55 protein-coding genes, 1 tRNA gene, 2 rRNA genes and 1 pseudogene (1 of these 59 running past the window's edge) are annotated in these 56,639 nt (G+C 61.5%); 18 read left to right on the forward strand and 41 right to left on the reverse strand.

Features of this window, described 5'->3' with window-relative positions; genetic code table 11:
• The 4 genes from WA070_RS09045 to WA070_RS09060 all read left to right on the forward strand — a co-directional run.
• Positions 1-279 (forward strand): 23S ribosomal RNA (locus WA070_RS09045); the annotation flags it as partial.
• Between the two features lie 112 nt (positions 280-391).
• Positions 392-506 (forward strand): 5S ribosomal RNA (gene rrf / locus WA070_RS09050).
• Between the two features lie 62 nt (positions 507-568).
• Positions 569-645 (forward strand) — tRNA-Met (locus tag WA070_RS09055).
• 46 nt (positions 646-691) lie between these two features.
• On the forward strand, positions 692-862 hold the full coding sequence (locus WA070_RS09060) for a hypothetical protein (RefSeq protein WP_422633758.1): 171 nt from the start codon (positions 692-694) through the stop codon (positions 860-862).
• A gap of 381 nt (positions 863-1,243) precedes the next feature.
• On the opposite strand, the pseudogene WA070_RS09065 reads toward WA070_RS09060, so the two are convergent.
• The 9 genes and pseudogenes from WA070_RS09065 to WA070_RS09105 all read right to left on the reverse strand — a co-directional run.
• A pseudogene (locus tag WA070_RS09065) lies at positions 1,244-2,296 on the reverse strand (recombinase family protein); the annotation flags it as partial.
• Between the two features lie 396 nt (positions 2,297-2,692).
• Positions 2,693-3,289 (reverse strand): DedA family protein, encoded by a 597-nt coding sequence (locus WA070_RS09070; protein WP_043151646.1) that lies wholly within the window; start codon positions 3,287-3,289, stop codon positions 2,693-2,695.
• A gap of 47 nt (positions 3,290-3,336) precedes the next feature.
• Positions 3,337-4,116: a hypothetical protein gene (locus WA070_RS09075; protein WP_235955226.1), complete on the reverse strand. Its 780-nt coding sequence runs from the start codon at positions 4,114-4,116 to the stop codon at positions 3,337-3,339.
• Positions 4,113-5,456 carry a sensor histidine kinase gene (locus WA070_RS09080; protein ID WP_088190102.1) on the reverse strand — a complete coding sequence of 448 codons (1,344 nt, stop codon included), beginning with the start codon at positions 5,454-5,456 and terminating at the stop codon, positions 4,113-4,115. The genes WA070_RS09075 and WA070_RS09080 overlap by 4 nt, the downstream gene beginning before the upstream one ends.
• On the reverse strand, positions 5,456-6,130 hold the full coding sequence (locus WA070_RS09085) for a response regulator transcription factor (RefSeq protein WP_043151647.1): 675 nt from the start codon (positions 6,128-6,130) through the stop codon (positions 5,456-5,458). The genes WA070_RS09080 and WA070_RS09085 overlap by 1 nt, the downstream gene beginning before the upstream one ends.
• A 10-nt stretch (positions 6,131-6,140) precedes the next feature.
• Positions 6,141-7,517, reverse strand: a complete 1,377-nt coding sequence (locus WA070_RS09090) for an efflux transporter outer membrane subunit (RefSeq protein ID WP_088190101.1) — start codon at positions 7,515-7,517, stop codon at positions 6,141-6,143.
• The gene (locus WA070_RS09095) at positions 7,514-10,615 is read right to left on the reverse strand and encodes an efflux RND transporter permease subunit (protein ID WP_169575105.1); all 3,102 of its coding nucleotides are present in this window, start codon (positions 10,613-10,615) and stop codon (positions 7,514-7,516) included. Before WA070_RS09095 ends, WA070_RS09090 begins: the two co-directional genes overlap by 4 nt.
• The gene (locus WA070_RS09100; RefSeq protein ID WP_235955225.1) at positions 10,615-11,349 is read right to left on the reverse strand and encodes an efflux RND transporter periplasmic adaptor subunit; all 735 of its coding nucleotides are present in this window, start codon (positions 11,347-11,349) and stop codon (positions 10,615-10,617) included. Before WA070_RS09100 ends, WA070_RS09095 begins: the two co-directional genes overlap by 1 nt.
• Positions 11,350-11,989: 640 nt before the next feature.
• A complete protein-coding gene (locus tag WA070_RS09105) occupies positions 11,990-12,445 on the reverse strand; it encodes a TfoX/Sxy family protein (protein WP_422633759.1) in 456 nt (151 codons plus the stop codon).
• A 322-nt stretch (positions 12,446-12,767) separates the two neighbouring features.
• Here WA070_RS09105 and WA070_RS09110 point away from each other — a divergent pair, with 322 nt between their 5' ends.
• From WA070_RS09110 to WA070_RS09120, 3 genes are all read left to right on the forward strand, one after another.
• The gene (locus tag WA070_RS09110) at positions 12,768-13,265 is read left to right on the forward strand and encodes a helix-turn-helix domain-containing protein (RefSeq protein ID WP_169575104.1); all 498 of its coding nucleotides are present in this window, start codon (positions 12,768-12,770) and stop codon (positions 13,263-13,265) included.
• Between the two features lie 257 nt (positions 13,266-13,522).
• Positions 13,523-13,810: a hypothetical protein gene (locus tag WA070_RS09115; RefSeq protein ID WP_169575103.1), complete on the forward strand. Its 288-nt coding sequence runs from the start codon at positions 13,523-13,525 to the stop codon at positions 13,808-13,810.
• Positions 13,807-14,709, forward strand: coding sequence for a TIR domain-containing protein (locus WA070_RS09120; RefSeq protein WP_169575102.1), 903 nt, complete (start codon positions 13,807-13,809; stop codon positions 14,707-14,709). Before WA070_RS09115 ends, WA070_RS09120 begins: the two co-directional genes overlap by 4 nt.
• A gap of 114 nt (positions 14,710-14,823) precedes the next feature.
• On the opposite strand, the gene WA070_RS09125 is transcribed toward WA070_RS09120, so the two are convergent.
• Complete coding sequence (locus WA070_RS09125) at positions 14,824-17,802, reverse strand: RelA/SpoT domain-containing protein (RefSeq protein WP_169575101.1); 2,979 nt, start codon at positions 17,800-17,802, stop codon at positions 14,824-14,826.
• 56 nt (positions 17,803-17,858) lie between these two features.
• Here WA070_RS09125 and WA070_RS09130 point away from each other — a divergent pair, with 56 nt between their 5' ends.
• The gene (locus WA070_RS09130; protein WP_169575100.1) at positions 17,859-19,133 is read left to right on the forward strand and encodes a hypothetical protein; all 1,275 of its coding nucleotides are present in this window, start codon (positions 17,859-17,861) and stop codon (positions 19,131-19,133) included.
• Positions 19,134-19,164: 31 nt separating this feature from the next.
• On the opposite strand, the gene WA070_RS09135 is transcribed toward WA070_RS09130, so the two are convergent.
• The 4 genes from WA070_RS09135 to WA070_RS09150 form a co-directional block, all read right to left on the reverse strand.
• Positions 19,165-19,458, reverse strand: coding sequence for a hypothetical protein (locus WA070_RS09135; RefSeq protein WP_169575099.1), 294 nt, complete (start codon positions 19,456-19,458; stop codon positions 19,165-19,167).
• A complete protein-coding gene (locus tag WA070_RS09140) occupies positions 19,458-20,096 on the reverse strand; it encodes a hypothetical protein (protein ID WP_169575098.1) in 639 nt (212 codons plus the stop codon). Before WA070_RS09140 ends, WA070_RS09135 begins: the two co-directional genes overlap by 1 nt.
• On the reverse strand, positions 20,093-20,743 hold the full coding sequence (locus tag WA070_RS09145; RefSeq protein ID WP_422633760.1) for an HNH endonuclease signature motif containing protein: 651 nt from the start codon (positions 20,741-20,743) through the stop codon (positions 20,093-20,095). The genes WA070_RS09140 and WA070_RS09145 overlap by 4 nt, the downstream gene beginning before the upstream one ends.
• A gap of 462 nt (positions 20,744-21,205) precedes the next feature.
• Complete coding sequence (locus tag WA070_RS09150) at positions 21,206-21,733, reverse strand: hypothetical protein (protein WP_169575096.1); 528 nt, start codon at positions 21,731-21,733, stop codon at positions 21,206-21,208.
• Positions 21,734-21,936: 203 nt separating this feature from the next.
• On the opposite strand from WA070_RS09150, the gene WA070_RS09155 reads away from it, so the two are divergent.
• The gene (locus WA070_RS09155) at positions 21,937-22,179 is read left to right on the forward strand and encodes a hypothetical protein (protein ID WP_422633761.1); all 243 of its coding nucleotides are present in this window, start codon (positions 21,937-21,939) and stop codon (positions 22,177-22,179) included.
• A gap of 143 nt (positions 22,180-22,322) precedes the next feature.
• A complete protein-coding gene (locus tag WA070_RS09160; RefSeq protein ID WP_120252699.1) occupies positions 22,323-22,715 on the forward strand; it encodes a hypothetical protein in 393 nt (130 codons plus the stop codon).
• Between the two features lie 2 nt (positions 22,716-22,717).
• Here WA070_RS09160 and WA070_RS09165 read toward each other — a convergent pair whose 3' ends face one another.
• From WA070_RS09165 to WA070_RS09270, 22 genes are all read right to left on the reverse strand, one after another.
• The gene (locus tag WA070_RS09165; protein WP_169575094.1) at positions 22,718-26,461 is read right to left on the reverse strand and encodes a conjugal transfer protein TraG N-terminal domain-containing protein; all 3,744 of its coding nucleotides are present in this window, start codon (positions 26,459-26,461) and stop codon (positions 22,718-22,720) included.
• An 8-nt stretch (positions 26,462-26,469) separates the two neighbouring features.
• Positions 26,470-27,894 (reverse strand): conjugal transfer protein TraH, encoded by a 1,425-nt coding sequence (locus WA070_RS09170; RefSeq protein WP_169575093.1) that lies wholly within the window; start codon positions 27,892-27,894, stop codon positions 26,470-26,472.
• 47 nt (positions 27,895-27,941) lie between these two features.
• Positions 27,942-28,505, reverse strand: coding sequence for a hypothetical protein (locus WA070_RS09175; protein WP_169575092.1), 564 nt, complete (start codon positions 28,503-28,505; stop codon positions 27,942-27,944).
• A gap of 35 nt (positions 28,506-28,540) precedes the next feature.
• The gene (locus tag WA070_RS09180) at positions 28,541-29,428 is read right to left on the reverse strand and encodes a conjugal transfer protein TraF (protein WP_169575091.1); all 888 of its coding nucleotides are present in this window, start codon (positions 29,426-29,428) and stop codon (positions 28,541-28,543) included.
• Positions 29,425-30,021, reverse strand: coding sequence for a S26 family signal peptidase (locus tag WA070_RS09185; protein WP_169575090.1), 597 nt, complete (start codon positions 30,019-30,021; stop codon positions 29,425-29,427). Before WA070_RS09185 ends, WA070_RS09180 begins: the two co-directional genes overlap by 4 nt.
• Positions 29,993-30,589 carry a type-F conjugative transfer system pilin assembly protein TrbC gene (locus tag WA070_RS09190; RefSeq protein WP_328804732.1) on the reverse strand — a complete coding sequence of 199 codons (597 nt, stop codon included), beginning with the start codon at positions 30,587-30,589 and terminating at the stop codon, positions 29,993-29,995. The genes WA070_RS09185 and WA070_RS09190 overlap by 29 nt, the downstream gene beginning before the upstream one ends.
• 265 nt (positions 30,590-30,854) lie before the next feature.
• The gene (gene traN / locus WA070_RS09195) at positions 30,855-31,949 is read right to left on the reverse strand and encodes a conjugal transfer protein TraN (protein ID WP_169575088.1); all 1,095 of its coding nucleotides are present in this window, start codon (positions 31,947-31,949) and stop codon (positions 30,855-30,857) included.
• Positions 31,946-33,877 (reverse strand): hypothetical protein, encoded by a 1,932-nt coding sequence (locus tag WA070_RS09200; RefSeq protein ID WP_169575087.1) that lies wholly within the window; start codon positions 33,875-33,877, stop codon positions 31,946-31,948. The genes traN and WA070_RS09200 overlap by 4 nt, the downstream gene beginning before the upstream one ends.
• Positions 33,874-34,059, reverse strand: coding sequence for a hypothetical protein (locus WA070_RS09205; protein WP_422633762.1), 186 nt, complete (start codon positions 34,057-34,059; stop codon positions 33,874-33,876). The genes WA070_RS09200 and WA070_RS09205 overlap by 4 nt, the downstream gene beginning before the upstream one ends.
• Positions 34,060-34,196: 137 nt before the next feature.
• Positions 34,197-35,210 (reverse strand): TraU family protein, encoded by a 1,014-nt coding sequence (locus WA070_RS09210; RefSeq protein ID WP_169575086.1) that lies wholly within the window; start codon positions 35,208-35,210, stop codon positions 34,197-34,199.
• Positions 35,207-35,809 carry a conjugal transfer protein TraW gene (locus tag WA070_RS09215; RefSeq protein ID WP_169575085.1) on the reverse strand — a complete coding sequence of 201 codons (603 nt, stop codon included), beginning with the start codon at positions 35,807-35,809 and terminating at the stop codon, positions 35,207-35,209. Before WA070_RS09215 ends, WA070_RS09210 begins: the two co-directional genes overlap by 4 nt.
• A 291-nt stretch (positions 35,810-36,100) precedes the next feature.
• Entirely contained in the window at positions 36,101-36,478 is a 378-nt protein-coding gene (locus tag WA070_RS09220) for a hypothetical protein (RefSeq protein WP_422633763.1), read from the reverse strand.
• Positions 36,478-36,804 (reverse strand): hypothetical protein, encoded by a 327-nt coding sequence (locus WA070_RS09225; RefSeq protein ID WP_169575082.1) that lies wholly within the window; start codon positions 36,802-36,804, stop codon positions 36,478-36,480. Before WA070_RS09225 ends, WA070_RS09220 begins: the two co-directional genes overlap by 1 nt.
• Complete coding sequence (locus WA070_RS09230) at positions 36,801-39,323, reverse strand: TraC family protein (RefSeq protein WP_169575081.1); 2,523 nt, start codon at positions 39,321-39,323, stop codon at positions 36,801-36,803. Before WA070_RS09230 ends, WA070_RS09225 begins: the two co-directional genes overlap by 4 nt.
• Positions 39,320-39,925, reverse strand: coding sequence for a TraV family lipoprotein (locus tag WA070_RS09235; RefSeq protein WP_169575080.1), 606 nt, complete (start codon positions 39,923-39,925; stop codon positions 39,320-39,322). Before WA070_RS09235 ends, WA070_RS09230 begins: the two co-directional genes overlap by 4 nt.
• Positions 39,926-39,951: 26 nt before the next feature.
• Complete coding sequence (locus WA070_RS09240) at positions 39,952-41,280, reverse strand: TraB/VirB10 family protein (protein WP_169575079.1); 1,329 nt, start codon at positions 41,278-41,280, stop codon at positions 39,952-39,954.
• A complete protein-coding gene (locus WA070_RS09245; protein WP_422633780.1) occupies positions 41,277-41,996 on the reverse strand; it encodes a type-F conjugative transfer system secretin TraK in 720 nt (239 codons plus the stop codon). The genes WA070_RS09240 and WA070_RS09245 overlap by 4 nt, the downstream gene beginning before the upstream one ends.
• A gap of 37 nt (positions 41,997-42,033) precedes the next feature.
• A complete protein-coding gene (locus tag WA070_RS09250; RefSeq protein WP_408021799.1) occupies positions 42,034-42,663 on the reverse strand; it encodes a TraE/TraK family type IV conjugative transfer system protein in 630 nt (209 codons plus the stop codon).
• An 11-nt stretch (positions 42,664-42,674) separates the two neighbouring features.
• Positions 42,675-42,941 carry a type IV conjugative transfer system protein TraL gene (locus WA070_RS09255; RefSeq protein ID WP_069064025.1) on the reverse strand — a complete coding sequence of 89 codons (267 nt, stop codon included), beginning with the start codon at positions 42,939-42,941 and terminating at the stop codon, positions 42,675-42,677.
• Between the two features lie 129 nt (positions 42,942-43,070).
• The gene (locus WA070_RS09260; RefSeq protein ID WP_026149605.1) at positions 43,071-43,385 is read right to left on the reverse strand and encodes a hypothetical protein; all 315 of its coding nucleotides are present in this window, start codon (positions 43,383-43,385) and stop codon (positions 43,071-43,073) included.
• A 196-nt stretch (positions 43,386-43,581) separates the two neighbouring features.
• Positions 43,582-44,388, reverse strand: coding sequence for a DsbC family protein (locus tag WA070_RS09265; RefSeq protein ID WP_422633764.1), 807 nt, complete (start codon positions 44,386-44,388; stop codon positions 43,582-43,584).
• Positions 44,385-44,666: a hypothetical protein gene (locus tag WA070_RS09270; RefSeq protein WP_169575074.1), complete on the reverse strand. Its 282-nt coding sequence runs from the start codon at positions 44,664-44,666 to the stop codon at positions 44,385-44,387. Before WA070_RS09270 ends, WA070_RS09265 begins: the two co-directional genes overlap by 4 nt.
• A 117-nt stretch (positions 44,667-44,783) precedes the next feature.
• Between WA070_RS09270 and WA070_RS09275 the strand changes: the two genes are divergently transcribed.
• The 7 genes from WA070_RS09275 (at position 44,784) to WA070_RS09305 (ending at position 49,427) form a co-directional block, all read left to right on the forward strand.
• Positions 44,784-44,936, forward strand: coding sequence for a hypothetical protein (locus WA070_RS09275; RefSeq protein ID WP_161774360.1), 153 nt, complete (start codon positions 44,784-44,786; stop codon positions 44,934-44,936).
• Between the two features lie 90 nt (positions 44,937-45,026).
• On the forward strand, positions 45,027-45,440 hold the full coding sequence (locus WA070_RS09280; protein ID WP_169575073.1) for a hypothetical protein: 414 nt from the start codon (positions 45,027-45,029) through the stop codon (positions 45,438-45,440).
• A gap of 159 nt (positions 45,441-45,599) precedes the next feature.
• Complete coding sequence (locus tag WA070_RS09285; protein ID WP_051520135.1) at positions 45,600-46,013, forward strand: helix-turn-helix domain-containing protein; 414 nt, start codon at positions 45,600-45,602, stop codon at positions 46,011-46,013.
• 14 nt (positions 46,014-46,027) lie between these two features.
• Positions 46,028-46,678: a GntR family transcriptional regulator gene (locus tag WA070_RS09290; RefSeq protein WP_169575072.1), complete on the forward strand. Its 651-nt coding sequence runs from the start codon at positions 46,028-46,030 to the stop codon at positions 46,676-46,678.
• A 160-nt stretch (positions 46,679-46,838) separates the two neighbouring features.
• Positions 46,839-46,970, forward strand: coding sequence for a benenodin family lasso peptide (locus WA070_RS09295; RefSeq protein WP_161774400.1), 132 nt, complete (start codon positions 46,839-46,841; stop codon positions 46,968-46,970).
• Positions 46,971-47,037: 67 nt separating this feature from the next.
• Positions 47,038-47,703: a lasso peptide biosynthesis B2 protein gene (locus WA070_RS09300; protein ID WP_169575071.1), complete on the forward strand. Its 666-nt coding sequence runs from the start codon at positions 47,038-47,040 to the stop codon at positions 47,701-47,703.
• Positions 47,700-49,427, forward strand: a complete 1,728-nt coding sequence (locus WA070_RS09305; protein ID WP_169575070.1) for an asparagine synthase-related protein — start codon at positions 47,700-47,702, stop codon at positions 49,425-49,427. Before WA070_RS09300 ends, WA070_RS09305 begins: the two co-directional genes overlap by 4 nt.
• Here WA070_RS09305 and WA070_RS09310 read toward each other — a convergent pair.
• The 4 genes from WA070_RS09310 to WA070_RS09325 all read right to left on the reverse strand — a co-directional run bounded on the left by WA070_RS09310 (position 49,363) and on the right by WA070_RS09325 (position 55,763).
• Complete coding sequence (locus WA070_RS09310; RefSeq protein ID WP_422633765.1) at positions 49,363-51,441, reverse strand: Atxe2 family lasso peptide isopeptidase; 2,079 nt, start codon at positions 51,439-51,441, stop codon at positions 49,363-49,365. The two genes, WA070_RS09305 and WA070_RS09310, sit on opposite strands and share 65 nt — an antisense overlap.
• 77 nt (positions 51,442-51,518) lie before the next feature.
• A complete protein-coding gene (locus WA070_RS09315; protein WP_169575068.1) occupies positions 51,519-54,101 on the reverse strand; it encodes a TonB-dependent receptor in 2,583 nt (860 codons plus the stop codon).
• A gap of 65 nt (positions 54,102-54,166) precedes the next feature.
• Positions 54,167-55,294 (reverse strand): FecR family protein, encoded by a 1,128-nt coding sequence (locus tag WA070_RS09320; protein ID WP_422633766.1) that lies wholly within the window; start codon positions 55,292-55,294, stop codon positions 54,167-54,169.
• Positions 55,218-55,763: an RNA polymerase sigma factor gene (locus tag WA070_RS09325; protein ID WP_169575066.1), complete on the reverse strand. Its 546-nt coding sequence runs from the start codon at positions 55,761-55,763 to the stop codon at positions 55,218-55,220. The genes WA070_RS09320 and WA070_RS09325 overlap by 77 nt, the downstream gene beginning before the upstream one ends.
• A 379-nt stretch (positions 55,764-56,142) precedes the next feature.
• On the opposite strand from WA070_RS09325, the gene WA070_RS09330 reads away from it, so the two are divergent.
• A complete protein-coding gene (locus WA070_RS09330) occupies positions 56,143-56,301 on the forward strand; it encodes a DUF6961 family protein (RefSeq protein ID WP_235955223.1) in 159 nt (52 codons plus the stop codon).
• Between the two features lie 10 nt (positions 56,302-56,311).
• On the opposite strand, the gene WA070_RS09335 is transcribed toward WA070_RS09330, so the two are convergent.
• A protein-coding gene (locus WA070_RS09335; RefSeq protein ID WP_169575065.1) for an alpha-ketoglutarate-dependent dioxygenase AlkB crosses the window boundary here: on the reverse strand, positions 56,312-56,639 show its 3' portion. The gene runs 266 nt beyond the window's last position; 328 of the gene's 594 nt are visible here — the last part of the coding sequence; its start codon lies off the right edge, out of view; the stop codon is at positions 56,312-56,314.

Genomic DNA, 56,639 nt, shown 5'->3' on the forward strand with positions numbered 1-56,639 from the left:
GTCCCTATCTGCCGTGGGTGTACGAGACTTGAGAGGATCTGTCCCTAGTACGAGAGGACCGGGATGGACACACCTCTGGTGGACCTGTCATGGCGCCAGCTGTGCAGCAGGGTAGCTAAGTGTGGAATAGATAACCGCTGAAAGCATCTAAGCGGGAAACTAACCTCAAAACAAGGTCTCGCTGAGAGCCGTGGAAGACCACCACGTTGATAGGCCAGGTGTGGAAGCGCTGTGAGGCGTGTAGCTTACTGGTACTAATAGCTCGATAGGCTTGATCGTTCTTCAGCCAAACCTATGCAAATGCTCTTTGTAGCATCAGACATACGATGTCTTCTTCGACTTGATATAACCAGCACCCCTCAGAAGGTGCTGCACGCATCCTTTTTGCTGACCTGGTGGCTATGCCGGGGGTTCCCCACCCGATCCCATTCCGAACTCGGTCGTTAAGTCCCCCTGGGCCAATGGTACTTCGTCTCAAGGCGCGGGAGAGTAGGTCGCCGCCAGGTCCGCCAAAAGGATATCGAACCCCAAGTCCAAAAACCCTGCATCACAATCCAAAACACCCTGACGCGGGGTGGAGCAGCCCGGTAGCTCGTCAGGCTCATAACCTGAAGGTCGTAGGTTCAAATCCTACTCCCGCAACCACCGAAACCGACATTCCACAAAGCCCCGACGCGAAAGCGCCGGGGCTTTGTGCATTCTCGGCCAATCGACACTGCTCGATCCACTCCAGGATCCTGCCAAACTCGCCGTAGAGCATGGCGTTGACCTCACCGCGCTTCGCGCCGGGCGTAAGCTCGATCCGCTCGATCAGCGCCCGCAACGCATCGGCGGCTTCCTGCCGCTCCTCCGGCTGCGATAGTGCGTGCGTCAATCGCTCGACTTTGCGCCGATAAATCTCGGAGATGTTGGGATGGATGTCAGGCACGTCGGCAGGGGCCGCAGCCAAACGAGCGCGGATCGCATCCTCCTGGGCTTCCAGCTCCAAAAGCTCATCGACAAGCGCGCGTGTGCCCTTGCCTTCCTTCGCGAGTGTCACGAGGCCCTTGATCGCCTTGAGGACTTTCTGCAGGTCGGTTCGATCGGCACTTTCTGACGCGCGGCGCTGGTGGTTGATCCGGTTGCTCTCCTCGACATAGGTCCGAATGGCCTCTGCTACGACCTCCGGGGTCATCATGCGATCGCGCAGACCATCAAGGACGCGCGCTTCCAGCTTTTCGCGCGTGATGCTATGCCCGTTCGCGCAGCTTTTCGTATCACCATGGTTCGAACAGGCAAACCGCCCCCGCCCGCGAAGGGAATAAGAACCTCCGCAGCAGCCGCAGTAGACCAGGCCGGAGAGAAGACTTTTTGGGCGATGCGTTCGATTAAGGGCTGTCTGAGCAGAGCGAGTTGCCGCAATGCCGTCGGCATATTGGATCGCGATATTCTCCTGCCTTGCCTTCACAGCCTGCCAGAGGTCTTCATCCACGATCCGCAGGTCAGGAACCTCGGTCACTATCCATTCGGATTTGGGATTGATGCGGGAAACCCGCTTGCCGGTTTGCGGGTTTTTCAAATAGCGCAGCCGGTTCCAGACAAGTTTGCCGATATACAGCTCATTGTTGAGGAGGCCTGTGCCGCGCTTGGCGTGGCCGCGGATCGTGGTTGATGTCCACAGCTTGCCCGTTGGGGCTGAAATCCCGGAGTCATTCAGACGGCAGGCAATTGCATGGGGGCTGAGCCCGTTGGCGAACTGTCGGAAAACTTGGCGAATGACTTCAGCTTCGGCGGCATTGATGCTGCGTTCACCGTGGACCGGTTCGCCCTCGCTGCTGAAACGCCGCACGACGTCGTAGCCAAAGCAAAGCCCGCCCCCCGATTTGCCCTTCTCGACGCGGCCGCGCAGACCCCGATGGGTCTTCTTCGCAAGATCCTTCAGGAACAGGGCGTTCATCGTGCCCTTGAGGCCGACATGCAATTCGGAAACTTCACCCTCGGCCAGGGTGACTATCTTCACGCCGGCAAACTGGAGATTCTTGTAGAGCGTGGCGACGTCGGCCTGGTCGCGCGACACCCGATCCAACGCCTCGGCCAGCAGAATGTCGAAGCGCCCCATCTGCGCGTCGTGCAAAAGTGACTGGATGCCGGGACGCAGTATGACGCTCGCGCCGGAGATCGCTGCATCCTTATAATTGGCGACAATCCGCCAGCCTTCGCGCGCAGCCTGTTCACGGCATATCAAAAACTGGTCGTCGATGGATGCAGGGCTCTGCTTATCGTCGGAATAGCGGGCATAAAGCGCTACGCGAGGCATTTGGAGTCTCCAGAGATGAGCTTTGGGGTCAGTCTACAGATTTGACCATGCTTGCCAATCTGAAGACGAAATCAAAATTGGACCGCGCTTTTATGCTGTCCCCCGGAATTCCGCCCCCTCACTGCACAGGGGGTCTGCGATGCCGGAATCGATAAGCGGGTGCAGTCTGTCTCCTGCTTATCCGGCGGGAGTCGACCAAGCCAAGTCGTTCACCAAGGTTGTAGCGAGTGTCCGGATCGGACAGGAGCCGTCCTTCGGCTAAGAGCGACAATCGGCGCACGGTCCTTCATGGCCGGTGGAATGGCCGGACCTTGGGACTTTCCTGCCAGACAGCTTCCAAGATCGGAACGGTCGAAAGCCGCCGTTTCTCGGTGTCACAACCGTTCGGTTTTGACTTTAGGTGGCACGCCACGTCGCCACACGATAAAGATATGCGGCGACCACCAGCCCGACGATGATGTTGGTAATCGGATTCAGGTAGGCGGCAACGATCCGGTATTGCCCTTCAAGAAGGTAGCCGGCCACTGCTAACAGTGTCGTCCAGAGCGCGGTCCCAAGCGTCGTGAACAGCAGAAAACGCGGTAGACTCATACCGAACACGCCTGCTGGTACCGAGATCAGCGTTCGCAGCGCCGGGACGAGCCGACCGAGCAACACGGCTTTACCGGAATGTCGATCGAACCAGCGGTCTACGCGGTCGATATCCCGTGGTGCAAGCGTCAGCCAGCGCCCGTGCCGTTCGGCCCAGCGCCGCAGCCGATCGGCATCAATCCACTTTCCAACATAGTACCAGAACAGCGCGCCCGCGACCGAGCCGCCCGCGCCGGCCATGATCACGCCGAACAGATTCAATCGCCCTTGCCCCGCGCCAAAACCGGCAGCGGGCATAATGATTTCGGAGGGGATTGGCGGAAACACATTTTCAAGAAACATCAGCGCGGCAATTCCAAGGTAGCCGGCTTCGTTAAGGAACTCGATTAGGCGATCGAACACAGGCAGTCTTTCAATGGTCGGGTGTCGTGGCGAGAAACCGGTTCAATTTACCCGGACCCGTTCTCACCAGGATGTTGGCCTGCGCGTTGTGGCAGGATCAGGATAAGGGCCAGGATGGCCGCCGCGAGCACTGCCGAAGCAAGCGGACGGCTGAAATCGAGCCCGCCCTTTGCGATCGGCTTGTCGAGGAAATCGCCTACGGCCGCGCCGAGCGGCCGGGTCAGGATGAACGCTGCCCAGAACAGGAATATCCGGCTTGCCTTCGTCCAGAAGTAGAGGCCAGCGAGTATCGCCAGCATCGCGCCGAAGATCGCTGCTGCGCCCAGATAGCCGAGGCCCCCGGTATCCGCTGTCCAGTCGCCGAGCGCCGTGCCGAGCGTCTGCGAAAAGGTGATGGTGAGCCAGTAGAACAGCTCCGCCTTGGGTTCCCGCACGGTATCGACCGAGATCGAGCCCAGGGTGCGATACCAGGCGAACAGGGACGCCAGCACGCATACGAACAGCAGGGTCGAACCTCCGGGATAACCGATGCCCAACGACCGTGTGGCGAAATCCGCCATCGTCGTTCCCGCGGTGGTCGATGCGATGATCGTCCCCCAATAGAGGAACGGGTGGAAGCGCGTCGCCGCTACCTGCCACCAGACCAGCGCAATCAACGCCGTCAGGAAGATCGCGGTGCCGACAAGATAGCCCAGGTTCATCGACATGCTGACGGTATCGCCAGCGGTTTCGCCGAGCGTCGTCGCCAGAATCTTGATGATCCAGAAGCCCAGCGTGATCGCCGGCACCTTGCTCAGGAGTTCGCGCCTGTCGCCGATCGTCATCATTTTTTCCCAACTGGTAGTTCGACGACAACCCCAAATCCGGGCGGCGCGAGCAGCGAAACCGTGCCCCGGTGCGCGGTCGCGACCGCAGCGACTAGTGCCAGCCCCAGGCCATGACCTTCCGACGATCGGCTACGTTCCGCGCGCGCGAACCGCTGGAACAGCCGGGACGCATCTTCGGATGCTACACCGTGTCCATCATCGGCGACCGTTAAGCGAGCAATGGCGTCATCACGCTCCAGCTCGACGCGAACCGTCGTCCCAGGGGGGGTGTGGCGAAGCGCGTTGTCGAGGAGATTGGTGACAAGCTGTTGCAGCAGCCGTCGATCGCCCATCGTCCATATCGCGGGGGCTATCGCTGTGACGAGCAGATGGCCGCTTGCTTCCATATCGGGGCGGTAGGTGTCGACCAGTTCCTCAACCAGTTGATCCAGCGCCACATCCTGAAAATGGGTGCGAGGTGACAATGCTTCCACCTCCGCAATGCGCAGCAATGCTCCGAAAATATCGAGCAGTTCGCGTGATTGTGCGGCAGCGGCCTCGATCGCTTGGCGTTTCTCGTCCACGTCCCGTGCCGATAGCGCTTCATCGAGCCGGTTATGCAGGCGGGTCAGCGGGGTGCGCAGGTCGTGGGCTACGTCGCTCGACACCTGGCGCAGGTTGTCCATCAGTCCGCCGATCCGGTCGAGCATCCGGTTGAGCGTCGCCGACACGCGATCGAATTCGTCACCCGCGCCGGTGAGCGGCATACGTCGCGCCAGATCGCCATCGATGATCGCGAGGGCGGTGCGGTCGATGTGCGCTAGGCGCGCGCGCGTCACCGCACCCACCAGCCAGGCCCCGCCGATACCGAGCAGCAGCATGACGCCGAATGCGCCCGCGAACAGCTTGAGCAGCGTCGCATCCATCTCGTCAATCACTTCGCGATCGGCCGCGACGACCAACCGGCTGTTGTCAGGCAATCGGGTGGTCAGGGCCTGTGCGATCCTGTGTTCGCCGTCCCGCCGGTAATGCAGAAATTCCAGATAACCCGGCAAGGTAGGGGCGGTCGCGTCGAGCGACCCCGCGACACGGCGACCCACTGGGTCGACCAGCAGGTATTCCAGACTGGCGGTGCTTCGCGCCGCCTCGCGCCGACGGATTGCCATCGCAACGCCCGTAGGACCGTCGTCGCCTTCGTCGATCAGCGCGCGGGTTTCGATCGCGACCCGGTGATCGAGCTGGATCTCGAGCGCTTCATGCGTCACCTCATAGGCGACGACCCCGATGATAAGCGTCCCCAGCGCGAAGAGGGACGCGACGAGGGCGACAAGCCCGAAGGTGGATCGCCACGGGCGGGTCATCACGCGCCGCGGATCATGTAGCCAGCACCGCGCACGGTCTCGATCGCATCATCGTCGAACCCGGCGTTGAGCTTGGAGCGCAGGCGGCTTAAGTGCGTCTCGACGATGTTCGTCTTGGGGTCGAAATCGAAATCCCAGACCCGCTCCAGCAGCATCGTTCGCGTCATGACCCGGCGAGGATTGCGCATCAGCTCGGCGAGCAACGCGAACTCGCGCGGTTGCAGCACGATCCTACGGCCGTCGCGGGTAACGAAGCGTCGATGAAGATCCAGTTCGATCCCACCAATTACAAGCACGCTCGCCTCGGTCTGGGCAGCCGGACGCCGCCCGAGCGCATGAACACGCGCGGCAAGCTCGGAAAAGGCGAACGGCTTGACCAGATAATCGTCGGCACCGCCTTCCAGTCCTTCGACGCGATCAGCGATGCCACCCACGGCGGTGAGCATGAGGGCCGGTGTCATGTTGCCCGCCGCACGCAGCGCCTTGATAAGTGACAGTCCATCCAGCCCAGGCAGCATCCGATCGACGATCAGCGCGTCGAATTGGTCCCCAGTCGCCTGAAACAGCCCGTCGCGACCATCGGTGCTGGTGACGACGTGATGTCCCAATTCCGCAAGCCCGCGGGCCACGAAGCGGTTCGTCTCGTTATCATCTTCTACGATCAGGATTCGCATGGCTGCCCTTCTAGCCCGCCGGACCGTTCGTCTGCCATCCCCCACCCAGCGCCCGGAATAGCGCGACCTGGGATTGCGCCACGGTGAGATCGGACTGTGTTTGGGCGAGCGCGGCTTGCGCCCGCGCCCGCTCGGCATCGAACTGGATCAGCGAGGCGGCATCCCCAAGCCGAACACGGGCGGCTGCACGGCGGGCGTAAAGCGTAGATTGGATCCGCGCGGCATCGAGCGCACGATTGCGGCGCACCTCGCCATCATAGACGGCGAGCGCGGTTTCGACTTCGCGCAATGCCCGCAATACCGCCACATCCCAGCCGGCGAGCGCCGCGCGTTCTGTTGCGCGGGCCTGTTCCAGTCGTGCTCGCGCTGGGGCCTGATTGGGGAAGGCCCAGCTTATCAGCGGTGAAGCCGTCGCGACGAAGCCACCCGTCAACAGCCCGACTGCACCACCCAGGTTCACGCGCGGGTAGAGATCGGCATGGGCGACCCCGATCCGCGCCGCGGCAGCGGCGAGGCGGCGTTCGGCTTCGCGAATATCGGGGCGACGCAGCAGTAGCGCCTGTCCTTCGCCCACGGGCACCGCCGCGCGGAGCTTCGGGGGCGCATTGCAGGCGATGTCGAACCCGCGCGCTTCAGCGGGGGGGCGGCCCTGCAAGGTTGCGATCCGGTACAGGGCATTCGCGCGCGCCGCCTCGAACGGGGCCAGCGTGGCGCGGGTGGATTCCAGCAGGCTGGCGGCCTGCGCGACTTCGAGCGGCGATACCTCGCCAGCGGCAAGCTGGTCACGTACCACGCCAACCGAGCGTTCCTGAACCGCGACAATCTCGCGCGAGACATTCGCCGCACGGGTCGCACCGCACAGATCGACATAGGCGAGCACCGTATCCGCCACGACCGCGACGCGCAGGGAGTCCAGCGCCGCAGCCTGAGCGTCAGCATCGGCCCCCGCCGCCAGCGCGGCCGAGCGCAGGCGGCCGAACAGGTCGATGTCCCAACTTGCGGTCAGGGCGAGATCGTAGTCGGTGGTCGGCACGTTCGATGACGCGCTTGGCTGCGTCGCGCTGTTGTCGATCGTGCCCGCGCTTTCGATCGTGGTTTGCGGCAGCCGCGCGGCGCGCGCCTGCCGCAGTGCCGCGCGCGCGCCGTCGAGATTGGCATAGGCGACGCGCAGATCGGCATTGGCGGCGAGGCTTGCCTGGACCAGTCGATCAAGCGCCGGATCGTCGTACAGCCGCCACCAGTCATTCGGGACCGGGCCGATCGCCGCGGTCGGAAGGTTTGCGAAAGCACCTGTGGCGGACGCGGGTGGGATCGTCGGCGGGGGCAGAGGCGCAGACATGCACCCCGCGACCGCGAGCGCGGCGATCGGAGCAAACCGGCGGATCATGCGGGAACTCCGGCAAGTGGGGCATCGGGCGCGGGCTTCTCCCGTCCGAAGCGCGCGTATAGCGCGGGCATCAGGAACAGGTTGAGCACGGTCGAGGAGACAAGTCCGCCCAGGATGACGATCGCCATCGGATGCTCGATTTCATGGCCCGGCGCGTTGCCGGCGACGATCAGCGGCAGCAGCGCCAGACCGGCGCACGCCGCGGTCATCAGGATCGGCACCAGTCGTTCCTCCGCGCCGCGCAGGATCAGACGCGGGCCGAAGTCCTCGCCCTCGAACCGGCGGAGATGATCGTAGTGCGACAGCAGCATGATGCCGTTGCGCGCCGAAATGCCGATGACCGTCACGAACCCGACCAGCGAGCCGAGCGACAGCACGCCGCCCGTCAGCGCCACGCCGACTACCCCGCCGACCAGCGCGAACGGCAGGCTGGTCGCTACCAGCGCGGTGATCCGCGCCGAGCGGAACTCCAGCCAGACCAGCAGCAGGACGCCGAGCAGGCAGAGCAGCCCCGTCGTCCAGAGCCGCTGGCGTGAATCACGCAGCGCCGCGTATTCGCCCAGCACCTGGGGATGGTATCCGGTCGCGAACGGCATCTGACCCACAGCCGTTTCGACAGCGCGCGCGACCGTGCCGAGGTCCGCACCGGCGACATTGAGCGTGACGTCGATCCGGCGCTCACCGTTCTCGCGCTTGATCTCGTTCGGGGCAGGCATGATGCGAATATCGGCCACGTCGCGCAACCGTACCGGCGCGCCCGCGGGCGTCTGGATCATCATGTCGGCAAGCGCATGGACATCGCCGCGCACCTTAGGTTCGCCCCACAGCGCCACGTCGAACGCTTTTTGGTCGCGGTAGATTTCGCCGACCTTCTGCCCGGCGACCAAGGTTTGCGCTTGTCGCCGTACTTCGCCCGCGGTGAGGCCCAGCGTGGCGAGATCGCCAGGCCGGGGACGAACCTGGATTTGCGGCACCAGAACCTGTTGCTCGACTTTGAGATCGGCAACCCCGTCGATCGCCGCCACTTTGGCGCGGATACGTTCGGCCGCGGCACGAAGCTCGATCTGATCGGGACCGAAGATGCGGACGACCACCGTCGCGCCTGCGCCGCTCAGTACTTCCTTGATGCGCTCGCGCAGATAGGTGAGCACGTCGCGGTAGAGGCCGGGATAGCCGTCGATCACTTCCTTGATGCGCGCGACGCTGGCATCATAATCGACATTCTCGTCCAGGCTGATCCACAGCTCGGTGAAGTTCGGGCCGACCACTTCATCTGCGGCCTCCGCACGGCCGATATGTGCGCCGAAGTTGCGCACGCCAGGAATCGCGCGCAGCTCCTTGGAGGCACGGATCGTGATCCGGTCCATCGCCTCGATCGACGTGCCGGGCTTCTCGACGAAGTGCATCAGGAAGTCGGTTTCGCGGAAATCGGGCAGGAATTGGTCCTTGAACCCGGCGTAGCCGACGCCTGCCAGCAGCAGGCCGCCCGCGACGATCCCCATCGCCAGCGCCGGTCGCGCCACCATCCGCGGCAGCACCCCGGCGTAGCGGCGTTTCAGCGCCCCGACGAGCCGCGTGTCACGCTCTGCCTTGAGGGGCGCGTTCGGCAGCAGGAACAGGCACATCGCCGGCGTCACCACCAGCGCGACTAGCAGCGACGCGGCGATCGCCAGCACATAGGCGATGGCGAGCGGTTGGAAGAACGTGCCCGCCACCCCGCCCAGGAAGAAGATCGGCAGGAACACCAGCATCACGATCAGCGACGCGAACACCACCGCCGATCGCACTTCCAGCGAGGCGGACAGCACCACGTCGAAGTTGGAGCGCGGGTTGCCCGCCTCGCGATTGAGCCTCAGTCGGCGCGCGATGTTCTCCACGTCGATGATAGCATCGTCGACCACTTCGCCGAGCGCGATGACCAGCCCCGCGATCACCATCGTGTTGATGGTGGCACCGCTCCATAGCAACACCAGCCCCGCGCCGAGCAGCGACAGCGGGATGGCGACCAGGCTGATAGTCGCCTGCCGCCAATCGCGGGTAAAGATGAACAGCACCACGGCCACGAGCAGGCAGCCGATCGCGAGCGCGCGCGTCAGATTGTCGATCGAGCGTTCGATGAAGGTCGCAGGGCGGAAGATCGTCGTATCGACCTTCACGTCGCGCAGGCCCGGCTTCAGCTCACCGATCGCGGCCTCCACGTCACGGGTAAGCTGGAGGGTGTTGCCGGTCGGTTGCTTCTCGACGATCAGCATCAGGCCGGGCCCGTCGTCGATGATCGCATTGCCGATCGGCGCGGCGAAGCCGTCGACCACGCGGGCGACGTCGCCGATGCGGACCGCCGCTTCGCCGCTCTGCTTGATGACCGCATGTGCAAGATCGGCCGAGGACTGGATCGCGCTCGTCTGCTGCACGGCGAGCCGCTGGGTTGCCGTATCGACAAAGCCGCCCCCACCGACCAGCACCGCATCGCCGGCCGCGGTGCGCAGTTCGGCGAGCGTCACGCCGGCCGCGCGCAGCCGGTCGGGATCGACCAAAACCTGCAATTGGCGGTCGCGCAGACCCCAGATTGCGACGTTTGCGACGCCCGGCACCGCCATCAGGCGCGGCCGGATCGTCCATCGCGCCAGTTCGGAGAGCTGCATCTGATCGAGCTTTGCCGACGATATGCCGATCTTCATCGCCCGACTGGTTGACGACAGTGGCGGCAGCATCACCGGGGGACGCGCCGCGGCGGGCAACCGCGCCTGCACCTGTGTCACCCGCTCCTGGACGAGCTGGCGGGCGCGGATCACATCGGTGCCGCGATCGAACAGGATCGATACCGACGACAGGCCCAGCACGGACTTGGACCGTAGCGTCATCAGATCGGGGACGCCGTTGACCGCCGTTTCGATCGGTACGGTAATCAGGCTTTCCACCTCTTCGGTCGAAAGACCAGGCGCTTCGGTCTGGATCTCGACCATAGGCGGTGCGAACTCGGGAAACACGTCGAGCGGCACATCGCCGGTCGCGCGTAGCCCAAGGACGACCAGCAGCGCAGCGAGCGCGAGGACGAGAACGCGCTGGGTCAGCGCGGCACGGACCAGCCAGGCGAGCATCAGTGCGGCGTCCCGAACTCGGTCCCGAACAGCTCGGCCGCCCCGTCCGTCACGACTTCGGCACCGCGCTCCAGGCCCCGCGACAACAGCGCACGGCCGTCCGCGACGCTCGCGACCTCAATCCGCTGCCGGACATAGGTGTCGGGCGCAGTCTTCCGGTACACCCATTCGCCGCCATAGATGTCGCGGACGATCGCTGCGGTCGGGACCGACAGTCCATCCGCCCTCCCGCCAAGCGGCAACGCCACGGAGACGCGCTGGCCGACGCGGTAGGCACGGTCCCGATTATCGAGCGCGAAGAACAGATCGACGGTGCCCGCGACTGCATTGGCCGAGGGTGGGGCCTGGACCGGGCGCGCAGCGCGCGGAGCGGCGCGATTGTCGCCGAGGGGGCGAACCGTAGCGGTGCGACCGCGTTCGATGGCGCTCACGTCGGTGCCGAACACAGGCACCCGCACCCACAGCGTCGAGAGATTGCCCATAGACGCGATCGAGGGACCGAGCAGCCTGCGTTGCGCGCGGGCCGCATCCAGTGCTGCCCGCGCGGTGGCAAGTGCCGCCGCGGCTTCGTCGCGCCCTCGCACGCTGCCCGCCTCCTCGCGCACCAAGGCGTCGGCGCGGTTATAGGCAATGACGGCGAGCCGCACTTGCGCTTGCGCCCGCGCGACCTCGCCTTCGGCCGCAACCTGACTGACCCCGATTTGAGCGAGGTTGCTCGTAGATCCCGTTGGCACACCGGCCCCGCCGGTTGCCGGCACGACGACCTCCCCGCTCGTCTCGCGGACTTGCGCGGCCGAGCCATCGCCAATTCTTACCGTTCGGATGCCGAGACGCTGTTGCGCTTGCGTTGTGAGGGTGAGCTTCAGCAGATCGCTTTCGTGAGCGACCGCCTCCGCTTTCGCCGGGGGAGCCGGGGGAGCCGGATCACCGCCGCAGCCCGTCAGGACCGCCAGCAGGGGCAATGTGGCGATCGAAAGGTATCGGATAGGCGTCATGCTACGACGGTAGCAGCCTCATGTTGGCGGCAGCTTGGGGCGACTATACAAAATCCCAATGTTCGGCAGGAAGCGATGAGCTGGTGTCACAACCGGTCGGTTGTGACACTGCAGAACCTACCACGGTCGTCCAAGGGTTTGCGTGTGTCAGAACCCCGGTTCAGAATATTCGCTCCCGAGATCGGAAACGTGCCTCGCCTATGACTGCCTTTGGGTCGGAAGCTGCCGAAAGACTGAACCGCCGCGAACGGCCGGTTTGTCCCACAACCCGGCGTTCGCCCCTCCGATATCGACCCTTCCCGGGCATTCAACGATCCCACCTCCAGATTCCAAAGGCGGACATTAGGTTAACGAACACGGGCTTCTGCCAGGCGTTGCATCAACCGGATTTGCGCTTGGTCCTGACCTTGGGAGCAGGCAATTCCTGGGATGTGATACGAACGATCTCGGCAAGCCACTCACGGTCATCCCATTTTTCCGCGTCGATCAGGAGACAGGGCTTTGCACCGGGATATGGAGGGGCTTCTTCCGCACCGGCAGCGAATGCCCGCCCTCCAACTGTGGGCTTTACGAATAGGTGGTCGTCGCAGACCAATGCGACCATTTTCCCATCGCAATAAATGCCAAACTCGCCAAACATTGCCTTGGCTGAAACGGTGCTGCCGCCTGCCATCTGCTCGACAAGGAATTCAACGGTTTTACGATCGGACGCCATAAGGCGATATCGCCGGTCCTGATGAAAAGGTCGAGGGTCAATCGACCCTTCTTTGCCATTCACGGGTAAATTTTCGATACCCAGGTCCGGACGGTCCGCTACTTGAATGGCTACGCCCAAGAAGCGCCGATTGCGGATCGTCAGCTTCTAGCAGCAGAAAGGCGGAACCTGCCGTTCGTGGCGTTCACTCAAATTCTAGACCTACTTGGCGCCGGAATTTTATTGACCGACCAGTCATCCGCGACCGGTCCGCTTAGAGTGCTATGTTCGTATGCCCTTGTGTCGATGTGTAGGTTAACCGGCTGTCCTATTTCATCGGACGTAGGCGACCTGTCAGGACCAGACGCTGATGTCCATGCGCGATCGGACATAGAAGTCCACTCGGCTGCCATTGCAAGTAGACAGAAATCGCCACATATTGCGTTCAACGAGGTAACGCAACATGGTCAAAATCGTCTCATCTATCGAGCCTACCAAAGTCTTGCCGATCAAACCAAAGGCCGACACCCGCAAGGCGTCGGAGAAGAAATACGGCAAGCCGGTCATGGACCTGGGTTTCTGTATCGTACCATCGCTGCTGATGCAGGCGCAGGCACGCCTTGGCATTAACCCGGTGCAGTTCAACATAATTATGCATCTGGCCGACATCTGGTGGGACGTCGCGCAACGGCCTTGGCCGAAAAAGCAGCTGCTGGCTGAGCGCATGGGTATGAGCGAGCGGCAGGTGCAGCGTCAGATAGCCGAGCTGGAAAGTGCCGGCCTTGTTCAGCGTATCGAGCGCACCCGGCCTGGGCGCGGCAAAACCAGCAACGAATACGACCTGTCCGGTCTGGTGAAGCGATTGAAAGAACTGGAGCCAGCGTTCACTGAAATGAAGCAGGAGAACCAGAAGCGCCGCAAGGCGGTTTCCCTGCCCAAGCATCGCCGGGTCTCGGCGTAAGGTTTAAAGGTCGCGGTCCACAGCAGACTTTCAGGACATAGGACATGGCGCTTCGACCAGAAGCATCGGCCCCTTCCATAAGGGCAGGATGACTCCGCCACGTCCTATGTTCAATTATGTAGTGCTGTGCGCGGTATTTGCGAGAGTTTCTTACCGTAGCAGTCCGTCCAAGATTCCGTGTCGCAGGGGCACTCTGACATATTCGTTCGCCCGGCCATAGGCGTAGGATAGGCTAAAGGTTCATCTAAGGGGTACCCATGGTCAAGATTTCCGGTCTCAATAAACTGACCCGCACACTCAACGACGCCCAGAAGGCCATCGCCGCGATCGACGGCGAACTGGGAGCCGTCAATTTCAATCCCAACGATCCGGGTAGCATCGAGGCGGCTATCGCCCAGATGGAAGCAATGATCGACGAGCGCCTCGGAGGCTACGCTTCCAATCCCATTGTCGCGCCGATGATGGAAGGGATGAAGGAGCGCTATCGTGACGCAATTATTGAACGCGCCGCGCAGGCCCGTGTGGAAGGCGATAGCGACCAATGAGCCACAGTCCTGATCTGTTTGAACAAATCAATAATGCGGTGCTCGATCTTCAGAGCGCCCAATATCAGAGTTACGATCGTCCGCTGAAGACGCTGGCGCATTTGCTGAAGAACCCGGATTTGGCGCCCTACAACGTGCAACTGACCGATGGGCTGGACCTCGATGCCTTCTTGGCTGAAAATGATTCGCGTGGTGGCATGGTTGGTGGTGACAAGCTGGCCTGGCCGGTCGAACCAGAGAAAGTGTTAGGTCTAACTCTGCTACTCATTCAGCGATTCGCGGAAAAGCCGCACGACATGGCGAGTTTCGGACACACCTACTATTACACTGGCCGTAAGATCATCGGCGATGTTCGCGCCGTTACATCCCAGGTCATCATCCCCTTCGCACGAGATTATAAAGCCTATGTCATGAGCCACGGCAGCTCTGCCCCAGCACTGGCGCGCCCTTCGTCACACAATACCAAAGTGTTCATCGTCCACGGGCATGACGGCGAGGCGCGCGAGACGGTTGCCCGCTATCTGGAAAAAATCGGGTTTGCCCCGATCATTCTGCATGAGCAGGCCAATCGCGGCCGCACCGTCATCGAAAAGGTGGAGGCCAATAGCGATGTGGGTTTTGCCGTCGTTTTGCTGACCCCGGATGACGAAGGCTGTAAAAAGGGAGATACCCCAGAACCACGTGCCAGACAGAATGTGCTTCTTGAACTGGGCTACTTTATCGGGAAGCTGGGCCGCGACCGCGTGTGCGCTTTCCAACGCGGTACGGTGAATATTCCGAGTGACTTCGCCGGAGTGGTTTGGACCATGATGGATGAGAGCAATGGCTGGAAGCAGGAGCTGGCGCGCGAACTTTCGGCTGCCGGTTACGCGATTGACTGGAATACTGTCATGAAGTGACCAAATGCCCGCACACGTCGAGGCGGGCGTTGAGCCGCGGCGACTATCTCTCGCTGATGCGCAAGGAGGGTTTGCTGATCGAGGTGCTGTGACCGCCGACCGTCTGGTTGGACATCATTCCTCGTTCCAGTGGCGCCGTCGTTGGGCCACGTCGCGCGCCGCCCTTCGCTGTTCCCACGCCATATGCTGGGCAAGCTCGCGCGCCCGGTCCCTCGCATAAGCCCGCACGCGCGGCCTTGCATCGTCGCGATAACGCTCGATCAGCTCCTTGCGCCGGGCATGCGCCTCGACGAAGCCGAACTCACCGGTCACGACACCGGTCGCGCCCAGCATATCCGAGACTCGGTTGAGGAGCTTGTCGCCCGGCTCGAGGCGATCGACCACCTCCATCGCGACGGGATACAGCTGTTCGTCCCCCTCATAGGGTGCGAGGCTCTTGAGGATGAACTTCAGATCTCGCTCATCGCCTCGCCGGGCGAGGTCGGTGAGCTGTTCCGAGACCGCATCGGTCAGCTTGGGAAAAGTGTGCTTGAGAAGCCGGCCGCCGCGATATTCGTGGAAGCTCGGCTCCTCGTCATACCATTGACGCACCGCCGGCAGGAGGAGGTCCGCATGGGGTGACAGCACCTTCGCCAGATCATGCGGTTCGAACGGAACCGGGTCGAAGCGATCGCGGGATTCGCCGCGCTCTCTCCCCAAGCGGGTGCCGAAAAAATCTATGATCAGCTGCGGATGCCGGCTCCCGACATCAACCAGCAGCCGCACAGCCCGATAGTCGAGCATTGGGATGTCGATGAACGAGGTCAGCAGCACATCGGCTTGTTCCGGGGTCAGGTCCCGGAGAATTTGCCCATAGCCGTGCGCGTGGAAGCTGCCGATCCAGTGGGGCAGCCGATGGTCGGACGCGTAGCGGGCGACCGGTATCAGCACGAGCTCGATTAGAGCCGGATCGGCCGCGCCATGATACCATTTCGCCGCGATCGTTGCCGTGCTCACCACCGAGACCTGTTCGTCCCGCTCGATTGCCTTCGACACATAGGCGGTCAGCCGCTCTATGTCAGGAGCCGGCTTGCGGTTGAGATAGTCGCCGATCGCCGAAAGGTAGTGCCCGTCCGCAAGCCAGCGATCGATCAACGCCAGGGCCGCATCCAGGCGCCCCGCGCGCTCAAGCCCAGCGAGAATGTCGGAGAGAAAATAGGAGCCCTGCTCGCTGACACCCTCTGCCATCAGCAACCCGACCTCGGGTTTCTGTTCGGCCAGAAGGCCAAGGAAGGTACGCATCGGCATGAAATGTCCGCCATCGAAGCCGACGGCATCGCTATAACGGTCGATGCGCGCCTTCCATTCCGGAACAGTTTGAGCTGTCACCTCGGCGATGATTGCTGGGTAGCAGTCACGCCGCCACTCGTCTGTCGCCTCATAGTCGAAATGGTCGCCGTCCCAGGCCCCGGGATGGACGCTGTCGTGCCCGATCAGAGTCTTATAGAGCATGAAGTCGGGATCGGCGGCGAGCTGATCGCGCAGGTCGAGCAAAGCGTCGATCAACGCCCTCTGCGCTTCGACGAGTTCGGGCTTCTCCGCCAGGGTCGGCGGCAGGACATGGTAGCGATAATGGGTATGGAGCGCGTCCACCTCACGGCCGCGACGCAATTCCAGTCCCCAGTGCGGCGCGCGATCGAGAATGAGGCGCGCGACGCGAACGCCGTCCTCAAGCAGCATCAGCATGAGCTCATCGCCGCCCTGCATGGGCATGGAGTCAGCCTTGCCAAGCGCCTGCAGGATCGGCAGCCGCTCGGCATCGCTGGCCGCGGCATCAAGCCACTGTTCCAGCTCGGCGATCGACCTGTTCCGCAGGGCGCGTAGGACGTCCGACGGCCGAACTGCACCCTGGTGGATCATCACGCTGTCGGAGCGCCACGTCGCGCCGCCGACTTCGGCCGAAAGGACATGCGCCAGCATCGCCACAAGCAGCGGGCGCGCCTCGACGATCGCGTCGCCGTCGAGCCGATCCAGCTCGTCCAGGATTACCTGCTGTGCTTCCGGACCATATTGCTTCCAGACAGCAAGATTATGCTTTGCGAGTTCCTCGCCGGCCTCGATCCAGAGCCGTCGCTCATCCTCTTTGCGCGCGCCTTGGTAAAGCCGAACCAGCGCATGGAAGGTGCGGTCGGGCTCGAAATAGCGGTGCGAGCGGATCAACTGGGCGACCCGCCACGCGACATCGTGACCGGACTTCCCGGGAAGTTCACCATGCTCCCATCGAATGGGAATGACCGGATAGTCGCGCGATCGCTCGACCGCATCTATTAGAGCCTCGAGCCGGACTGAAAACTCTGCATCGGGCTCGTCGAAATGTGGCAGGACGAGATCGGTATAGGTCTCGAGCGCATCCTCGAGTTCGTTGTTATTGTCTGCGTACTCGATCGTCGCGATCATCGCTTCCGAAGCGCCATCGGCCCGTAGCAGCCGGCCGAAGTCGCCCGCGATCTTGTCGAAATCATGCCCGGCCGGAATCAGGTGATCCTGCATGACCTTGTTCATGCGTTCGCCGATCGCTGCCATCCGCGCCTTGCCGACATGAGTGAGCTTGGGCTTCTTGTAGATGGTGTCGTGCCCCATCTCGGCCCAGGCATGATTGAGGAGCGTTTGAATCTGGATTTCGGCGCTGAGGCCCTCGAATTGGCGATATTCCGTGAGCGCCAACCGCTCCGGCTTCAGCCGGACCAGGTAATTGGTGCTGTCAAACAGCTTCGTCTCGGTATCAGTGCCCGGCACCGGGTGATGGACGTTAACGCTCAGCACCTCGAAATTCTCGTGGAGTGCGCGGGTGTTATTGAAGGCGTCGACCTGGGAATTGGTCAGGAACACGACCCGACATCCTGCCAGATCCTTGATCTCGTCCATCGGCTGATCGAGCCCGATTTCGCGATCCCCTAGCTTTTTACGAAGTGAAGCAAACTCCTTTGCTCGGCCGGTCAGCCCGTGCGCGACCATCTCATGCTGGGCGAGCGCATGCCGAAGAATGTTTTGCACTGCGTCAACGAGCGCGAGATAGCGCCCGCGCCCGCCCTGCTGATAATCCTCGAATGTCATTCGCCCCCCATCTACTGTGCCAGACCGTCCCGTTACTCACACGATTGGCTAATAGCATGCGTCTCACAGTCCTCTACCCCGAAGTGATGCCGCACATTGCCGAGTTTGCCGCGGGGTTGATGCCTGTTCGTCTGGGCGATGATGAGCGGCTTTCCCTCGTCGTGAAAACGCAGAAGGAAGCGATCCTTGCCGCCCAGATGCACGGACTGTTCGCCTTCTACCTGCCGGCGCTGCCCGCGTCCTCGGGCACAACCACCTCGCTCATCACCGCGTTTTTCGATGACGATGACGAGCCGCTCGCCATTCGCACGCCCTTGTTCGGCGATGATGCCTTCTCGCAGGGCATCATCGAGATCCTGAAATATGACGAGGTCGACGTCTATTTCTTCGACGAGCACAATTACGAGTGGATGAGCTATCGAACGGCTCTGGAGGATAATGGAAGCTGCCTCATTGGCGACAAGAATATCTGCCTGCTCGGCTACCATCCTGAAACGGTGAAGAGCATCCACGCCGTGTTGAACGACTGGTTCGGTGCGCGCACGGCCGAGGATGACGAGCGCACGATCCAGGCCGTGTTCAAGGAGGCGCTATCGCCGGGCGATCTTTTCGTCCTCGACATGACGCCGGAAATGAACGGCTATCACGGCGGCACCGGCTTCCGCCACGACACGTTGACGAGAACCGATCCCGGTTATCATCAGGAGCGGGACATTTCGGCATGCCTGCTGCGAGCCTTTGAGCCCGGCCAAATCATCATGAACCCCAGGCGCAAGGATAATTGCAAGGAAATCCTCGATCATCTGGTCCTGACCGACGAGCTGGCGATCCTCGTCCAGGCAAAGGACAGTCCAACGACGGAAGCCGGGATAACCCGAACGCTCCAGCGCAAGCGACTGGCAACCCATAACCAGATCGACGCGGCGATACGGCAGATCAACGGAGCCGCCCGTTACCTGGATCGCGACGGCGCTGCGAAGCTGGTCGTTGTCGGACAGGATATCGATGTCGACCTCGGCGATCGGCGCGTCATCGGTCTCGCGATTGTCAAGGAGAGTTTCGACGATGAAGGCACCGCCTATGCGGCAGCATGCGCGAAGATGGCGGGCCTTTCCGGGGGCGGCATGGTGATGGACTATAATTCCTTCCATGCCTTCACCCATCGCTTCGCGTCGCACGATGCCTTCGTGGAGGCGCTTGAGAAGCTCATAGCCCATGTGCGGACTAAAGGATGGATTCGGGTAAAAGACGAAGTGTTTGACGCTATTCTGGATTGGATAGAGCGTTACCGCGCCAACGGCTCGGAAGGCAGCGACACCCCCAGCCTGTGAGAAGGCATGCGCGAAGTTGTAGGCGCGCCGATTAACTCCGTGGGGCGATGGCCAGCTGCGCGAGCGGGACGCACTTTTCCCTCGTCACAAAATCAGTGTGGCGCGCTTCGGAGGGCTGCATGTAGAGAATGTGGAGCGGCAGGCACTCGCCTGCTGCCTGCATCTCCCGTTTGAGTTGGGACAGAGCGTCGCCGCCGAGGCCGACGATCAGGATGTCGATATCCTCGCCGATCCCGCGCAGGGTCGAACCGAACATGTATGACTCAAACTGCCCCAGCGATCCGCAACAGCTCAACAGATGGGCGGCAACCTCACCGGCGGTCATCAGGCCGTTCTCAGATATTCCCTCAGTTCGTCCCATTTCATCACCTCGCACCCAAGCTCTTGCCCAGCGTTAATCGCGTCGGGCGAAGGATTTCCGTTAGGATTGATGTTCCAAACGGTGTCGACGGGCCCGAAGTCGTCCCAAAGGCTGCGAACGGCCTCGGCGGTGGGTTCATAATCTGCAATCATGCCGATCCTGACACTGGTCCCGCTTTTGAGCGAAACCCGGTGGATACGATCATATTCCCGGATCACCTCCTGCACCTGACCATATTGACGAAGGAGCCTGTCAGCGAATTTGTACACCTTGTGGGACGCGCTATTCGCATTTCCATCGAGCGCGGCCGAGCCGAGGGTTCCGAGGCTTCCCCAGCCGATGCCGGCGTCTTCGAGATACTGGATGGCTTCACCGTACCAGACGCAGGTTTTCCGATAGCCACACAGAAAATCCAGTTCGGGATACTTCTCCCTGTAACTCGCCGCCGTCGCCGCACCGATCTCGTTTGCGGCCGATATCGCAGCCGATACGTCCGGCTGATCCGGCGTCGCAATCCGGATCAGCTCGCCCTCCACATGCTCCGCGGTTGACCGCGTCTCCTTGGCAATATTGGCGAGCGCGTATTTGACCTGCCAGTTCAAGAAAAAATGCCTTCCATCGTTTCGGGGAAACGGATTGCGCGGCCGGCGACGCCGCAGACGTGGCGTTCCGACAGACCACGAACATGTTCCTGATATTCTGCAAATGTCCGGCGTTCGTCGTCAGTGGCAAGCCCCAGGTTCGCCTTGATAATCGCCTGAGCGTGATAGTGGTTGGGGAGGATGACGCTCCTCATCCGCTGCCTCCAGGCTTGGGAGGCTTCGGACTCCGGATCATACTCGAATTCGGAGCCATGCTCGGGGGCGAACTTGTCCCAGATTGCTTTGTTCTCGGCCATCACCCCGACGACGGCAGCTCTTACCTGAGCGCGATCTTCATAAGTCCTGATCCCTTGCTGTGAGGCCAGGTTAGCGAGGTGGTTCTGCTTCCACTCCAGGAGGATGGTGCGCGGGAAACCAACGGGATCCTTATCGATCTTCGTATGGCACGTCGGGCACAGCAAGATCAGGTTTTCAAAGGCGTCGGGGTCGAAATCGCCAGCCGGTCTATCTCCATGACGCGGTCCGGCCTCGCCATGCGGAATGACATGCGCCATTTCAGCAATGTGCTTGTCCCCGCCCAGTTCGACCGGGAAAAGAGCATCGAGGCATTCCGGCTTCTGACAATAACCTGCTGCTTCGGAAAACAACCGAAGTCGTGTAGCCACCGGTAATGCCTTTCGGTCTGCCATCAAGAAACCTCATCTTTTTGCTCACGGCCAACATAGGAATGGCCGCATGATCGTCAGCAGTCCAGCTTCCTTCGGTTGAAAGAATGGCGAGCGTATTTTGGCCTCCGATCAGCGCGGCAAGCCAGATGAACGTACGGCAGGTTCCAAGATCAGGAATTTAGGTGCTGAAAGGCCAGAAGAGGGCGCGAAGCGGCAACGCCGCACCACGCCGAAAATGTCCGCTATCCTATTGGATTTGCTCTGAAGCGGACCGGGCATAAAGTCCCACTTATGCATTCACCCCGCTCTCATTTAAAACCCTTAACCTGCGCCAAAGATGCAGCATACCCTGATCGTTGTGCCATTTCGCAAGACGCTGCAACAGGCCCAGCCCACTGACCCGGACCCGAATACACCGGAGACTGCTGTATAAAGTCCAGCTCAGATATCGTCGCTAAGACAAAGGCCTCGTTCCCACAGCCAGGCTTCTATCTCGGCAAGAGTGACCTTGCCCGAATTGCCTACATTCATTATTTTACCGCGCGTCAATGTTGCAACCCGCTCCGGAAGTAGCCGGTCGCGCTCAGCAGGGTCCGCTTCCGGCTCGATGACTAAATATCGTAACACGTTGTTGGCCCGGCCTGACAATGCGGCACGGTTGGTTTGAATAGCTTCTTCCCGGGCACGCAACTCTTCACGTGACATGACATCGCGCACCCGGCCGATGCTGATCCCAAATGCTGCGGCAATTTCGCGCTGTTTCATGCCTTTGGCTTTCATGGCAATCATACGCTTTCCGCGCTCTTCTGCATCTCTTGGCTTCTTCCTGGGTTGCCGCATCGCAGGGCGTTTCACCTCGATTACGCGAACACCGTCCCAGAAGCGGATGGTGTGCAATGACGCAGATCTGATCGCATCCATTGCCCATCTTTTCGCAGCGTCAACATCTGGCACATCGACCAGCCTCATTGATGGCTCGCCATCGTCGGAAACTAGATAGAATGCAAACGCTGGCACAAGTTCGTCCTTAGGAAAGACCGTGATTTTCAGATAAAATCATCCTGTGGGCAAGATCGCAATTGCACCGCCGTACGGCGCAAAAATACGCCGACACAAGCAAGGAATAGCGGCATATTTGCCGCAACATTCGGCCGACAATGGTTCATCTGAGATTGAAAGGGCTGGACACGCAAACCTCATTCGCACGATTTGGGCGGGACGTCGGTGCGCTTTTCTCGCTGTTGTCGTTCCTGATCAAGTTCACGCGCGATCTGACGGCCCAGGAGGCGCGCAAGTCGCAGGATGGCGGCATCCGCTTCGGTAGAAAGACGGGGAGGTGCATCTCGATTGGGCCGCTTCTTCTTCATTGCGGCCATGTCCAGGATTTGAAGTACGCCCAGTTGTTAGAACCGTAAAACAAAGCTCGATGGAGGGCAGGAGGAAAGGAGGGGGCAAGATGATTGCGGTGGCTATGGGCGATCGGTCCACGGTGATCAGGGCGGATCGGTTTCCAGTCGGATGAACCTGTGCTATTTTTCCAGATGGAAAGGCTCTGCAAATGCAGGATGTTGATCATGTTGAGCAGACAGATGAGGCAGGCTCGCCATCGCCGCGCGCTGCCGATTGGTTTTGGCGGCCATGGTACGCGAAGCTCTACTGGGTAACGGCGCTGCTGTACTGGATTGGCCTGGAAATCATGATAACCATCCCGTACGATCGGATTAATACGTCCGTGGCTACCGCGATGGTGCTGCTTATCTTCATCTTCAATCCGATCACGGTCGTGGCGGTTCTCGGTTATGGGTTTTTGAAAGCCAAGGTTTCGTGCGGCGAATGGGTGATCACGCGGGGACAGCCTTCGCAAACGCCGACGATGGATCCCTACACTGATCCGTTTGATGCTCGGTCCGGTTTCCGCCACCTTCGCCATCTCGGCGTGATCAAAGACTGACATCATGGATCCCTCCGCTCCTTAAAGCTGGAATCTCCGTCCGCCATTCCATTGTCGCGATCGAACAGCAGTCGACCGGAACTAAGAATCGAAGACTGCTCGATTGATGTTATTGGGCCTGTGACATCAACAGTCCCACGACCTGCATCCGCTTGCCTCAAATATCGGTTGCGCAAGCCATCATCACCAAGCACTTGCTCACTCAGATATTTCGCAAAAGTCTCTTCTGGTCTGCTGGTTCGAGCAGCGGCCTTTTCAGCCGAAGCAATTGCTTCCCGAACGTCGTAATTTACAATATCGATTGATGATTGCGCGGATACGGCGGCGCTTCCGCGATCCACAATATCCATTCCGACCTTGCCCGTGAGCGAACCGGCAGCGCTTCCTCTACCGCTGCCCTTGTGGTCCTTGCTTCCACCGTCGGCTCCTACAGCTCGTGCTGCCGAAGCGGTAAGATCGCCCGATATGGTCTGATTGTCTGCAGTTTGATGTTCTGCCATCCGCGATAGCGATCTGTTCCACCCTGTCTGAACCATAATCGCGGTGACGTCGCGCTCCAGCGTATCAGCGACCTGCGGTTTCAGCCGCCAGTCACCCCGCCGATCCATCTCGAACCCGCCGCGCAACCAGTTGGCCATGGCGGTCTGGCCTTGCGCGCCGCTGCCCAGGAAATGCTCGATCGTATCTGGCCCCGCCTGTTTGCCGGCTTCGAACCGCGTGCTGGTATCGTTGCGCGCAGACTGGCTGAACCCGGTGCTGCTGGAGACGAGCAGATCATTATGCGCAAAGCTGAACCGGGCATGCCCCCCATTGGCGATAGCGCCAAGCTGGCTTTCGTTGATCAGTCCCCCGCGCCACATCTGCGCGGCCAGTTCTGGCGTCAGGTTAAGGCCGATGTCGCCATTCTGGTCCATGGCGATCTGGCGCTTCGACATCTCCACACCATGCTCGCGGAGCAGTGCCTGGGTGCGGGTGAGCCGCTCCTTGTCGACGATGCCGGTCAGTCGCTCGTTGCGCGCACGATCGGCGATGCCTTCTGCGCCGCCTTCAGCCATATCGACCTGGTTTCCGGCAGTGCCCGCCAGCGTGCGAATGAAAGAATCCAGGCGCGCGGCTTCGCGAACCGATACACCAGCGGCAGCGGCGCCTTGTGCAAAACCGGCATTGTCTGCCTGGCGCCGTTGCTCACCGATCTGGGCCGAGCTGCGCACGCCATCAGGACCGATCTCGCGCTGGGCATCAAGCTTGCCCGACCGCTCGGCAAAATCATAACCAGCAGCCTCGCGCGTGCGGCCATAGACACTCGTGCCCTCGCGCGCGGCTTGCGCTGTTGCTCCGTCGGCAGTGCCGACCTGAACAGCGGCATTATAGCTTTCCAGCGCGCGCAGCACCTGGGCCTCGTTGCGTCCGGTCGAGCGTGACAACTGGCTGATCGCGGTCGATCGCGCTTCGCCGGATAGCGCGTTGATGAACCCGATACGCCGGCTGGTCTCGGTGACGGAGAGACCGAGCATCCCGGCGGCCTCGCGCTGCCCCTGATTATGTCCGGTACGATGCGCCTGTTCCGTCGCGACATTGCCGCGTTCGACCTCCGCAACCCTGTCGCCGGCATAGTCGCGTCGTCCTTCCATCGCGCCAACCTGCGTCTGCGCGGCAGTCAGGTCATTGCGCAGCATCTGTTCCTGATCGAAGGCGTTGGCCGTGATCTTGGCGAAGGTCGGATCAGCACCGGCCTGGGCGATCACGGTCGACGCCTTGAGCGCCGCATCCTTTGCATCATAGCCGCTGCGCTCAAAATGCCGCTGCGCGCCCGACTGCATCATCTCATAGGCTTGGCTGTCGCCGAACGCCTTCCACTGCACCATATTCTGCGAGAAGGCGGCAAAAGCGCGTTCGCCGCCCTGGCCTTCGCCGAAGTAGCTCGTGCCAAGCTTGCGAAGTGCGTCCCCTTGCGCAAAATTGTGGATGGCAGAGGTCGCTGCATTGGCCCGGATGGCGCTGGTCGTGGCAGGATCGCTCAAATCCCGCCCGGCAAGGGCAGGGGAAAGCCCGCCCAGTTCCCGTGCGGCATCGGCCCGGCCAAGCCCGAACGCCGCCGTTCCGGTCGCGCCGCCACCATGTTCGCCCAGTACCGATCCGGCAGACGCGAAGGCGCGGTCGAGTCTAAAGCTGCTGCGCTCGCCAAAATCGCCAAAGCCTGACGATGTGGAACGCCGGGCCATCGTACCGCCGGCCGAAGCCTGCGCTTCGAGCGCGGAGGCATAGCCCTCGCTTGTCCCGACCGTTGCTGCCGCCATGCTGCCCTGGCCCTGGACGCCGAGCATGCCTGACGTGAACGCGGTGAACATATTGCCCGAGAAGCGGAACACGGTGAACACGAATGCGCCCGCCAGGCCCGCCGCTGCGGTTCGGAAAGACCCGAAGATGGCGAGCGCCTTCATCGCTGCCGACGGCGCAAGGATCCAGCTATCGGCAGCCACGTTGGTCGCGCGCAGTTCGGCCAGCACATCCATCGCCCGGCCCAGAGTAAGCTGGTAAATGCCGGCATCGATCACGCCCCACAGCGCGACGAACACGAACAGGCCGAGCGCGAAGCTTGCGACCCGCAGGTTGATCGGCGTCAGGATGAACAGCAGCGCGATCGGCATCATCATCAGCATGATCGCAAACACCGAAGCCCGGATGGTCGGCATCCACGCATTGGCCGTCGAGAGCGTGGCAAGGCCGTTGGATTCGATCGCCCGGTTCGCCATGACCCGCGCCGTGGCTGCAGGCGAATCCTCGAACAAGACATCGCCGACCGTCTGACCGAGCAGGATGTTGGTGAGGAACGTCTGCCGGCTCATGGATTGGCCCAGCATCATGTCGCCCAGCGCATCGATCTGCTGGCGGCAGCGATCGCGCTGGCTCGCCTGGTTCACATCGAACCCGGTGCGGGCGCAGACCTGATCGCTGTAAGCGTCGAACGCCGTGGCATCCGACAGACGGTCGGCAATATGGTCCCAGGCTGCATCGCAGCTCATCGTCGTCCCGCCTTTGTCGCTCGCCGTGAACACGGTCGAGAAGGTGGCGGGGCCAGCCATAGCCGCAAAGGAAGCGGGGAGGTCAGTCGAGGTGCGGAACAGCTGATCGTCATCGATGCCATAGGCCGGCGAGACACGTGCGACCGGATAGCATTGCCGCACATAATCCTTCACCGTTGCATCAAGGAAGGTGTCTATGATCGGGCTGCGCGGCGAGACTGCGTTGAGGAACAGGTCGAACGCATGGCCGCCAGCGCCAAATTCCAGCTTGGCATTAGGATCGGTGGTGTTGTCATCGATCGTTTCAGCCAGCGCCCGTTCCATCAGGTTGGTGACACCCGCGACCAGCACGATGAGATTGGGAACGTCGCCGACCGGCTGATAGGCATTGCGCACCCTGTCATAGATGTGGACGGTACCGGTCGTGGCGATCATCCCGGCGAACAGGCCTATACCGACCAGCATCTGGAAGCCGAAGGCAACCAGGCCCATGCCCGAACCCCGAATGCTGGCGATAACCGCGCCAAGGCCAATGCCGACCACCGCGACAATCAAAACCAGTGTTTCATAGCGCGGATCACCGAAGATCATCGCCACCAGGTGAAACGCGTCGACGGTTTCGGAAAAGCCGTCCCATGTGTGATAGCTGGCATCGATCGCCAGCGCGGGCGTGGCGGCGAGCAAGCCGAACAGGACGCATGCCAGGCGGATGAGATGACGCATGGCTCGCCTCACCGGTTGCGATTGGCGTTGGCGCCAACGGCGTCACGCGCATCACGGTCGCGCTGGCGCACCACCCCGGCATAGTTGGCCGAGAGGTTCGCCTGGTTCATGGCCGCGATATAGGACTGGCGCATCTGTGCGCGCTGGCGCAACACCTCGTCGCGCAATTCGCTTAGCTGCTCGATGCCCTTGGTCAGGATGCGCGTCTGGCAGATGTTGGTGTTGTCCGCGTCAGCCGCGCCCGCCGTTGTCACGCCGCGCTCGGCATTCTGGAGCGCAAAGTCGATAGAGCGGGTGAGATCATTGAGCATCTGATAGGCGAGGGTGAGGGCGACCAGCTCGTCGGTGTCGGCGATCACGCTGTCGGTCAGGCCCTGCCGCACGCCCCATTCGAGCAGGCGGTAGACCGGCAGGGTCCGCACATTGGCGACGAACTGCTTTTCTTCTGTCGTCAACGCGGCGCGGGTACGGATCTTGGCGGCCACCGATTCCATCCTTTCCCGCGCCAGCAGCAGCGCGCCGCGCCCGGCGCCGTTCACCGAGCAATCCGAAGCGGTCGCGGGAATGTTGAGCGCACGGGTGGGCACCCGTCCGGTCAGGAAATCATCGGCGCTCTCGCTATCCTGGCGTGGGCAGGCGGGGATTGCCGAGAAGAGCGGCACCTTGTCCTTATCATCCCAGCGCATATAGACGTCGCCCACCCGTGCTCGCATCACGCCCGCCCAGTCGGACGCGCCGACGCGCGCGGCAGCATGGCCAAGAAGCGAGCCGGTCTTGAAGATGTCAGTGACCTCGGCCGGGCAATTGGCGAGCGCGTCCTTCAAATCCTCGGTCGGATTGCCCTTATTGGCCTGGATCTTCTCGCGACTTTGCTGCCAGCTATTGGCATAGCCTGCACGGATCGACTTGTAGCCGGTCATCTCCTCGACGATCCCCGACATATTATCGTCGCCCCTGGCGATCTGGACCATGCGATTGGCGAGACGGCAGTCATTCACCTGGATGGAATTGAGATAATTGGTCGCCGCCTCCATCTTTGAAATTATATTTCCCATTTTCTCGTCGAGGGTTTCGAGAAGATATTGGAAAGCGACGGCGGGCGCGGCCTGCAGGATCGTTTCCAGCTTCTGGACCAGATAGTCGGGGTCGAGAAACGACATGCCCCCTAAAAACATGTCGATGCCGCCACAGCCCGCCTTCACCTTGGGAAGCGTCAGGCTCATCAGATAGTCGTCATGCACGTCGACGCGACCCGACATGCCGCCCGCAGTCACATAGCCGCGGGTCTGGTCCTCGAAGCTGCCCGGCGAGGCATAGGTGACATTATCGAACCAGCTTTCGGCCCAGCCTTGCGCATAGGCAGGGGCGGAGTGACCGCACGAGGCGACAATGATGGAGAGCGTAAGGATCAGACGATGTGAATGATGTCCCATGGCAGGCTTCCTCATGAAAATGGACATGTGACGCTGCCCCGCCATGATCAGCGTCGCTTTGGGTTAGAGGAGGTCAGCGCCCTCACGCCGACGATCCCGGTAAATTTCGACATGGCGCGCACGCCAACCGCTGCCCGGGTTCCAGTCAGCATGCGGGCGGCAAGCCAGGCGTTGCGCGCGATATTGGCGCCATGATCAGTGCCGATCGCGATCGGCACCATGCGGCTCGGGTCGGCAAGCAGCCTGACCCATGCGACCGGGTTTCCGACCCAGGGAATGCCGAGACGTCCCGATCGCAGCATCGCTTCCTCTTGCCCCAGCGTCCGGACCTGCCAACCATAGCGGGTGCGGAAAGCGGAAAGCTTGGTCCACAGATCGCCGCATGGCAGGCAGCCGGGCGATGTGCTCATCTCGATAGTGTAGAGCGACGCTTGGCCACGCAGCATGCTCTCGAAATCGGCAGGAAAGTCTCGCGTCACCGGCACGCGGGCCAGCCAGAGACGCATGTCTGCGGCTGTCGACGCCGGATGAATGGCGGCTCGCCTGGCAAGGTCGCGATCTGCCTGTTGTGCAGCGGCCATTGCGGGCGTCTGCACTGATATTGTGAGCATGAGAGCCCAAGCAAACCGGGCTTGGCCAAGGCGCGTCACGGCCTTGGCCCTTGGGCATCGACGAGGTCGCCGCCGATCACGCGCGGATCGGTCGCGGAGACGGGTCCATTGGCGAGCGCATCGAAAAAGCCGTCTTCTTCGCCGGCTCCCGTCAGCCATTGTTCGGGTCGGATGTCGCCGCGCAGCAGCCGGACCGCCTGATAGGCCATCTGGGCGAGATTGGGATAGGTCTCGACGCCTGCTGCGATCACCATGCGCTGGGCGCTGTTCCGGCGAATAACCATGGTGGTCGGCGTGACTTCGACCCCGAAACGTTGGCTGAGTTCGGGCTTGCGGTCGAGATCCATGAGGCTGACCTGCCAGCCCATATCCTCCTGGAACCGCTGCACGATCGGCCATTGCACCTTGCAGTAGCCGCAGGAGTCCCGTGCGAACATGACCAGCGCAAATTCCCCGGCATGCGCGCGCAGATATTGGCGGCGGACCTGATCCTTATGCGCGCCCAGCGCATCGCGGGCCTCGCCCACCATCGGATTGGCGGCCCGGGCGTTGAGTTCGGGGTGAGTGAGCATGGCAAGCTGGGTCACGCCGGCAAAGGCGCGCGCCTTGCGCCGGGCAAAATCCTGCAGCCGCCAGAAATCGGCGACCGCATCGATCGTGAGAATAGTGGCGGCATAGTCGCGCTGCTGTTCGATCAGCTTGGCGATCCGGGGCGGCGCCCATTTGGCCAGTTCAGCCATCGGCGGTATGACGGGTTTTGGGATGACATCATCGGCCGCTTCTTCCGCAGCGTCGGCTTTGGGGGTTTCATACCACCAATAGCCCCGCGTCCCGCGATCTCCCGGGCCTGGAGGCGCGGGCTGCGCACCCGCAATATCGACGGGCAGCAGCAGCAGGACACCCAGAGCGAGGAGGCGCTTCACAGCAGCTTCTCCATGCGGGTGAGCCGCGCAATGGAGACCGGACCATAATAGCGGCTGTCATATCCGTCGGGATGGCGCGAGCCGACGAAGATCATGCCATCGGGAATATGCGGATTTTCCGGCCGCCAACGGTCAAGCGCCTTGCCGCTGCGCGATAAGGGTTTGGCGACGCCCATCAGCCTGCCATTGCAATAGTACCACCCGGTCCAACCGCGACCCACGGTGGCAGGCTTTTCAATCATCATGATCCAGTCGCCTGGCAAGCACAGCGCATATTTGGTGACATTCACTGGCTTGGGGCCGGCAAGCGGATCGGACAGAAGGAACGAGACGAGGTCGCCGTGACGGATCGGGCCGGGGGAGCGGTGCACGACCCAGGCATCGATGGAGGGCGTCATAACCAGGGTTATCTGCGGCATCGCCCACCAGGCAAAGAGGCCGATGGGCAGCACGATCCCATAGGCCTTGAAAAGCTGACCCGGACGGGGCGGCTGCCCAGGACCAGCAGCGCCCAGCGCCACGGCTGCGCGCAGCGGCAGATCCTTGAGTTCGCGCCAGACCCGGTTACCGGCGCGCCATGTGAGCAAGAGCATCCTGCACCTCCGCCTTGCCGCCAAGGCGGCCATATTCCTCAAGAAGCCCGGACAGGGCGGCATCGCCCAGCACAAGATGCGCTGCACGCTGGCTCGCCTCGTCGCGCTCGCAATAGGGCCGGGTCGGATCGCCGGGGATCATCGCCAGCGCCGGCACCTGGGTGACGCGATGCCGCCGGAAAATCAGTGGATCGACGATCAGCTGCACGTCGCGCATGGCGCAGGCGGGACCTTCGCATCCCGGATCGCGGCGCAGTATCGCGGCCGACAATTGCGCCATCGGTCCAACCTGCCGCATCCCGCCCGGCATGCCGCGAAAAGCCATGACACCCCTGGCCCGTTCGAGCTGCCCTGCGTAAGTGCGCAATGTTTCAACCGGCATGGAGGAGGACACGAACAGTAGCGGGACCCACTGGTTCGCGCTGCTGCCGGAAACAACGCCAGCCAATGCCGCTTCTTCGGGCTGTTCCAGGCCCAGGGCCTGCGCGATACGCCGACTGGCGGTCTCCCGTTCGATGGCCAGGGCTTTGCGTGCCGCCGCGACGTCTGCCTTGACGCGATCCGCCATGGCGGGATCCTGCTTACGCCGGCTTATCCCCTCGAACGCGCGGCGCTGCGCCGCGGCGTCAGTTTTGACGGGTAGAACCGGTGAAGATGGCGCAGACGCCTTGGCTTTGCCGACCGCGCGTTTTACGCGTTCGAGGGCCGCATCGCCCTGGTCTTCAATCCGCGTCCGCGTATTTTGCCCTGCCGGCTGACTGGCCACAGCCTGCGGTTCACTTGCTCGCACCGATGCGGGATAGAGCGCGAGAGCCGCCAGGAGCAGGGCGCGGCTAGTTGCTGATCGTCTGCATATGGGCATCGATCTTGTCCTTCATCTCGATCTGGATGTCAGATTGGGCGCGCGCCTCGATTTCCGCATAATATTCGGAGAGGTCCATTTTGCTGAAATCGAGCGCCTGGAATTCTTGCGGGCTAAAGCCCCGGCAGTAGGGTTGCTTCGCGGTGCCCCAGCCGATGGCGCTAAAGGCCTTCAACTGCGGGCGGCCCTGTTCCTGGATGATACGGCCAAGCTTTGTGTTGAAGCAGCAATGGCCCCGCGCCTTCTGGACGCACACGCCAAGGATGCTCGACGAACAATAGCTGCCGATCTCATGGCACATGCCCGAACCGCGCAGCATGCCCACTTCCATATCCTGCTGGTCGCAGCCCTGGAGCAGGAGATCGATCATGAAATTGACCGCAAGACTGATCGCGATCGATGTGGGATCGATGCCGACAATGATCGCGTTGGCACCGGCACTTGCCGCCTGGCTTGCGGTCGCGCCTGCCTTGAAGGCAGTGTAGGCGGCTTTCATGCCGGTGAAGACGCCCTTGGCGACCGCGATCTTGGTCGTAATCGACGAGATCGAACCACCCATGCCGTCCTTCACGATTTTTCCCTTGTCCTTGCAGCAATTCTGGAAGGTGGTGCTGAGCCCAGCAGGACGGCAGCGCGCGGCGCGGCCGGAAAAAATCTCGATCGTGCCAAGGCAATTGCCATCAGCATCGACGGCACCGTCGGCTGCGACACCGGGATCATCCACCACCGGCTCCTCGACGATCGGATTGGCGCTGGTGTCGATACAAGCGTTGACCGAGCAGGTCGGCGCGCCGCCGCTCGCGGGCACAGCGCAGGCATATTGCTCGCCGAGGGGGCAGCGCATTGCTCCACCTTGATCCGCCTCACACGGTGTTTCGCCGATGGGGCACATCCATCCGCCCGCGCCGGTCAGGTGACAGCTTGCCGTCTCGCCGTCGTCCGCCGCATCGCCATTGCCGTTAAGATCGACAGCGCAAAGCTGCTGGGCGATCGCGGCACCGGGGAACACAGAAACAGCGCCCGCGAGGAGGATCAGCCCCAAGAGCAAGATACGCAGCGACCTCATCGCACGGCACTCGTGCAGACCATGTCGGCACCGCCCAGATGTACGGTCTGCATCATCACTACCGCTTCGGGAAAATCATCGATGCAGCCACAGCCCTGCACCAGTTCCTCGCCCTCGCCCGCAGGGCAGACACCGTTCTCCTGGCAGGCGTGATAATGATAGTCCCAGCCCATGGGATCGCTCTGTCTGGAACCGGTCACGCCATCGGGGGCTGCGGCTATATTGACCTGCGCCTTGCGGGTTTTGCAGATGGGCTCGCACGCATTGACGCTGCCGGACACGGGCAAGGAGAAATTGCGGGTTGTCAGGCTATGGCTGCCATCGGCATTCGTCACCCGGTCAGCGAGCAAAGTCTCGGTCGAATGATCGATGATATAGGTGCCGCGCGAGAGATCGGGCTTCGGCACCGCGCCACTATCGACCGTGCAGGCGTAGCTGCGCTGGCGTTCGAAGAAGGCGCGGCTGATCGTGGTCGCGCAGGCGCCGGTGCCGATCAGCCGCGTCTGGGGCAGGGGAGTGAGCCCGGTCTTGACGCCGTTGCGATAGGTGATGACGCCATCGACATCCTCATCGTCGAGACGGCAGGCGTCATTGGCTGCATAGCCTGAACAGCTATCGACAAGCTGCTCGCTCGTCTTGCAGCCGGCGTCCACCTTCGCTTCGATCGCGGCATAGGCTTCGCCGCCATCGGCAACCGCTACCCGCAACCAGATATCATGATCGCCTTGCGTCAGCCTGGAGGTGAGATCGAGGTTGGGATCGACATAGAAAGCGCTCTTCTTCTCGCATTTAGCGGGCGGAAATCCCGACCCGGTCCAGACTTCCGGGCCTGAGCCAACCAGTTCGCCATCGATCCTGATCTGCGCCCAATCGTCCCCGCCAAAGCGGGTCAGAAGCACTTGTTGAAGCCTTGCGGCGTCCTTGACCCGCAGCGTCATATGAAAATCGATCAGCGTGCAGGATCCGCCAGACAGACTGTTGTCGGAGGGCGAACCCATGACGAAGGTGCGGCTGCTTGGATTTGCAGCATAGGTTGCGTAGCCGCCCGCCACGCGATCGATGATCATCTCGGCGGTCATCTCTTCCTGAGTGATCTGCCGCGTGATGGCGCAACTCCGGCGCACCTGCGATGTGCCGGTTCCGGTTGAAGACGCGACAAGTGCCTGGAAAATGCTGCTCGTTCGCGCGGTGCCAAAGGCGTCGCCTGCCATGGTCCCGGGATTGGCCTTGTAGGCCGTGGCGCCAATCTGGGGTTGCGCCGTGCAGGATGTGGTTTGCGCGCCGGTATAGCGGATGAGCGGGCCATCGATGGACGCCTGCGCGATGCCGATACGCGGATCGGCCGTGGTGAGCGCGCCGACAACGCCGCCGCCCAGATCCTTGAGGATCGAGGCCATATTGCCCCAGACCAGATTGCTGCCGCAGCTATTATTGACGCAGTAACAGCCGGCCAGATCGGTCAGCTCGACCTGGGACAGCTTCAACGATCCGGACGCCGAAGCGTCCCAGCGGAAGAAGCGACACGCGTCCCAACTGCCCGGCGCGCAGGAGATGATCCCATTGGCGCAAATCCCGGACGTGGGAACCGGGACGGTCAATGCCTCATCGAAGCTCCCGTCGAGATCGCTGTCGCGCGAGATGCTGAGCGTGCCGATATCGCCGGTGGCGCTGGGCTGGGCGAGCAGTTCGAGCAGCGTCGCGCTTTTCTTGCAGGCAAGATTGGGGGTGAAGGACTTTTTGGTGTCGACGGTGGTGATGGGCTGTCCCGCCAGACCCGGCGTCACATAATTGCCAAGCAGCGCGTCGCTGTCCGCGCTCTTCGACCGCGCTGCGGCCGCCGCAGCGCGGGCGCGGTCCTGCGCGGTCTGAGCATGCAGGGGACTTGGCAGACTGAGCGCTGCGACAAGGACGAGGGTAGCTGGCCTCATGGCCGGTTCTCGCGTAACGCGATCTGCCGCGATCCGCGCCGCAGCCGGAACAGAAATATAGCAGAAACGGGGTCGGCACGCTCTGCCCGGAATACAGCCTGACCTTCAAAAACGGTCAGCGTGGCCACGACCACATGCGGCGAAGAGGGGCGCGCCGTATGATCGTCTGTATGTGTGGCCACGCCAACCGTCCGACCGGTGCCGCAGGGGGGATGCGACACCGGCCTGACCGCATGGGGAACGCCTGGCTCGGTGGAATGACGGGCAGACCATCGGCTGATGCCAGGCGAGGGCATGCGGATCGGGACAGGCGACCTGTTCATGGCGTCGAAACCCCGGCGCAGCAGATCGTCTTTTCAAACAGCATGAACTGGGCATTGTCCTTGCCCGGCGCATGTTTGGCGCTGGTCCAAAGCGCGCCTGGCCGCCCGACATTGACGCACTGGCCACCCTTGACCGGTTCCATCAGCTGGAACTTGTAGCGGCTCTTGGTCCAGACCGGCTGCGGGATGAACGAGCAGCCGTCCGCTGAACTGACGGTAAGGGCACCAAGCCGCCCCATCATGAAGACGCCGCGCGCGGCGAGCCCCGCCCAGGCCTCGACGCTGTCGCCAAAATGGATGTCGCCAGCGATCGGATAGGTCGCGCCCCAGGACCCCATGCACCAGAAGAGCGGATCGACGACCTTACCCGCAGCCGCCGCAGCGCTGTCGGCCATGCAGGCAAGGCCGGCGGCCGGATTGCCGAACAGGATCGCCTCTGGCTGGATGATCGCGCCCAAGGTCGCCGACTGCCAGGTCGGCAGGACCTCCGTGATCAGCGCCACGTCGAAGCCGTCATCCTCGATGCAGGGCAGGTCGGTGAACATGTCGAGCATCTTCCAGACCGGCGCGATATAATAGTGCATCTGCGCGAACATCTTGCGCGTGTTAGTGCCGTCGGAAAGGCTGGTCTGGCTGCCTTGCAGCCTGCCACCGGTCGGCATGATGTCAGCGCCCAGCGCCATCATGCAGCCAGGCTCGGTCACAACATCGACCATGCGATTGGGCGACCAGAAGCTGACCTTCACACCGAACCAGAAGGTCACGCCCTTGCGACAGGCGCATAAGGGCTTGGAGGCCGATTGCGCGTCGAGCGCCTTGCCGAGCGGGTCGGTCGGACCCACCTTCACCCCGCCGATGGTGATCGGGAAGATGCAGTTCCAGCGCACCTTGGTGATCGGATTGAAGATCGTGCCCGCCTCGCATTTGGAGGCATGGGCGGGGGACGCGATCGCCAGTGCCGCAAGGGCTGAGCCCAGCGTCAAAACGCTTCGGACAGAAAGCATCTTCATCGCGCAGCCCTCCCCAGGCTTGGGGGCATGACGACCTCGGTCAGCGCCAGCTTCTGGCCCGCCTGCGCGACGATCACCGGTGCGACCGTCAGGCCAAGCCGTGCCTTCACGCGCTCCTCGAGCAGGAACAGCGCCCGGCCGTGTCGCTCGCCCAATGTGATCGCATCGGCGTGCGTATCTGCGGCCTGGGAAAGACCACCGGCGGCGAGCAGGATGAAATCGGCGGGCCTTGCGGTGCGTAGCGCCCAGGCCAGATCGCTGGGGTGCACGATGATCAGCCGTTGGGGCAGTGACACATAGGCAAGCGGATTGAAGCTGTAGCCTTTGGCGTAAAGCCGCTTTCCGCTCGGCAGCCGGATATCCTGATCGAGGGTATATAAGGGCACCACCGTTCGGCGGCGATCGTCGCGGGCGATGCCGAGCGTGGCAGGTTTCATCGCCGACCAGCGCTCGCGCGGGCCAAAGGCGGCTTTCATGTCGGGAACATGCGCGGCGCGGCTTTCGATCTCGCTCAGCGCATCGGGCTCGGCGATCGGCCAGGTGCGGCCGATAATGCTGGTCGCGGCTGTGACGGGGGCGTGCGTCAGCAGTCCAGTCATCAGCGCCAAGGGCGCTATTGCCCATAGGGCATGACGAGGGCGCCCTGGGCCCGTGGTTCTAGCGATCACGACGCCGTCTCCAATATGGCGCACGGTTCTCGCGCCCCTCGCCGATAGCGGCGCTAATCAGCGCCACTATCGCAATGACCGCTAGGACCGCGCCGAGAATGCGGACGACCGCGGGCACGGCGGGTAACTGCCAGGCGATGCAGGTTTGCACGAGCACAAGGCCCTGGCTGCCGATGAGCAGACGGATGGGTCCTGGCGCGGGCGTGGCCGAGAAGATGCCGTTCACATCCGCCTCCACCGCTGGATGATGGCATGAAAGCGCTCGGCGATTGCATCCCAGGGAATAAGGATCAGACCTGTCGAGCCCGCGCCTATTCCGGCGCAGATGCCGATGAAGATGCCTTCGGCAAGCGGTGCCTGAAAGAGCCACGCTGCGGCAAATGCGCAAAACGCGGCATTGGCGATGCCGCCGGTCACCAACATTGTATAGCTCATCCGCGCAAAGCGGCGTTCCGCCTGGATGACCGAGACGATCGCCTGCGCAACCGCGTCGATCCCAAGCGCCGGGTTACTCACGCTCCTCGCATAGGCCAGAAGCCCATGGACATCGTCTCCGACGTCCAGGCCAAGATCGAAGCCATTGCTGTGATCGGCCTTCATCACGCCCTCCATTGCCGCAGGCGTGAGAAGACCATCCCGCATGCGCCAGACAGGCCGATCAGCAGCATGCCGCTCGCACAGCAGGCGGCAGCCACAAGGATGCCTGCCCGTATGGCCTGCAGCGGCTGCTGATGGAGCGCGATCCCGGCTATGATGACGAGACTGCCCATCATGCAGGTTTCGATGGCCACAAGCCGCAGTCGCCAATGGAAGGCGGCGGCCTCGGCGCGACGGGCGACACGCGCTTCGATCATCGCTTCGATTGCCGGGTCATTTTCCCAGTCGAGCGCCAGCTGATCGGGATGGGTTGCAGGCTTGTGCGTCATGCCGCCCTCCCGCCCTGGCGAGTATTTCCGCCCAGTATTTGGGCCGGATCGACACCGGCCAGTTCGCAGACCGCTTCCAGCGGATTGCGACCGGCCCGCACCAGCGCCTCGAAGGCGGCAACCTCGTTGGGCGCAGAAGTATTGATCCAGTAGCTGAAGGGGTCGACCACCAGTCGCGCGATGCCGAGGCCCAATGGACTGTCGATGAACACTTCGGAATAGTTGGGCTTGGCGTTGCGGACCGATTTCAGGAGATCGAGGACGAAGCCTGAATAGTCGAGGATCTTGTTGTCCACCGCCTTGTCATAGGTGGAGCCCTGCAGCAGGAATTTGGTCGCGGCATTTTCCAGGATCACCTGTCCGGTGCCGCCAAAGAGCATGAGGTCGTTCATGCTCTGGAGCACGATGCCAAAGCTCCCCTGATATTTGCGCGCGCGGCGATAGCCCTGGCCGAATGCCTCGGCGAGACGGGAGAGATCCTGCCCGTCGCTGCGGGTCATGAACTGCGCGGCCTCGTCGCACAGGACGAAGCGGGGTTTGTCGCGGGCCGAGAGATAGAGTTCCTGGGTGACCGCGTTCACCACCACCATCACGATCACGTTGAAGAGGTCAGGCAGCGCCTTCAGGCGTTCGAGCTCCAGCACCACAAATTCATCGCGTGAGATGTCGAGCGTCGAAGGACCGTTGAAGAAATGGCCATAGGCGCCCTGCGACCCGAAATCGCGCAGGTTGAACGCCAGTTCGCGCGCGACCGGTACGAGATGGTCGACCCGGTCGAGGTCGGAGGCTGCATTGTCGGGATAGCGGCCGAGCCAATGGCGCACCGCGTCGATGCCGTCTTCGCCGCGCCCGCTATCAACGGTCCATTGGACAGCGGATTTAAGGAGGTTCCATTCCGATGTGGTGACGGGCTTGCGGGTCGAGGCGTTCGCCATTTCCGCGACGATCGCGACTGCCATGGCGATCGCCGACTGCTTGTCTTCGCCATCGAGCGCCAGCCCCATGTCGAAAGGGTTGAGCACCAGGCGCTCCTCGCCGATGTCGATATAACGCCCCGAGCAGAGCGTGCAGAGCTTGCGGTAGCTGCCGCCGATATCGATGATGCGGATCAGCGCGCCCTGCGCATAATATTGCTGGCACAAATTATTGAGCAGGAAACTTTTGCCTGCTCCGGACTCAGCCGAAACGATGAAATTATAATTGTTGATCCGCGGGTCGAAGAGATCGAGTGTGATGAGCTGCCCCTTGCGGCCCACGTAGAGGAGAGCCGGGCGGCCGCCGCCGCGAAAATCGGTCTGGACCGGCGCCATGAGGCTGGCGGCCTTCACGGCCATGCGAAAATCGCGCTCCAGCAGTTTGATTGTCTGCTTTTCGGGATAAAGCCCGAAGGGCAGGCTGGCAGCGAGCAGCACGGGCAGCAGATAGCTTTCCTCCTGCACCATGAAGGGCAGGGGTTCTGATTCCCATAAGCGCTTGGCGCGTGCTGCCATCTCACGCGCCTGGGCGCTGTCGCGGCCGAATACCCACATGGTAGGGATCACCGAGACGAAGCGGCTGTTGGACGCTTCATCCAAGATCCAGCCAATCTCCTCGATCTGCTTGCCGACCTCGACCGCGAAACTGCCCGCGGCCTTTTGCGCCGAGAGGATCTGCGCGCGCTTGTGGATTTCGAACTGGGAATGGTCGAACAGTATCGAGAGGCAATAGAGGAATGGCCCACCAATCTGGTCGCTGTCCTCGGCGCTCCCGCGCATCCCGCCCATGAGACGGTTGGCGCGCTCGGCGGTGATCCGGCGTGCGGGTGCCTTGGGCGTGAGGCAGCGCGCCACCTGGTTGCCCATAAATACTTCCGGGCCCTCGAAGCAGAGGTCAGGCCCAGCCTCGATAATCTGCCGCGCGATCGATGGGGCGGGCATGCCGCCCATGCTTTCGCTGAGGAATACCCCCGGCGCGGGCGCGAAGACGCCGTTGAAGATCCGGCGATAGAAGCTGACCAGTTCGTCGGGCGGTAGCCGCCGGATACCCATCTTCGCCAGTTGCTCCTCGACCTGGCGGCGCAGATCAGCGCCGAGCTTCACCCGCGTCTTGATCGCGAGGAACAACCGGAAGTCGCGTACCGGGATGGCATGGAGCGCATCCAGGCCCCTCGTGCCGCTGCGCAGATAGTCGGCCGTACGCCGGGCCGAGGCCTGGACCAGCGGGTCTGGTCTGACCTTCATATCGAGATAGGCATCAAGCGCAGGATCGATCAGCGGATCGGCGAAGGTGATGAGCTGGAGGACCGTGCCTTCGGGGAAATGGATATTGAGCAGCCCGAGCAACGCCTGTTGCACATGGGCGAACATATAAGCGGACGGAACAAGCTCCCAGGCCTGGCCCCAGCCATCGTCGATGCAGAGGAAAGCTTCCTCCTCTTCGACCCAGGCGACCATCGGCAGGAAATCCGAATAGGCGTCGCGGGTCACGGCGGCGCGCAGGCGCTGATAGCTCAGACCCTTGTGGCCGGGCCGCGCGCTCATGGCCGTTTCTCCGGATGGATGGTAAGCGGCATGGCCTCTTGCGTCGGCACGTCTGTGCTGCCCGGTTCGGGCTCGCGCATCGTGCGCAGCACCGGTGGCGCAGGCGTTCGCCCGCCCGGTTCCACCAGATAGTCGCCTACGACCCAGGCGGGCCGGTCGATGATCGAATAGACATAGCGCGCCATATAGAGCCGGTCGGGGCGCTGCTTGTCGGCATAGGGCAGGATCAATGTCCGGATCGTGCGCGAAGGGCGCAGCATCGGCGATCCGGGAGCCTCGATCAGCGCGCCGACATGGCCCTGGCCAGGTTGCGATATAGCCTGGGGTGTCGCCGCAGCCCTGGCGGGCCCCATGTCTCTGCCGCGGCCTTGCTTCTTGTCCGGAGCGAGCAGCTTGCGATCATGGGTGACGGCAGGATCGGATCTGGAGGCACGGCCTGCGACCGCATCGGCATAGGCTTGGCCCGGATGGATGCACTGGCCATGATCGCTATTCTTGCACGAGAATTTCTCGCTATAGGGTGACATCACCGATCCCATGGTCGCGCAGCCGGGCAGCGCGAGAAGGGGCAGCAGGAGGAGGCAGGGTCGGAGTATCTTCATGACTTTGTCTCCCGTGGGCGCGGACATCAGAATTTGACTCCCGCGCCGGGTTTGATTTCGAGGGTGGCGCCCTCCTGGATCACCACGACCACATCCTTGGCGGCACCCACCTCGACGATGGGACCAGCCTGGCGGGCGAGATCGAGATAGAAGTCCGTGAGCTTGTCGGAGGATTTGGAGAGCCCGCCGGCAATGCCCGTCCTTGCGGCGTCGCCCGCATCAAGCGTGCGGACCGTTCCCAAGGCTGAGGTCGAGGTGTTGCCGAACGTGCTTTCGACCGATTGCGAGATGCCGCTGATGGTCCCGGCGATGAAGGCGCGCGCCAGCGTCGCCCCGGCCCGCGTCACCACCTTGCCCGACAGGCCCTTCTTGCCGTCGGTATCGACAAAGAAGCCCTTGACCGGTTGATCGACGATCGAATGCTCGTCGAAATCCACACAGGACAGCGACACGAGCTGGACCTCGACCCGCTCCTTGGCAAGACTCCCGGTGGCGTTGCCGACCACAAAGCAGCCCGCTAGGTTGGCCTTCACCTCATTGGGCAGGACCGCGGGCGCCTGCACCCTGGCGATGATGGGTTCAGGATTACTGGTCGCGTCCCGGCTCGCCAGCGCGTCGATCCCGGTCAGGAGCCGCGCCTTCATGAAACCAGGCGGTAAATAGATCGTCCGACTCTTTTTTTTGGACGATGCGGCATGGTCGGTCGCGCCCTGCGCCACGACCGGACCGGCAGCCGAGCCGATCGCGCCGACCGTTTTTTCGACTGGCGGTGCTGGTGGAGCAGGTGGCGCAACTGGACCGGAGGGCGGCGCAGGCAGCCTGTCGGCATCCGCGCTGATGTCGCCGGTATCGGGCGGGTAGGGCAGAGCTGGAACGTTGTCGGGCAGGGCGGGGGGCAGGTCGCCATCCATGGTCTGTCCGCCTGGAGCCGTTGTGTTGCCCGTGAGCACTTTGCCTTCCTCGATCGCGCTGACCCGGTCGCCCAGCAGCTGCTGGCCATCGAGGACCTTTTTCAAATCCCCGCGCAGTTTGACCTCGAGACTGTCGCCGCGCAGCCCCGCACCCATGTTGAGCGATGCGGCGGGATCGGTGGGCTTGACGTCCTCCTTGCTGCCGGATGCCGCGTAGAGTCCGATCCCGAGTGCGCCGACGGCAACGCCAACGGCGAGCTGGCGCGCGCGCAGTTTCTGCCGCGCTGACATTTTGGCCCATTGCGCCTTGAGGTCGAGCAAGGCCGGAGACGGACGGCGTATGGCCTCATCCTTCGGTCCGGCGCTCTGAGCGGCAAGATGGGCTTGATAGGGCGACAGGCCTTCCGGCGTCTCCGCTGCACCTTTGTTCTTGTCGCCGCTCATTGTCCGGCACCCCGACGGACCACGACAAGTCGGGCCGTTTCGTCCGCATCAAGGCGGACCCGGTCCAGCGTGACCGAAAAAATGCCTGCCCCAAGGGCCGGATCGACGAGCTGGCGCTCGTCCAGCGTCACCGCTGCCGTGGTTCGCACATGATATTGTGAAGCTGAAAGTCCGGCGCCCTCGACGGCGATACGGCGTTGTTCGGTTATCGAGAGGCCCGGCAGCGCTGAAATGCCGACCGCGTCACCCGACGGCGCGACCTCGCTGAACGAGGCAGGGATGCGATCGTCGAGCAGGGCCATGGTGATGGAGACGGCGCGATCTTCATCGGCGAGCGCAGCCATCAAGGCGCTATTGGCCTGGGCACGCTGCCGCGCGCCGGGCACGAGTATCACCGTCTGCGCGGGAATTTCCGCCGGCTCGGCATAGAGCGGGTAGGTCGCGCCGTTGCAGTGCACAAAGAACTCGGAAGGTTGCGTCACATAGCTGCGCGTCACTTGCCCTGCGTCGTCAATCTCGCGGGCGAGGAACTTTATCCAGGCGTCCGATCCGCCTTTCTCGACGGCAAGACCCTTTTCGGCCGAGAATTTGATATCCTCGATCTCGCCGCCCTCGCACACGACATGGTTGATGTCGCGGTTGGAGAGACGGATCCGACTGGTCTGATCGGGCAGCGCATGGAGCGTCTGGCCTGAGGCCGGGATCGCCAGCAGCATGAACCCGGTTAGAGCGGCGCACGCTCCTATGCGCTGATTAGCGTGTTTCGACATCGAATTGCTCCTCGGAAAGGCGCGTCAGCCAGAAACGGCCATTTTCGATGCCGTAGCCGATGCGTAAAATGCCCCGGAATTTGCGGATTACGCCGCCGATGACACGGACCTTCTCGACCGGGACGACGATCTCATGGGCGGTCCAGCGGACCGGCTGATCGCCCCGGATATAGGTGGCGATCGACAGCGTCGGGTTGTTCGCCAGTTCATCGAGCATGGCGTTGAGGCTGTCGCGCATCGCGCCATAGGCGGACGGGTGAACGAGCCCCAACAGCTCCTGGAACTGCCGATCGGCCGAGTAAGCCGACCAGGTGCCCGACAGCGCGACGATGTTGCGCGTCATGGCGACGATGTAGGCTTCGGACGGTGTGTTGCCGGAGACATGAAGATCACCCGTGGCGCCAAAGGGGACGATCACCGTCCGGGCATTCTGGTTGGTCGTGTAGATGACCACGCCCAGCACGGCGGTGACGCCGAACATGCCCGCAATGGCAACCTTGAGCAGGCGGTTTTCCTCGAACAGGTTGGCCGAGCCCTGCAGGTAGCGATGGATGCCGTAGCTGGCCGGTTTGCCCAGCAGCGGATCCTCGTCCGTCTTTTTGTGCCCGAACATGCCCATGGCGCTCACTCGAAGAAGCGGGTCTGGGTGGGACCCGGATAATGAGGAAAGGAAACAAGACCCCAGCGCCAGGCGAGATGGGGGAGATAGCCCCTGGGCTTGGTCCGCTTCCACGGGATGAAAAGGAGAAGGGCAGCGATCAGCGCCCAGCCGACAAGTCCGCCCACGATCGCGGCCACGAAAATACTCGAGGTCGCGAGCAGAAACTCGTCAGATCCAAACCAAAGGATCTGGACGGGCCGATGCAGATATTGCGGAAGGCGTTCGTCCATCTGCCCTTCTCCTCTTGGCTTCATGACACCTTCGAAGGTATCATTCTCCAGGAACCGACCATCGGTCCCCAGCCTGTTGCCGGTGGGGGAAGCGCCTGGTCAGCCAGGTGCGTGCCCCACCTTCGCGTCTCAGATGACCATCCCGAAGGTCTGGAGAATGGAGTCCGCCTTGATGAGGCAGACGGCCGCGACGATGGTCGGGATGCCGATCATGATATTCGAGAAAAGGCGCGAGACGCCGAACAGGAAGGCAGCGACGCCGCCCACAAATCCCATCGGACCTTTCACGCCCTGGTTCACGACGATATCGTATATGTCGTAACCAAGATCGCCCTGGGCGGGTGCCGAGAAGGCATGGACCGGGCCACCGACCAGGGCCATCGCGCCTAAAGGGAGGCCGACATTGGCCACCGCCAGGACCTTGTTGCCAAATTTGTGCATCATAGCATTGCTCCAAAAAGGAGCCGTCCAACCAAAGCCTGCCGGCATCGAAGCAAGATCGGTGTCGGCCGGGGCGTCGGTGGACGGCTCCATGAGCCCGCCGCCGCCGGCATCCTGGTTCATCCGCGCTGGCCAGTTGGGGCCGGGCCGGATGCCCTCCGCAAAGAGATTGTGCGCAGCCGCGATGGCGCGCGCCCGTTCAGCGCCGCACATCGGACACTGCCTTTGCAAGCGCAGGCTTTGCGTGCCGATCGAGGAACGCTTCGAGTTCGGCCTGCTGAAAGCCCGATATGAGCTTGGCATCTGCGATCAGCGTTGGCGTCCCTGACACGCCCACTTTGGCGACCAGTTCAGCGTCCTCCGCAACCTTGGCACGGCCCTGCGCGCATTGGCGCAGGACGGGCGGTGTCTGGCCTGAATAGGCCGCGCGGAAGGCCGCCTCGCGATCTGTCGAGCATAGGATATGCTCGGCCTTGGCAGCAGCGGTCGGATGGATGCCGCTCACGAAGAAGATGAGACGCCTTACCGGCTTGCCCTCGGCGGCTTTTGCGCTCCAGAAGCGGTCGAGCGCCTGGCAGTAGGGACAATCCGGGTCGGTGAATTCTATGACCGTGGGCGCATCTGCAGGGCCGATCGCCAATGCCTTGGCAGGGTCGATGGCCTTGAGGCGGCGCGTGGCGCCCTGTTCCTGCGCCAGCGCGGTCAGGTTGACGCCGTTGCGGTCGTAGACCGTAGCGAACAAAAGATGCTCACTTTGCGGCGCATAGTAGATGATGCGGCCTCTGGCGCTTGCCTGATACAACTGACCCGTGACGGGAGCCACGGCAAAATCCTCGAACTGAAGATTCGTAAAGGTCTGATGGAGCTTCGCCTCGGCTTCTGATGCGGCTGCCCTTAGTATCGCAGCCTCATCGGCTGGGTCTGCGATTGCTAGGCTGGGCGATACGGCCAATGCGGCTCCTGCGAGCAAAGCGAACAGCGACAGCGGGTGAGATGTGACCGTCATGGGCGTTGCTCCGGTTTCCTGGAATTGAGCGAGAAAAGCGCGGCGTCAATGCCGATGGATCGTCCGATCGGCACCGTTGTCGGCCGGGCCAATTGCCGCCGCGGCGTGGCTGCTATGATCGCATAGTCGCCGCCGACGTTGCGGATGACGCGTGTCGCCCTGTCTACGGCGCGGGTTGATCGGACGAAGGCCTCTTGTTTTGGAGCCGCAATGGAGGGCATAGTGACGGCCATAAGAATGACGAAGGTCGGTGGCCTGTTTGGGAATCCGCTGGCCATGGTTCATACCTCCTTGGACTAGAGCGGCCATTGGCCGCCTGGATGAAGGGACTGTGTGACCGGGGAGCTTCGTTCGTTCGGGTAGACTTGCCATCACCGGTCCGTTGAAATGGATCGTTGTCCAAGCTTCCCCAGCCCTGCAATGGCCAGGGCAATGTCGTGCCGGTGCAGGGTAGTGACGTGCCGCTGGAAGGCAGTGAGATGCCGCGATCAGGCAACATCATGCCGAATGGGCACGTCAGTGCCGATGGGCCGTTCACAATGCTTTGATCCCACGCTGCTCCCACGGCTGGGCACGGCGTATTTTCAACGGGCATGCGGGCTCAATTCGTTGGGCCACCGCGGGGAAAGGAGGCATCTATGGCCGCGCAGGCGACACGAAGTTACAGGCTGACAATGTCCGAGTGCGGGCTAAGCCTTTTCTTGCAGTGTCATTCACGGTTCTGCACCGCCGCTCATGATCTTTTGTCGTACGGCAATACCTTGCATGCGGCCGTCACGCTGCTAGCCGCTCGGGACCTTGACGAAATGGTTGCCGACCTTGCCGATCCCGATATTGCGCGCCTTTCGGGGACTATGCAGCATTATGTAGGGGCACCGCAGGAGCTGGGAAGCTTGGCCCGAGAAATCAGAGAGAAGGTCTCGCGGGCCGGTGCTATGTATGCGCCGCCTCTCAGCACCGTGTATGTCGCAGCCGTAAGTCATATGAGCGTCGCCAGCGAAAGGGATATGCGTCGCCTATGTGCGCTGTTGCGCCGGCCTCAATCAGCATGAAAAAGGATGACTGTTCATTCGTGATACCTGGAATGACAGGAGAAAATTCGTCTCAGATTGAGAACGATAGCCTTTGACCGCATGAGCAAAATGCATAGCCTATCGTAATCGGGTAAGTGCCATTGGGAGTTTCGAGACAATGTCCGGGGGTGCCTGTACATGCAGACTCGAAAACTTCAGACCAAGGATGACGGGCTGGTTCTCTCCACGATCAAGGAGATTTCCGGCAAGCGCATCGAAGAGCGCCGCCGACGTGACCGGATCACTCAGCCCCAGCTGGCTCGCGCCGCCGGGGTTAGTGTTAGATGGTTGCGGGAGATTGAGGCGGGCAATCCAAAATCCAAGCTGGACGAGCATTTGGCATGTGCACACCGGCTGGGGCTATCGACGGCTCATATCATGATCCCGCTTCTTCTCATGGAGCGAAAAATGTCGATCCCCCAGGAACTGCTTCTCGACGAGGACCTGTCCGAGCTGGAGGATCGCTGCATCGCTCTCATTTATGAACATTCGTCCAGCACGATCAGCAGGCGCAGAGCCTCCTTTTTTACAGATGCGGGCGATCAGGAATAAGGGCTTGTCGCGCAATGTCTGCCGAACCGATCACCGCCGATCGCATTTACCGGCGGCTCAAGCAGGATATTCTGGACGGTATATTGAGACCAGGCGCGCCGCTTGTCGTGCAGGCGCTCGCCGATCATTATGGTGTCAGTATATCACCCGTACGCGATAGCGCCCACCAACTCGTTGGTGAGCAAATCCTGGTATCGAACCAGGGCGGCGGTTTTGTTGTGCCGCCTGTTACTGCCGATATGCTGCGTGATCTCTACACCTGGCACGGATATCTGGTGCGACATGCGCTCAAGGCCAAGGCGCCATTCCAAGGTGATCTCGAACCTATCAAGGCACTCGACCGGCATGGGCCCTTTCATCCCCGCGAATTACGTGATGCGGCCAATAACCTGTTTTCCTTTATCGGAAGCCGACCCAAAAATGCGGTCCATGCACGCGCAATCATCATGGCAGGTGACAGATTGGCTATCGCGAGACTCCATGAGCCGCTTGTTTTCGACAATGTCCAAGAAGAACTGCTGTCGATCTGGAACCTGACAGAGATCGGTCGCGATGCGGCCGTCCGGGAGGCTATCTGGGCCTATCACCGACGCCGAATAAGGCGGGCTTCGATTGTCGCGCATCAGATCCTATCGAATATATCCAGTTTTAACACGCCGAAATGAAATTAGATTTCCCAATCATGCAACAAAGCTTGTTGGCGTACGCCAGCGACCAACAGATTAGCGCGCATATTGAGAGCTTATAAGATCGCCAATATGTTGAGCTGCCACCTAAACTTCTCGTCGCTGCCACTTGGTAGCTTTTTTGAAGATGGAGGTTGTTATGGAACATCTGGAAAATATCGAGGGTGACATGATCGATCTGGGCGGCGCGAGCGCCGAAACGCAGGGCATTGGCCTGGTCGATCAGGACAATCCCGCTGGTCAGCAGCAGACCGGCATTCTCGACGAATAATCGGTCGACCCGGCGCGCGTTTTAGCGCGCCGGGTCATATTCAAGAATTTTACGGGAGCTTTGCCCCATGCTGGTCATGCTGCGGCCGGGCCTTGCCTATTGTGTGACCGAAGGGCAGGCCGTCTTCCTCGATCTCACGGCCGATCGCTATTTTGCTCTCAGTCCTGCAAAGACCGCCGCCTTTTCAGATTGCCTCATCGAGGATCATGGCCCCGAGGCGAAACCGGCTTTGCGCTATTTCATAGACGCCGGGATATTGGTCACCGACGTTGCGGACGCAACAGGCCTGGCGTTGCCAAATATTCAGTTGCCAGCGCGTGATGCGCCTCTTCTGCCGGACGTCTCGGTCCGCCGGCAAACCCTGGTGCGGGCGATGGCTATTTTGCTCGCCACGCGTTTCAAGCAGATATATCGCCCGAAAGCATTGTTCACGTTCGGGCTTGAAGCGCGCTGGTGGAAATTGCGGGCGAACGCTTCTGGCCGGGCCCAGATTGTTGATCTGCTTGAGGCCATGTCGTGCGCGGAGCGGCTGCTGCCGCTCCGGCTGAACTGCGTTAGCCGCACACGAGCACTCAAATATTTTCTGGCGTGTTATGGCGTGGATACCGACATGATTGTCGGGGTGAGGCTTCATCCATTCTCGGCGCATTGCTGGCTTCAGGTCGACGACATCGTGCTGAACGACACGCTGGAGGGCATCGCCCCTTATACGGTGATCAGAGGCATCAAATGAGCAGCTTCTATTCTTTCGCGATCGACATTCGGCCTGCGGCTTCGAGTTTTCCTGGTCCCGTGGAGAGTGGGGTGGGGAATGCAGAGACGCCGGTCTCCCTGAAGAGCCTGTCCAGCGACCTTGATCGCTATGAAGCTGTCGACGATCGCGGCCGCCATTTGCTGTTATTGGGCAATCTATTCGACAGGACCGCAAATCGAATTGTGTCGCCGAGCGATTTCTCGCAGATTCTACGGGAGCAGGATCCGATTCAGGCGCTGCTCGTGGACTATTGGGGGCGGTATGTCGCTGTCCTTCACCATGCCCCGACTGGACATGTTGAACTGGTCCGAGATCCGTCTGGCCAAGTCCCATGCTATTATCGCCAGGATATCGGTCAGCTTCACGTCGCGCATGACGCAGATCGGCTGTTCGTTGAGGCTGGGGTGCCCGATCCCGACTGGTCCATCCTGGCAAGGCATCTGCGCAATCCCATGGTACGAACGAACGAGACCTGTCTTCACAGCGTGTCTGAGCTTTTGCCGGGTTTGTGCGTCACATGGTCGGCTGATAGGCTGACATGCAAGCCAAGGTGGATTCCGCAGATTGAAGCAAATCTGATCGAAAAGCCTGTCGAGGCGATTGCGGATCGACTGAAGCGCGAGATCGAAAATGCAACTACCGCCTGGGCGCGGCGCTTTCCTCGCCCTTTACTGGGTCTGTCTGGAGGTCTGGATTCCTCGGTCATTGCTGCGTCGCTCAGGGCACACGAGTCGGATGTGAACTGTTTGAATGCCGTCTTTGGCACAGGGAGGGGAGATGAGAGAAGCTATGCGGCGGCGGTCGCTGGCATGTACGGTTTCCCGCTCCATCAAGTATTGCTCAAGGTTCATGACATTGATTACAGTAGATCGCTAGCCTCGGCCAAGCCAAGACCGTTATCGAGCGCCTTTACGCAGGCAATCGACAGAGCCTCCGCCGACGTCGCCGACGTCTGCTTAGCGGACGCCCATTTCAGCGGGGGAGGCGGTGACAATATCTTCGCCTTCATCCATTCTTCCTATCCTGCTACCGACTGTCTCCTGGATACCGGCTTCGGCGCGAAATATCGGTCAACCATATCCAACCTGACGCGGATGACCGGCTGCGACATGTGGCAGATATTGGCGCGCTCAATCAGGCATGGGGTCTTTGCGCATCGCCCATTTGCCCACAGGGTGGACGTGCGATTTCTAGGCGAGAAGAATGCCGACGCCTTGCCCGTTCATCCGTGGATTGAGCGCGGCGGCAAGCGGCGTCCGGGAAAGCGTCAACATATCGCGGCGACGCTGGAGGCCATTCATTTCACCGAGTTTCTCAACATCGGCGGGCGCCCCACTATTTATCCGCTACTCTCCCAACCACTTATGGAATATTGCCTTTCCATCCCGGTTTGGCGCTGGTCGCACAAAGGCGTTGATCGGTCGCTCGTGCGTGAGGCTTTCCGCCGAATGTTGCCAGATGAGATCATAGCGCGCCGGACAAAGGGATCATTCGGCCAGCTTTTCGAAGCGGGCTTCATGCGTAACATCGGCGTCATCAGGTCCATGCTCGCGGATGGCCAACTCGCGGCCCAAGGTCTTCTGGATCGTGCGGCATGCCTCGATGCCCTGAGCAGACCGGAGAAATTGCGTCCGGAGGTCATGAGCCGTCTCGCGCTTTTCGTGGATGCGGAGGCGTGGCTGGCGGGGCGAAGCGCCCGTTAACGGCTGACCCGTTCAGGGTGCGTCGCAACCAATCGAGCACACGGCGATACACCGCAAGGCGGTGCGCGGGCTGGAATTTCACATGCCCTTCGTCTGGGAATATGTACATCTCAACGGGCCATCGTTTGGCGCGCAGCACTTCAAACGTGTTGAGCGCCATTCGATATTCCTCTTCCGAAGCCTGAATGAGGATAGGGATGGGGCGCTTATCTGCATGCATAGCCAATGAGGATTGCGACCAGAAGGCATCCGCCCGACTGCCGGGAAGGGGATAACCCAAGCTTCCATACCATCGCTGATATCCTTCGCCGTTGCCGACCATCATGCTCGCATCTTCGCAGCATGTGCTCAGGGCTGCGGCGGCGAACTTGTTGGAATGGATCAGCGCGAAGGTCGCTGTTGTGGCGCCATCGCTCTGGCCTGTGATCGCCACCCGGCGCGGATCCACGACGCCGCTTTGTTCGAGACGATCGATAATGGTCTCAAGCGAGGACAATATGCTCCGGCGATCTATCCAGTCTTTCTGGTTCGCCTGAAGATATTCATCATAGGTGACAGGCGGCCCGTGCAACGCATAGGCCTTGGGCTTGTTGAAGCTGAGAACCGCAAACCCATGTGATGCGAGAAGCTGTATCGGATATTCGTCCGCCGTTCCGCCGCGCAGAAAGCCTCGTGATTCATACTGGACGATAACCAGTGGCAACCGCGTTCCCGGCCTAACTCCGGCCGGAAGGACGAGGTCGCCAAAAGCCTCTATCCCGAAGCTGTTCTTCCACGCCAGGCGCTGGACTCTACCAAGCCGAAATTGCGCGAATTCCGGATTAGGATCGAAAATCGTGTCGAGGGAGCCGGTCGCTACGTTGATCGAGACAATATGTCGGGGCCGAAGGGAGGTTTCGCGAGCGCAGATAAGCTGTGTGTCTGCTACTCCACAGCCAAACAGCGCGTCGTCAGTGAGCAGGATCCTGCGTGGGCGACTGCTTCCAGGAATCCAGCGGTAAAACCCGGTCTTCTCGTCCGATGCGCCTTCGCGCGTGGCAAATATCAGCTGCTTGCCGCCAGGCAGCCACCAGGAGTCGGTAACGTTCCGGCAAGCAATGGCCAGGCATTCAAATGTCCTCGCGCCGACACGAACGTGCAGACGCGCTGGCTGTCGAAATTTTGCGGGATCGTCGGCGATGGACCAGGCGACATGATCGGCATCGAACCGAGCATGGGCTCTCGCCCCAGCGGGCCGGGCCCCGCCAGGGGACACTATTCGCGTTATCTCTTCCTGGCTCGCCGGCCGGACGGTAGCGCTGCCAATATCAAGCGCTTGGACGACCGATGGAATTTGGTTTGTGGGCAGGGGCCGATTGCTGCCCAGCGGCCAGAAGCGGTCGTCATAGCGAAAGCCGTTCAGGCCTTCTCGCGTGATTTCATCTCTTGCCTCCACAAGGCCGGGACGGCTCCGAAATAGGAGCGCGTCGCCAGTTTCTGACCATTCCAGTGCCTCGACATCGACCTCGGACTGAATGAGCATATGACGGTCTGTTCCGTCGGGCTTGATGATCCAGATTTCTGCCTTCCCGCTACGCTGTTTGACATAGGCGAGATACCGGCCGTTAGGATGCCAGCGGACCAAGGGAGGCTTGGGAATGCCGAGCGGTATGCCGACCAGACCATATTTGTCGAAGCTTGCGCGCTCGATGTCGCCCGCGTCGTCGATCACACGCGCTGGGGTACGGCCATCTGTTGGAACCAGGACGAGCGCCGAGCAGAAGCGGTTAGACGCCGGGTTCGCCTGGCGAAGCTGAAGCGCAATCATGTCGCCGTCCGGGGACAGTTGTATTGGTGCGCCATCCAACGAAACGCCGCCAAAATCGCGTAAGCCGATCAGGGCTTCCGCGGTGATGTCCCTGAAAGCCCGGTTATTCGTCCAATTGATCGGGAGAGAGCATGGGATGCTCCCTCCCTCCGTTACGGGGTTGCTGTGGGGTTGGGCAATGGCATGCGTCGCCATGAACAAGGGCATGGCGGCGCATATCAGGGCCCTGGCAGCACCGGACGGATTGGAAGGAGTCGGCCTGGCAAATGCTCTGGTCATCATTGTCACCAATGCTTTGTGACGCTCAGGCTTACGAAGCGACCGATGGGAGAATAGTTGGTTGAATCATAGTTGACGTAGAAGCTGTTGCCCCCGCTTGGTGCAGCATAAGGTGGCCGGGCATTGAACAGGTTACGAGCGCTGAGTGCAAAATCCCATGCACCAAGCGGGGTGTCGGCTGGCAGGGTGAGAAGCGCGTTCAGATCGAACGTGGTTTGCGATTTGACGTCATTCTCACTTGTGGAGCGCGTATCGCGCAGCCGCCCCGAATGGTTGACATAGCCTGCCAGCGTGAAGCTGTCCTTGGTCCAGCTTATGTTAAACCGGCCCCGGAATTTGGGTGGATTGTAGATGATACCAGCGAGGCGGGTAACCGGAGCGTTCTCGTTGATCTGTTCGGTCGATTTAAGCCAAGACCCGTTGCCGCCCACATTCAGTTCGCCCCATGCGCCTATTGGAAGGCTATACCGCCCGCTCAGATCGAAGCCGTGGATTTTCTGCTCAGTGCCATTGATGAAATTGTTGAAGGCAATGGCGACGACGGACGATGGATCATAGGGCGCTCCGCTGTAATTATTCAGCTGCCCGTTGGTCGACGCGATGAGAGCAGCCTGCGTAGCCGCGTCCGGGGCGTAGATCACATAGTCCCCGAAGATGGGATTGCTTAACGCGGAATATTGATTGACCCCAGAGATGGGCTGGATAATCCGGTTTTTGTAACGGATGTTGAAATAGGAAGCGTCCAACTGAAGGCCTGGGATCGCGCTAGGATGCGCACCAAGGGTGATCGTCCAGGTTTCCGCCCTTTCAGGCTTCAGATCGGGATTGCCGCCTTGGCTCATCATGGCGACTGAGCCGCTTGGGAATTGGGATCCGCCATAGGCGGACGCCGCGCGCAGGGTGACGTAGCGCATCTGATATTGCTGCAACAGCGTGGGCGCCTTGAACGATTTGCCCCAAGAAGCCTTGAGATCAAAATCGCGGGTCGGTGCATATATGAGGCCGAGCTTGGGCGTGGCGACTTCGTCGATACCGGGATAGCGCTCGTAGCGCAGGGCTCCATTAATCGAAATCCGATAGGCCCAGCTCAAGTCTTGTTCGGGCGATATGAGGGGGACGTTAAGCTCGCCGAAGGCGTAGCTGCTATCGATGCTGCCACCCCCGTTGGACCGGCTGCCAGATGCGTTTGTATCCTCGAAACTATTATATCGGTAACCGCCGCCGATCGCCAGGCGGACGTCTCCCGCCGGCAGACTAAGAAGCTTGCCTTCCGCGCCCAACTCTACCGATCGCGCAACATTGCAATAACAACCATAGGCCCTGCTCGCGACAGCGCCGTTCGAGTAATAGCGTTGATCGTAATCAGTGCGGTCCCGGCCATAAAGGCCGCTCAAGTTCACCGTCCAGTCGGGATTGATCCTCCAGGCCAGTGATGGGGCCAACGCGAAGCTCTTGTTGACTGGCGTGTTGAGATAGCCCGAACGCGCGTCGAGCGCGAGCATTGAGGATATCTCGCGGCGATTGAAAAGTGCATCGACCGCAAATTCGAGATTTGGGCCGATCGCCTGGTGTCCGCTGAGAATGACGCTGTGATTTTCGCGCTCGGGCAGCAGGGTGGCTGCGTCCGGCATATAGTCGGTGTAGCTGCGATCGCGCGCGGTTATGTCGCTGCCCTTCAGGAAGTCATAGGCCACGATGAATCCGCCAGAGTTCCAGCGGATACCGGCAGTGGTATTATATTGCTGCTCGACATCGCCGCCGTCCGTTGCCGCGCCCCATCTCGCCGAGGTCGAATAACCCTCATAGTCTCGCTTCAGGATGATGTTGACGACGCCGCCCACGGCGTCCGATCCATAAATGGCCGAAGCGCCATCGGGTATGACCTCCATGCGGCTCACGACCGAAACAGGTATCGCGCTGATATCGACTGCCTGGACTGCGGATCCGTAAGAGAGACGGTGGCCGTTGAGCAGGGTCAGCGTGGCGTCGCCGCCGAGGCCGCGGAGGTTTGCCGTAGAACCGCCGGAGAGGTTCTGGTTTGCGATCCCGACGTTGCCCGGTGCGACTGAGGGGTTTTGTCCGCCGCTGAAGCTTTGTGGCAGGGATCGAATGACTTCACCCAGATCATTCTGCCCCGACCGGCGCATTTCCTTTTGCGATACTTCGATCACGGGTGCCGCGATACTGGCACCCCTGATGCGGGACCCGGTCACGAGGATGGTATCGGATGAGAGGTCGCCATCCTCCGGCGATCGCTGGGAGGTTGAGCGCGCCACAATTACAAAGCTGCTGCCATTCTCAATGGCACGCAGACCCGTGCCTTTGAGGAGCAGCCGCAGCGCTTGCGCGGGGGAGTAGCGGCCGTCCAGCTTGGGCGACAGGTGCCCCTCCACCAGCGCCGGCTGAAACATGACTTCGCGTCCGACTTGGGTCCCCAAGGCGCGCAACGCATCGGCAAGTTTCTGCGCCTCGATGTGAAATGTCTGCTCGGGCTGCGTGCCCGCTAGCAGTACCGGCGAGGCGGTGGCGATGCCGACTGCACTGGCAACTGCGATGGCGTTAGCGAGATTGTGAGAGATTTTCCGCATGAGGACCCCTTGTCTTCGCATCGTTCTTCGATGCTCTGACAGGCTCCACGTTGCCGAATTTGAATTTATGGGGTTTCGGCCCCGCTCTGTGAAATATTTGTGTCGGATGGCGTCAGGGTTATGGAGCTGTCAGGCGTCTCCGCGATCTTCAAGCCGAAGAGAAGGCTGAGGTTGGTGGCCAGCCTTCGAGGTTCGTCGATCGCAAATGTGCCTGACGCCCGCCGATCAGCAATTTCCGCGACTGGCTGCCTGATCTGGATATGCGAGTAGCGATTTGCCTCACTGATGAGATCGCCTACTCTCACATTATCGAACTGCCTCATTTTCGAGGTCCAGCTTTCCCCTGCTGCCGGAGCGAAGGATGCTGGCAGGTCGCGCACGCCAAATCCCCCAGCTTCGACCACCTGCCCGGGGCGCAGCAATTTCGGTTTGCTGGTAATATCGTGTCCAACAACATGGTTGGCTTGCGCGACGTCCACCGATCCGCGCAGGAGGCGGACGAAATATATATGGTCCGAGCGGAAGCCGACATCAAAAACTGTTCCGTGAGCGGTCACGGTGGCGTCGCCGACAGAAACGGTAAACGGCCTCTTTTCATGGGCCACTTCGAACCGGGCCTTGCCCTGCTCCAGGCGGAGCGACCTTGAACTTGGCGTAAATCGCATCGACACGATGCTGTTCGTGTCGAGCGTAATCTTTGATCCGTCTGCAAGCTGAACCTTTCGGATCTGCCCGACCCTGCTTGCGAATGCGGCGGTATGTTGCCCAGCGTCGGCGACTATTGCGGGTCCGTTCTTTTGGCCTTCATTGCCAGCTGGCATCCAGACGATGGCAGAGAAGGAAAGCAGGATCACAGCGACCGCCGCCGCAAGAGCCACCACATGTCGGCGGTGCGTCGGCGCAGCGTCTGCTTCGGCTTTGGTCGGCGACACCAGCGACTTTCCCATGCTGTAGACTTCCGCGATCCGCGCGTAGGCAATTCGGTGGTCTGGATCTGCGGCAAGCCATGCCTTGAATTCCTGGTCTCGGCTTTGGGCATCTGGACCCTGCATCGCGGCGAACCAGGATGCGGCTTCTTCGCGCAAGGCGGAGCGCTTCTCTTGTTCATCGAGCATGTCAGTCGTCCAGAGCTTGTGCGATACGCGCCAGTGCGCGGCCCAGATGATATTGAACGGTGGGTACAGCGATTCCAAGCTTTTCACCGATTTCTCGATAGGTCAGATTGTCCACCCGATGCATGAGGAAGACTTGCCGGGTCTGCTCAGGGAGACCATCGACGGCCGCCTTGTAGAGACGCATAACATCCTGCCTTTCGATTCCGAAGCTTTGTTCCGGGGCAGCGCCGATCTCGGGTAGTTCATCCAGCGTCGGCCCTATGGTCGCCGCCGCACGTCTCGCACTGCGCATTCGATCCACGAGAAGATTGCGGGCTATGCGTTGCAGATAGGACGCTGGATGAACGAGTATCTTCGTACGCATATGGGCTGCAAGCCTGGCAAATGCTTCCTGCATGAGATCGTTGGCGTCCTCGTCATCCCGCATGCGTTGCTTGAAATAGCGGATGAGGCCCGGAGCTTCTGTGCTGTAGGTATCACTTAGAATCGCCGTGTATGCGCTGTCTTTTGCGACAGATAGACCGCCGCCTGGATGCTTGTCGGGCATAGGACGCGGTTGCGCGCGATCTGTCTGGGATCGATTGATGGGGAGAGGACGTAACACGCGAGCTTGGCCAACAGGCCGACAGAATCGGTCCCGAGAATCCCGGGGGCGATTGCGCTAGGTGTGTCTCAAGCGATGGCGCGCCGTCGCTCCGACCGCCCCAAAAATCAGAGGGGCGTCAGTTATGCCTGACAGGATAATCCTACAGCGGGGCTGTCAGCTAAATCCCCCCTGCCAGCTTATGATGCAGCGGCCCAGTCCGCATATCAAGAGGCCATGACGAATAGTTATTCCTGATGGCTACGCTGGGCCTTGGTACTGCTGAGCGCTGATCCTGCATTGCTTCGATTCTCTCGAGCATGATCCAGGCTGGGCCGAAGCGTTGGCGGTCGAACGGCAACATGGCGCGAACGCCGCCGACTTTATTACAGAAAGGGTAAGAACGCTGGCGCTGGCGGCTGATCGCGCCGGCGTTGCGCGGTGGCTCGACATTGCGACGCGCTTGGACCTGCTTCTTGATGCGGGCACCATGGAGCATTGAAGGTGGGCAGCTATCTGATCATGTTCCGGCCCGCCAGTTTCTCAGCGAGCGTACGGAAGGTGATCGACCAGCGGGTCTCTCCCATTTCGGCTATGCTATGCTCCCATTGGAACCGCGCTTCGCCATAAAGGTGATAGACCGAACGCGGCGCGAGCGGAACGGTGACGCGGTCGAACCCGCTGGCGTTGCGCCGCCGAAAACGCAAGGGGGCCGACACGCCCAGCGAAATGCCGACGACATGGTCGAAGACCGGGCGATCACGGTGCCAGCCTATGCCGGCATCAAGATCGTAGCGGATGAGGAGCGCCTGGGCTAGGCTGGCGGGCTCAAGGTCGGCA

The organism is Sphingobium sp. (assembly GCF_049304695.1).
Lineage (GTDB): Bacteria > Pseudomonadota > Alphaproteobacteria > Sphingomonadales > Sphingomonadaceae > Sphingobium.

What these genes read in the sequence shown, in the direction of transcription:
- WA070_RS09075 (WP_235955226.1), bottom strand. Translation starts at nt 4,116, where the DNA reads ATGATGACGATCGGCGACAGGCGCGAACTCCTGAGCAAGGTGCCGGCG.
- WA070_RS09080 (WP_088190102.1), bottom strand. Translation starts at nt 5,456, where the DNA reads ATGACCCGCCCGTGGCGATCCACCTTCGGGCTTGTCGCCCTCGTCGCG.
- WA070_RS09085 (WP_043151647.1), bottom strand. Translation starts at nt 6,130, where the DNA reads ATGCGAATCCTGATCGTAGAAGATGATAACGAGACGAACCGCTTCGTG.
- WA070_RS09090 (WP_088190101.1), bottom strand. Translation starts at nt 7,517, where the DNA reads ATGATCCGCCGGTTTGCTCCGATCGCCGCGCTCGCGGTCGCGGGGTGC.
- WA070_RS09095 (WP_169575105.1), bottom strand. Translation starts at nt 10,615, where the DNA reads ATGCTCGCCTGGCTGGTCCGTGCCGCGCTGACCCAGCGCGTTCTCGTC.
- WA070_RS09110 (WP_169575104.1), top strand. Translation starts at nt 12,768, where the DNA reads ATGGTCAAAATCGTCTCATCTATCGAGCCTACCAAAGTCTTGCCGATC.
- WA070_RS09115 (WP_169575103.1), top strand. Translation starts at nt 13,523, where the DNA reads ATGGTCAAGATTTCCGGTCTCAATAAACTGACCCGCACACTCAACGAC.
- WA070_RS09120 (WP_169575102.1), top strand. Translation starts at nt 13,807, where the DNA reads ATGAGCCACAGTCCTGATCTGTTTGAACAAATCAATAATGCGGTGCTC.
- WA070_RS09125 (WP_169575101.1), bottom strand. Translation starts at nt 17,802, where the DNA reads ATGACATTCGAGGATTATCAGCAGGGCGGGCGCGGGCGCTATCTCGCG.
- WA070_RS09130 (WP_169575100.1), top strand. Translation starts at nt 17,859, where the DNA reads ATGCGTCTCACAGTCCTCTACCCCGAAGTGATGCCGCACATTGCCGAG.
- WA070_RS09135 (WP_169575099.1), bottom strand. Translation starts at nt 19,458, where the DNA reads ATGACCGCCGGTGAGGTTGCCGCCCATCTGTTGAGCTGTTGCGGATCG.
- WA070_RS09150 (WP_169575096.1), bottom strand. Translation starts at nt 21,733, where the DNA reads ATGAGGCTGGTCGATGTGCCAGATGTTGACGCTGCGAAAAGATGGGCA.
- WA070_RS09160 (WP_120252699.1), top strand. Translation starts at nt 22,323, where the DNA reads ATGCAGGATGTTGATCATGTTGAGCAGACAGATGAGGCAGGCTCGCCA.
- WA070_RS09165 (WP_169575094.1), bottom strand. Translation starts at nt 26,461, where the DNA reads ATGCGTCATCTCATCCGCCTGGCATGCGTCCTGTTCGGCTTGCTCGCC.
- WA070_RS09170 (WP_169575093.1), bottom strand. Translation starts at nt 27,894, where the DNA reads ATGGGACATCATTCACATCGTCTGATCCTTACGCTCTCCATCATTGTC.
- WA070_RS09175 (WP_169575092.1), bottom strand. Translation starts at nt 28,505, where the DNA reads ATGCTCACAATATCAGTGCAGACGCCCGCAATGGCCGCTGCACAACAG.
- WA070_RS09185 (WP_169575090.1), bottom strand. Translation starts at nt 30,021, where the DNA reads ATGCTCTTGCTCACATGGCGCGCCGGTAACCGGGTCTGGCGCGAACTC.
- WA070_RS09190 (WP_328804732.1), bottom strand. Translation starts at nt 30,589, where the DNA reads ATGGCGGATCGCGTCAAGGCAGACGTCGCGGCGGCACGCAAAGCCCTG.
- traN (WP_169575088.1), bottom strand. Translation starts at nt 31,949, where the DNA reads ATGAGGTCGCTGCGTATCTTGCTCTTGGGGCTGATCCTCCTCGCGGGC.
- WA070_RS09200 (WP_169575087.1), bottom strand. Translation starts at nt 33,877, where the DNA reads ATGAGGCCAGCTACCCTCGTCCTTGTCGCAGCGCTCAGTCTGCCAAGT.
- WA070_RS09210 (WP_169575086.1), bottom strand. Translation starts at nt 35,210, where the DNA reads ATGAAGATGCTTTCTGTCCGAAGCGTTTTGACGCTGGGCTCAGCCCTT.
- WA070_RS09215 (WP_169575085.1), bottom strand. Translation starts at nt 35,809, where the DNA reads ATGACTGGACTGCTGACGCACGCCCCCGTCACAGCCGCGACCAGCATT.
- WA070_RS09220 (WP_422633763.1), bottom strand. Translation starts at nt 36,478, where the DNA reads ATGAAGGCCGATCACAGCAATGGCTTCGATCTTGGCCTGGACGTCGGA.
- WA070_RS09225 (WP_169575082.1), bottom strand. Translation starts at nt 36,804, where the DNA reads ATGACGCACAAGCCTGCAACCCATCCCGATCAGCTGGCGCTCGACTGG.
- WA070_RS09230 (WP_169575081.1), bottom strand. Translation starts at nt 39,323, where the DNA reads ATGAGCGCGCGGCCCGGCCACAAGGGTCTGAGCTATCAGCGCCTGCGC.
- WA070_RS09235 (WP_169575080.1), bottom strand. Translation starts at nt 39,925, where the DNA reads ATGAAGATACTCCGACCCTGCCTCCTCCTGCTGCCCCTTCTCGCGCTG.
- WA070_RS09240 (WP_169575079.1), bottom strand. Translation starts at nt 41,280, where the DNA reads ATGAGCGGCGACAAGAACAAAGGTGCAGCGGAGACGCCGGAAGGCCTG.
- WA070_RS09245 (WP_422633780.1), bottom strand. Translation starts at nt 41,996, where the DNA reads ATGCTGCTGGCGATCCCGGCCTCAGGCCAGACGCTCCATGCGCTGCCC.
- WA070_RS09250 (WP_408021799.1), bottom strand. Translation starts at nt 42,663, where the DNA reads ATGTTCGGGCACAAAAAGACGGACGAGGATCCGCTGCTGGGCAAACCG.
- WA070_RS09255 (WP_069064025.1), bottom strand. Translation starts at nt 42,941, where the DNA reads ATGGACGAACGCCTTCCGCAATATCTGCATCGGCCCGTCCAGATCCTT.
- WA070_RS09260 (WP_026149605.1), bottom strand. Translation starts at nt 43,385, where the DNA reads ATGATGCACAAATTTGGCAACAAGGTCCTGGCGGTGGCCAATGTCGGC.
- WA070_RS09265 (WP_422633764.1), bottom strand. Translation starts at nt 44,388, where the DNA reads ATGACGGTCACATCTCACCCGCTGTCGCTGTTCGCTTTGCTCGCAGGA.
- WA070_RS09270 (WP_169575074.1), bottom strand. Translation starts at nt 44,666, where the DNA reads ATGGCCAGCGGATTCCCAAACAGGCCACCGACCTTCGTCATTCTTATG.
- WA070_RS09280 (WP_169575073.1), top strand. Translation starts at nt 45,027, where the DNA reads ATGGCCGCGCAGGCGACACGAAGTTACAGGCTGACAATGTCCGAGTGC.
- WA070_RS09285 (WP_051520135.1), top strand. Translation starts at nt 45,600, where the DNA reads ATGCAGACTCGAAAACTTCAGACCAAGGATGACGGGCTGGTTCTCTCC.
- WA070_RS09290 (WP_169575072.1), top strand. Translation starts at nt 46,028, where the DNA reads ATGTCTGCCGAACCGATCACCGCCGATCGCATTTACCGGCGGCTCAAG.
- WA070_RS09295 (WP_161774400.1), top strand. Translation starts at nt 46,839, where the DNA reads ATGGAACATCTGGAAAATATCGAGGGTGACATGATCGATCTGGGCGGC.
- WA070_RS09300 (WP_169575071.1), top strand. Translation starts at nt 47,038, where the DNA reads ATGCTGGTCATGCTGCGGCCGGGCCTTGCCTATTGTGTGACCGAAGGG.
- WA070_RS09305 (WP_169575070.1), top strand. Translation starts at nt 47,700, where the DNA reads ATGAGCAGCTTCTATTCTTTCGCGATCGACATTCGGCCTGCGGCTTCG.
- WA070_RS09310 (WP_422633765.1), bottom strand. Translation starts at nt 51,441, where the DNA reads ATGCCCTTGTTCATGGCGACGCATGCCATTGCCCAACCCCACAGCAAC.
- WA070_RS09315 (WP_169575068.1), bottom strand. Translation starts at nt 54,101, where the DNA reads ATGCGGAAAATCTCTCACAATCTCGCTAACGCCATCGCAGTTGCCAGT.
- WA070_RS09325 (WP_169575066.1), bottom strand. Translation starts at nt 55,763, where the DNA reads ATGCCCGACAAGCATCCAGGCGGCGGTCTATCTGTCGCAAAAGACAGC.